Origin of the sequence: Nocardia sp. NPDC051570 (assembly GCF_044454005.1) — a bacterium.
In the GTDB taxonomy this organism is placed as follows: Bacteria; Actinomycetota; Actinomycetes; order Mycobacteriales; family Mycobacteriaceae; genus Nocardia.
Map to the genome: position 1 here is coordinate 685,272 of NZ_JBITDI010000002.1, position 57,671 is coordinate 742,942.

At 65.8% G+C, this 57,671-nt stretch carries 34 protein-coding genes (2 of these 34 cut by a window edge); 14 read left to right on the forward strand and 20 right to left on the reverse strand.

Going from position 1 to position 57,671, the window contains the following annotated elements; all coding sequences use genetic code 11:
• Both ACIA76_RS06785 and ACIA76_RS06790 read left to right on the forward strand, forming a co-directional pair.
• Positions 1 to 59, forward strand: the 3' end of a protein-coding gene (locus ACIA76_RS06785; protein WP_397149283.1) for a phytanoyl-CoA dioxygenase family protein. The gene continues 898 nt to the left of window position 1, outside the view; only the last 59 of its 957 coding nucleotides appear in the window; its start codon lies beyond the left edge, outside the window; its stop codon occupies positions 57 to 59.
• Positions 60 to 111: 52 nt separating this feature from the next.
• Positions 112 to 1,041, forward strand: a complete 930-nt coding sequence (locus ACIA76_RS06790) for a DMT family transporter (protein ID WP_397149285.1) — start codon at positions 112 to 114, stop codon at positions 1,039 to 1,041.
• Between the two features lie 9 nt (positions 1,042 to 1,050).
• On the opposite strand, the gene ACIA76_RS06795 is transcribed toward ACIA76_RS06790, so the two are convergent.
• Together ACIA76_RS06795 and ACIA76_RS06800 are read right to left on the reverse strand one after the other, a co-directional pair.
• A complete protein-coding gene (locus tag ACIA76_RS06795; protein ID WP_397149287.1) occupies positions 1,051 to 1,533 on the reverse strand; it encodes a MarR family winged helix-turn-helix transcriptional regulator in 483 nt (160 codons plus the stop codon).
• The gene (locus ACIA76_RS06800; RefSeq protein WP_397149289.1) at positions 1,530 to 2,909 is read right to left on the reverse strand and encodes an MFS transporter; all 1,380 of its coding nucleotides are present in this window, start codon (positions 2,907 to 2,909) and stop codon (positions 1,530 to 1,532) included. The genes ACIA76_RS06795 and ACIA76_RS06800 overlap by 4 nt, the downstream gene beginning before the upstream one ends.
• A gap of 180 nt (positions 2,910 to 3,089) precedes the next feature.
• Here ACIA76_RS06800 and ACIA76_RS06805 point away from each other — a divergent pair, with 180 nt between their 5' ends.
• Entirely contained in the window at positions 3,090 to 4,064 is a 975-nt protein-coding gene (locus ACIA76_RS06805) for an alpha/beta hydrolase family protein (protein ID WP_397149292.1), read from the forward strand.
• Here ACIA76_RS06805 and ACIA76_RS06810 read toward each other — a convergent pair.
• The 4 genes from ACIA76_RS06810 to ACIA76_RS06825 form a co-directional block, all read right to left on the reverse strand.
• Positions 4,061 to 4,978 carry a universal stress protein gene (locus tag ACIA76_RS06810; RefSeq protein ID WP_397149294.1) on the reverse strand — a complete coding sequence of 306 codons (918 nt, stop codon included), beginning with the start codon at positions 4,976 to 4,978 and terminating at the stop codon, positions 4,061 to 4,063. The two genes, ACIA76_RS06805 and ACIA76_RS06810, sit on opposite strands and share 4 nt — an antisense overlap.
• Positions 4,979 to 5,117: 139 nt before the next feature.
• Complete coding sequence (locus ACIA76_RS06815; RefSeq protein ID WP_397149296.1) at positions 5,118 to 6,209, reverse strand: flavin monoamine oxidase family protein; 1,092 nt, start codon at positions 6,207 to 6,209, stop codon at positions 5,118 to 5,120.
• 351 nt (positions 6,210 to 6,560) lie between these two features.
• Positions 6,561 to 7,118 (reverse strand): hypothetical protein, encoded by a 558-nt coding sequence (locus tag ACIA76_RS06820; RefSeq protein WP_397149298.1) that lies wholly within the window; start codon positions 7,116 to 7,118, stop codon positions 6,561 to 6,563.
• Between the two features lie 93 nt (positions 7,119 to 7,211).
• Positions 7,212 to 9,992, reverse strand: coding sequence for an aminotransferase class III-fold pyridoxal phosphate-dependent enzyme (locus tag ACIA76_RS06825; protein ID WP_397149300.1), 2,781 nt, complete (start codon positions 9,990 to 9,992; stop codon positions 7,212 to 7,214).
• Between the two features lie 185 nt (positions 9,993 to 10,177).
• On the opposite strand from ACIA76_RS06825, the gene ACIA76_RS06830 reads away from it, so the two are divergent.
• Both ACIA76_RS06830 and ACIA76_RS06835 read left to right on the forward strand, forming a co-directional pair.
• Positions 10,178 to 10,576, forward strand: a complete 399-nt coding sequence (locus ACIA76_RS06830; protein WP_397149302.1) for a hypothetical protein — start codon at positions 10,178 to 10,180, stop codon at positions 10,574 to 10,576.
• 50 nt (positions 10,577 to 10,626) lie between these two features.
• Entirely contained in the window at positions 10,627 to 11,505 is an 879-nt protein-coding gene (locus ACIA76_RS06835) for a class I SAM-dependent methyltransferase (RefSeq protein ID WP_397149304.1), read from the forward strand.
• 13 nt (positions 11,506 to 11,518) lie between these two features.
• Here ACIA76_RS06835 and ACIA76_RS06840 read toward each other — a convergent pair whose 3' ends face one another.
• The 7 genes from ACIA76_RS06840 to ACIA76_RS06870 all read right to left on the reverse strand — a co-directional run bounded on the left by ACIA76_RS06840 (position 11,519) and on the right by ACIA76_RS06870 (position 17,568).
• The gene (locus ACIA76_RS06840) at positions 11,519 to 12,028 is read right to left on the reverse strand and encodes a YybH family protein (RefSeq protein WP_397149306.1); all 510 of its coding nucleotides are present in this window, start codon (positions 12,026 to 12,028) and stop codon (positions 11,519 to 11,521) included.
• Positions 12,029 to 12,224: 196 nt separating this feature from the next.
• On the reverse strand, positions 12,225 to 13,265 hold the full coding sequence (locus ACIA76_RS06845) for a cytochrome P450 (RefSeq protein WP_397149308.1): 1,041 nt from the start codon (positions 13,263 to 13,265) through the stop codon (positions 12,225 to 12,227).
• Between the two features lie 65 nt (positions 13,266 to 13,330).
• Positions 13,331 to 13,753 carry a hypothetical protein gene (locus tag ACIA76_RS06850; protein ID WP_397149310.1) on the reverse strand — a complete coding sequence of 141 codons (423 nt, stop codon included), beginning with the start codon at positions 13,751 to 13,753 and terminating at the stop codon, positions 13,331 to 13,333.
• A gap of 469 nt (positions 13,754 to 14,222) precedes the next feature.
• A complete protein-coding gene (locus tag ACIA76_RS06855; RefSeq protein WP_397149312.1) occupies positions 14,223 to 15,053 on the reverse strand; it encodes an NRDE family protein in 831 nt (276 codons plus the stop codon).
• A gap of 18 nt (positions 15,054 to 15,071) precedes the next feature.
• Positions 15,072 to 16,286: a DUF6545 domain-containing protein gene (locus ACIA76_RS06860; RefSeq protein ID WP_397149314.1), complete on the reverse strand. Its 1,215-nt coding sequence runs from the start codon at positions 16,284 to 16,286 to the stop codon at positions 15,072 to 15,074.
• Between the two features lie 3 nt (positions 16,287 to 16,289).
• The gene (locus tag ACIA76_RS06865) at positions 16,290 to 16,652 is read right to left on the reverse strand and encodes a hypothetical protein (RefSeq protein WP_397149316.1); all 363 of its coding nucleotides are present in this window, start codon (positions 16,650 to 16,652) and stop codon (positions 16,290 to 16,292) included.
• A 331-nt stretch (positions 16,653 to 16,983) separates the two neighbouring features.
• Entirely contained in the window at positions 16,984 to 17,568 is a 585-nt protein-coding gene (locus ACIA76_RS06870; RefSeq protein ID WP_397149318.1) for a hypothetical protein, read from the reverse strand.
• A 245-nt stretch (positions 17,569 to 17,813) separates the two neighbouring features.
• Between ACIA76_RS06870 and ACIA76_RS06875 the strand changes: the two genes are divergently transcribed.
• The 5 genes from ACIA76_RS06875 (at position 17,814) to ACIA76_RS06895 (ending at position 30,666) form a co-directional block, all read left to right on the forward strand.
• The gene (locus tag ACIA76_RS06875; protein WP_397149320.1) at positions 17,814 to 26,219 is read left to right on the forward strand and encodes an SDR family NAD(P)-dependent oxidoreductase; all 8,406 of its coding nucleotides are present in this window, start codon (positions 17,814 to 17,816) and stop codon (positions 26,217 to 26,219) included.
• Positions 26,216 to 26,695 (forward strand): PaaI family thioesterase, encoded by a 480-nt coding sequence (locus ACIA76_RS06880; RefSeq protein WP_397149322.1) that lies wholly within the window; start codon positions 26,216 to 26,218, stop codon positions 26,693 to 26,695. Before ACIA76_RS06875 ends, ACIA76_RS06880 begins: the two co-directional genes overlap by 4 nt.
• Positions 26,696 to 26,731: 36 nt before the next feature.
• Positions 26,732 to 27,646: a Gfo/Idh/MocA family protein gene (locus tag ACIA76_RS06885; protein WP_397149324.1), complete on the forward strand. Its 915-nt coding sequence runs from the start codon at positions 26,732 to 26,734 to the stop codon at positions 27,644 to 27,646.
• Positions 27,647 to 27,772: 126 nt separating this feature from the next.
• Positions 27,773 to 28,975 carry an exo-beta-N-acetylmuramidase NamZ domain-containing protein gene (locus tag ACIA76_RS06890; RefSeq protein ID WP_397149326.1) on the forward strand — a complete coding sequence of 401 codons (1,203 nt, stop codon included), beginning with the start codon at positions 27,773 to 27,775 and terminating at the stop codon, positions 28,973 to 28,975.
• Positions 28,972 to 30,666: a serine hydrolase gene (locus tag ACIA76_RS06895; protein WP_397149328.1), complete on the forward strand. Its 1,695-nt coding sequence runs from the start codon at positions 28,972 to 28,974 to the stop codon at positions 30,664 to 30,666. The genes ACIA76_RS06890 and ACIA76_RS06895 overlap by 4 nt, the downstream gene beginning before the upstream one ends.
• A 217-nt stretch (positions 30,667 to 30,883) precedes the next feature.
• On the opposite strand, the gene ACIA76_RS06900 is transcribed toward ACIA76_RS06895, so the two are convergent.
• Entirely contained in the window at positions 30,884 to 31,300 is a 417-nt protein-coding gene (locus tag ACIA76_RS06900) for a hypothetical protein (RefSeq protein ID WP_397149440.1), read from the reverse strand.
• Between ACIA76_RS06900 and ACIA76_RS06905 the strand changes: the two genes are divergently transcribed.
• Together ACIA76_RS06905 and ACIA76_RS06910 are read left to right on the forward strand one after the other, a co-directional pair.
• Positions 31,211 to 32,590: a UbiD family decarboxylase gene (locus ACIA76_RS06905; protein WP_397149330.1), complete on the forward strand. Its 1,380-nt coding sequence runs from the start codon at positions 31,211 to 31,213 to the stop codon at positions 32,588 to 32,590. The genes ACIA76_RS06900 and ACIA76_RS06905 overlap by 90 nt on opposite strands.
• Before the next feature lie 95 nt (positions 32,591 to 32,685).
• Positions 32,686 to 34,173: a CoA transferase gene (locus tag ACIA76_RS06910; protein WP_397149332.1), complete on the forward strand. Its 1,488-nt coding sequence runs from the start codon at positions 32,686 to 32,688 to the stop codon at positions 34,171 to 34,173.
• A 295-nt stretch (positions 34,174 to 34,468) separates the two neighbouring features.
• Here ACIA76_RS06910 and ACIA76_RS06915 read toward each other — a convergent pair whose 3' ends face one another.
• From ACIA76_RS06915 to ACIA76_RS06940, 6 genes are read right to left on the reverse strand one after another with little or no spacing between them, the layout of a single operon-like run.
• Complete coding sequence (locus ACIA76_RS06915) at positions 34,469 to 36,034, reverse strand: hypothetical protein (RefSeq protein WP_397149334.1); 1,566 nt, start codon at positions 36,032 to 36,034, stop codon at positions 34,469 to 34,471.
• A 33-nt stretch (positions 36,035 to 36,067) separates the two neighbouring features.
• Complete coding sequence (locus ACIA76_RS06920; RefSeq protein WP_397149336.1) at positions 36,068 to 36,376, reverse strand: hypothetical protein; 309 nt, start codon at positions 36,374 to 36,376, stop codon at positions 36,068 to 36,070.
• A 31-nt stretch (positions 36,377 to 36,407) separates the two neighbouring features.
• Complete coding sequence (locus ACIA76_RS06925) at positions 36,408 to 37,217, reverse strand: ESX secretion-associated protein EspG (protein ID WP_397149339.1); 810 nt, start codon at positions 37,215 to 37,217, stop codon at positions 36,408 to 36,410.
• Positions 37,214 to 39,892, reverse strand: coding sequence for a WXG100 family type VII secretion target (locus ACIA76_RS06930; RefSeq protein ID WP_397149341.1), 2,679 nt, complete (start codon positions 39,890 to 39,892; stop codon positions 37,214 to 37,216). The genes ACIA76_RS06925 and ACIA76_RS06930 overlap by 4 nt, the downstream gene beginning before the upstream one ends.
• Positions 39,885 to 45,542 (reverse strand): hypothetical protein, encoded by a 5,658-nt coding sequence (locus tag ACIA76_RS06935; protein ID WP_397149343.1) that lies wholly within the window; start codon positions 45,540 to 45,542, stop codon positions 39,885 to 39,887. Before ACIA76_RS06935 ends, ACIA76_RS06930 begins: the two co-directional genes overlap by 8 nt.
• 12 nt (positions 45,543 to 45,554) lie before the next feature.
• Complete coding sequence (locus ACIA76_RS06940; RefSeq protein ID WP_397149345.1) at positions 45,555 to 46,166, reverse strand: YbaB/EbfC family nucleoid-associated protein; 612 nt, start codon at positions 46,164 to 46,166, stop codon at positions 45,555 to 45,557.
• Positions 46,167 to 46,242: 76 nt separating this feature from the next.
• Here ACIA76_RS06940 and ACIA76_RS06945 point away from each other — a divergent pair, with 76 nt between their 5' ends.
• The gene (locus ACIA76_RS06945) at positions 46,243 to 46,665 is read left to right on the forward strand and encodes a YbaB/EbfC family nucleoid-associated protein (protein WP_397149347.1); all 423 of its coding nucleotides are present in this window, start codon (positions 46,243 to 46,245) and stop codon (positions 46,663 to 46,665) included.
• 19 nt (positions 46,666 to 46,684) lie between these two features.
• Positions 46,685 to 57,671, forward strand: partial view of a LuxR C-terminal-related transcriptional regulator gene (locus ACIA76_RS06950; protein WP_397149349.1) — the 5' portion only. 6,305 nt of this gene lie beyond the right edge of the window; only the first 10,987 of its 17,292 coding nucleotides appear in the window; the start codon lies at positions 46,685 to 46,687; its stop codon lies beyond the right edge, outside the window.

The window sequence follows — 57,671 nt, forward strand, 5'->3', positions numbered from 1 at the left end:
CGGGCGGCCTGGCCTTGTCACCGCTCAATCCCGTGGTCGGATGGTCTCCCTCCACATGACTTGCGCGGCAATGGGACTCGGGTACGGAATCGAATCTTAGGAGGGTGGGGGGTGGCGAATGCGGCGCGGATCGGTCTGCTCGCGTTGTGCTGGGGATCGACCTTTCTCTGGATAAAGATCGCGTTGCGGGGCCTGAGCGCGGTTCAGGTGACGTTCTTCCGGATGCTCATCGGCGCAGCGTTTCTCGCGCTCATCGTGTTCCTGATCCAGCGCAAGCGCCTGCCCCGGACCCCCGCCGTGTGGGGTCATCTGGTGGTGTCGGCCGCGCTGGCGAACGCGATCCCATACCTGCTCTTCACGGTCGCGGAGGAGGGGATCCGCACATCGTCGGCGGGCGTCATCAGCTCGACGACACCGATGTGGACACTGCTCACGACCTATCTCTGGGGTCGAGAGTCCAAGGGGCGCACCACCAGACAGGCGGGCGGACTGCTGATCGGCTTTCTGGGCTGTGTCCTCATCTTCTCGCCGTGGCAGACCGGCTCCGACATCATGAGCTGGGGCGGGCTCGAATGCCTGATCGCCGCGGCGTTCCTCGGCGTGAGCTACGTGTACATGGACAAGTTCCTGGCGAACCGGGACGTCTCGCCCGTGATGCTGTCAGCGGGCCAGCTCGCGGCGGCGGGCGTCCTGCTCGCGCCCGCACTGTTGGTCGAGGCGGCGCCCGCACCGCATTTCCGGGTCGACGCTCTGCTCGCCCTCCTCGTCCTCGGACTGCTGGGCACCGGGGTCGCCTATGTGCTGAACTATCGCGTGATCTCCGATGGCGGTTCCGTCGCGGCGTCGGTGGTGATGTATCTGCTTCCGGTCGTGGCCGTCATTCTGGGCGCGACCGTGCTCGGCGAGCCACTCACACCGATGACGCTGGCAGGCACAGCCTTGGTGCTGATCGGCGTCGCGCTACCGACAACGCGGACGGGCGTGACAGGGAACGGGCCGCACCCGACGCGTCGTAGCGCCGTGCGGTCCGATATGCACTGACCGGACAACTCAGGAACGCTGATCGGCGAGACGATCGATGGCCCGGGTGAGCTCATCGAGGGCGGGCATGGCCGCGGTGAGCAGATGCTGCCAGCCCGGGTGCAGGTCCGCGAGCGCGGTCCGCAGGATCTCGGTGTTGGTGGCCTGCCAGGATCGCACCGCCTTGCGGCCGCGGGCGGTGAGGGTCAGGGTCACCGCGCGGCGGTCGTCGCCGGATCCGCGGGCGATCATGTTCTGCGTGTGTAATCCGTTGACCAGCGTGGTCACCGAGTTCGGCGCCAGGCGCAGCAGGCGGGCGAGCTGGCCGGGGCGGATACCGGGATGTTCGGAGACGCACGACAGCAATTCGAGCTGGGCCACAGACAGGGTGTTCGCCGGGTCGGCGGCGCGCGCGGCGCGGCGCATGGCCCGGCGCAGGCAGGCGATGACATCGGCGAGCGCGGTCTCATCGGGTCGGGCACCGGTCATCGGCAGTGGTTCGGCCGCGGTCATCGATCACTCCTCTCGCGCGGCCACAGCGTAGTCGCGGCGGCGAGCACCGCGAACACCAGCAGACCCGCCAGCGCGAATCGTGGTGCGGTGGAAGCGGTCTGCGTATGGCGGCCCAGATGCAGCGCCAGGGTGACGACGGCGACACCGCCCGCGGTCCCCAGCCCGCGACTCATACCGACCAGACCGCCGCCGGCACCCGTGCGCCCGGTGGGCACGGCGCTCATGATGGCGGTGTTGTTGACGGGTATGAAGATCCCCAATCCCACGCCGAGCACCGCGAGCCAGCCGAACGACCACCCCGCGGCGAGCGGCGACACCGTGAGCGCCGCCAGCGCCAGCACAACGGCCGCCATGCCGAGTTGCTCGCGTCGCCGACCGCTCCAGCCCCGCGGCAACATCTGGGTGCCGGCCACGGCGGCTACGGCGAATCCGGCGGGCAGGGCCGTGAGGAGTACACCGGACCCGGCGGCGGTCGCGTGCAGTTGCGGAAACAGCGCCAGCGGGCCGAACAACACCAGATACGCCGCGAACGCACCGACCAGTCCGGCCCGAATCCCGCTCCGGCGCAACAGTGCCGGAGCGATCAACGGCTCGCGGGCGCGATGTGCCCACCACAGCAGCGCCGCCACACTGGCCAGCGATACCGCGGCCAGCACGGCGGGCACCCACCCCGGGGCCGGCAGCCCGGAGATCGTCGACACCGCCAGCAGCAGCGAACTCGTGCCGGCCAGCAGCAAAAGCAGCCCACGCCAATCGAATTCGTCCAGCGCGGTCCATTGTCTGGTGCGCGGCAACAAATATCGGCCCGCCAGCAACGCCAGACACCCGACCGGAACGTTGACCCCGTACACCCACCGCCATCCGACGGTATCGGCGAGCACGCCGCCCACCGCCGGCCCGAGCGCCAGACCCAACGCCTGCGCACCGGCCTGCACACCCAGCGCCGCCCGCATCCGCCCGGCGGGCACGCTGGTCACCACCAGCGCGACACTGTTGGCCTGCAACATCGCCGCCCCCACCGCCTGCACCACGCGAAACCCGATCAACCAACCCAACCCCGGCGCGAGCGCACACGCCGCGGACGCGACGGTGAACACCACGAACCCCTGCAGATAGACGAACTTGCGCCCCACCGCATCGGCCACCCGCCCCGCGGCCACCACGAGCCCGACCAGAGTCAGCAAGTACGCCAGCGAAATCCACTGCACCCCCGCCAACGGCGCACCGAACTCCCGCTGCACCGCGGGAAATGTGAGCGTCACGATGCTCGCATCGAGCTGCCCCATGAACGCGCCCAGGCACACCGCCCCCACCGCCAGCCACCCGGCCAGCGGATGCTCCCGCACCACTCGAGGACGAGCCGACTCGACGAACATCGCCCTCCCTCCACAAACACCGAACGAGTTCATTCTAGAACAGAACATCCTGAAGTGAAATGCCTGCGTATCCACCTAATCGACATGGGGATTGCAGCAGGGACGAGTCCCAATTTCTTCCCTTACAGAAGTTCAGCCGATGTCCCAGCTCCGCACGTCGGCGGCGCGTACGATGCGGTCGTGCAGAGTCGCGAGGTCAACTGGCCGCTCGGTCCGACCACCATGTACGGGACGCTGGTGCGGCCGGAGGGGGCGGGCCCCTTCCCCGGCGTGGTGCTCGTGGCCGGTAGCGGCCCGACCGATCGGGAGTGGAACAGCCCGCTGCTGCCCGGATCCCATGGCAGCGGGCGGCTGTTGGCAGAGGCGTTGGGGCAGGCGGGAATCGCCTCGTTGCGCTATGACAAGCGCGCGTCGGGACCGCATATGCGCGAGACCATGCCACTGCTGATCGGCACGATGAGCATGCGGAGCCATCTCGACGAGCTGACCACGGCGGTGCGCACCCTGGCGGCCGAGGACTACGTCCGCGACGATCGGATCTTCGGACTGGGCAACAGCGAGGGAACGCTGCACGTACTCGAATACGCGCTGCGCGATCCCGAATACCGTTTCGCCGGAATGGTTCTCACCGGTCCCCCGGGCCGCGCCGTCGGCGACGTCGCGCGTTCACAGCTGGCCGCGCAGGCGGCGGCGATTCCCGACGGCGCGGAATTCCTCGCCTCGTACGACACCGCGATCGCCCGGTTCCTGGCGGGCGAGCCCATCGACCCCGACCCCACCCTCCCCGAGGGCGTGCTGACACTTCTACTCTCCCTGGAGAATCCGGCCAACCTCCCCTTCGCTCGCGAGCTGTGGGAAGCCGATGCCGCGACACCGCTCGCCCGGGTGGACCTGCCCGTCCTCGTCATCATCGGCCGCAAGGACGTCCAGGTCGACTGGCAGGCCGACGGCGAGCCCCTGCGGCGCGCGGCCGAGGGGCACGAGAACGTCACCTTCCTGTTCCCGGAGAACGCGAACCACGTACTGAAGCATGAGCCCAGGCCACTCTCGGAGCTGGCCGGGGCCCCGGTCGCGCTCGGCTACAACGCATCAGACACCCACCTGGATCCGGAAACAGTGGCCGCCATCATCGCCTGGCTGAAGGATCACCTCTAGCTGGACGCCTCCCGATGGCGCACAACCACGATCGGGCACTCCACCGAATGCAACACCGCATTACTGGTGGAGCCGAGCAGCATACCGGTGAAGCCGCCACGGCCGCGGCTGCCCACGACTACCAGCTGGGCATTGCCCGACTCGTCCATCAGCGCGTCAACCGGCCTGTCCCGCACCAGAATTCGACGCACCGCGACATCCGGATACCGCTCCTGATATCCGGCCAGACTCTCCGCCAGCGCCACCTCCTCGGACTGATGGATGCTGTCGTCCCAGCCCACCATCGGCACCTCCATCCCGAGACCGACATCGCTCCAGGCATGCAGGGCCGTCAGACCGACCTCGCGCCGCGACGCCTCCTCGAACGCGAATTCCAATGCGGGCACGCTGCTCTCGCTACCGTCGACCCCGACGAGAATCGACTTGGCCGCTGCCACCGGATCATTGGTCGACCACCCGTGCACCACCGCCACCGGACCATGCGCATGGCGAGTGACCGCGGTACTCACCGACCCGAGCAGCCCGCGCCGCACAGCGCCCAGACCACGGCTGCCGACCACCACCATCGACGCCCGTCGCGACCGTTCGATGAGATCGGGGATGATCGGGTCATTGGTCACGTCCAGGGAGATATCGAGCGGCTCGACCAGGGCGGCCCGCACGACACGCTCGGCCTCCGCCAGAATCCGCTCCCCGTCCTTGCGCATCCACTCCATATCGTCTGCGGTCAACATGGCCCCCGGCCCCCATCCGACCGGAAGGTTGACCGAGTTGATCAGATGCAGCCGCCGACCGTGCAGCGCCGCCTCCGCGGCCCCCCACACCGCCGCATGATACGAGACGGCCGAGCCGTCCACGGCGGCCACGATCGGCGGATTCGAATCGGTCGAGGGCGACACCGGTTGCTCAGTCATGCGATCCTCCTACGAGTTCCGACACTCCATCCGCTCCACCATCGCACGCCCCGAACCATCCCCGGCAGACATCGGCCGACACCCCCGCATCGGCGAGACGGAGATCCAGACCTCGAGGTATCTCAGCCGGTCCGCCGCGTCACCGTGCGGTCGCGCCCAGCACCAGGGCGATCTCGCGCGCGGCGCGCGATCCCGCGCTCACCGCGCCATCCATATGGCCCTGCCAGCACTCCGCCGTCTCGGTGCCCGCCCAATGGACGAGGCGGCCGGGCCGGCGGATGGTCCTGGGGTGCGTGACCCCAAGGTGTGCAAGGGATCCGGAGCAGCCCTGGATCCACGGCTCCTGACGCCAGCGGTGGAACAGGACCTCGCGCGGCCGGGCGGCGTCCTCCCCGAAGTAGCGCACCAGGTCATCGACGATCACGCGCCGCAGCTGCGCGTCGCCCGCGTCGTCGAGCGCCGCCGCCGCGTCGCCGGTGATGAATCCCGCCAGCACGCCGGGCCTTCCGGAGGCGGGTGTGTTGTCCCAGATATTGCGGAATTGCCCCTGTTCGCTGAGCACGCAACCGGAGAGGCCGTTCGCACGCCAGAAGGGCCGGGCGTAAACGATATTCGCCTTGATCTGCGTGGTCGAATGCGACCGCACCGCCAGCGCGGCGCGCTCGCGTACGACATCCGGGATGAATTCGATCTCGGCGGCGAACGGCGGCGGGATCGCGACAAGGGCCCGCCTGGCCCGGATCGCCGCGGTATCGGTCTGCGCGATGACCTCGTCACCGCTCCGAATGATCCGCCGCACCGGCGAATTCAACCGAATGGATCCGGCCAGTTCCCCGGCGAGCCCCTCGGCGATCCGCTGCGCGCCACCGAGGAATCGGTACGTCGACGCACGATCCCGCCCACCGACTATCCGCATGATCGAGCCGTTGGCGGTGTAATGCATATGGTCGCCGACCATATGCGCCGGATAGCGTCCGACACCCAATTCGTCGGCCAGGGCCAGAATGCTGTCCTGATCGGGCCCGACATATTGACCACCGATCTCGACCGTCTCACCCTCCCCGATCGGCACGCCCCGCACCCGCCCGCCGATCCTGTCATCCGCCTCCAGCACAACCACCGACAATCCCGCCCGAATCAGCTCACGCGCCGCGGTCATACCCGATAACCCCGCCCCCACGACGACTACGCCCCCGTCGACCGGAGCGGATGTACTGAAACGTTCGGGCATGTCCTTCAAACCAGACCTCTTCTTGACCACATCAATCCCCGAGAGGGAGCCTGGCCGCCCAATCTACATACGCCGAACAACTCGGCAAAGTTGATCAGCGCATTGCGAATCCATCCTCTTTCTGATAACCAGACTTCTTATCAGAGATCCAAGTTAAGCTGTACCTTAATAGTTCGAAGAATTCGGTCCGCGATGTCGGCACAGTCACATCGGATTTCGTCGGCGATCAGCTCACCGGATCGGACCGGCCGCACAAAAGCCAACGGTTTGCTTTAAGCGACTGTAGTACGTTCGTCGCATTAACGCAAAGACGTAGCTTTAGCGGGAGGGTGCGGATCGATGCCCGGCCTGTCAGCCCCCGACCACGGCCAGCGCTGTGGTCCAGTCGGTGGCGATGGCCTCCTGCGCGGCCTGCAGCGACACCTGCCCATCGCAAACCAATTGGTGCAGGCGGTTTTCCACCTTGTCCTTGGGGTTGGGCGAGGCGCCCGGCTCGACCCAGAGATTGCGTGGATCGTTCGGATCGCCGCCGACCTCCAACGGCACCAGGTGGTCGTATTCGGCCGCCGACAGCGGGCCGGTGTAGTCATAGGACTTGGCGTTGAGCTTCTTCTCGGCGTTGGTGATCGACGTCGGGGGCCGGATCGACTTGGTGTAGCCCGACCGGCAGATGGTCGAGTCCAAGGTATCCGGAGTCACCTTGGGATTGGTCGCGCCGGGAGTACAGACGGGATCGGGCAGGGTTCCACCGTCCGCGGCCGTCCGATAGTGACAGTTACTCGGCTGTGGTTCGACGACGTAGTGCCCAGAAGGGCCCGGCCCCACCGGAACTGCGGCATCGGCCACCCCGGTGGATACGAGAAGTGTTGCTGCCAAGCCGATTCCGACCATGATCGCTGACTTCTTCATGTCCTATGATAGGCAGCCGGACGCCACCGCCGTGGCAACTGCGGCGATACCCCGATGAATTCTCGATGACGGCACCGTGAGATCCGGTGCTACTCAGACCATCTGGGACGACTCATCATCGGCCGAGTCTGCGAGCGCACGGTCGATCACCGCCACCGCGCGCTCGGCCTGCCCGACGGTCAGCACCATGGGCGGCTTGATCTTCAGCACGTTATCCGCCGGTCCATCGGTCGACAGCAGGACGCCCTCGCGCTTCGCGGCCTCGACCACCCGCTTGGCCAGCACCCGATCCGGCCGCTTGCTGTGCCGGTCGCTCACCAGGTCGACGCCCAGGAACAGGCCGCGGCCACGCACATCGCCGATCGCCTCGTGCCGGTCGGCGAGCGCGGTCAACATCGCCGCGAACCGGCCGCCGACGGTCTCGGCGTGTGCCATCAACCGCTCATCCTCCAGCACGTCGAGAACGGATAACGCGACCGCGCACGAGACCGGATTCCCGCCGAAGGTGTTGAAATACTCCATCCCCGTGACGAATCCGCGAGCCACGCGGGCGGTGGTCACCACGGCGCCGAGGGGATGACCGTTGCCGATCGGCTTACCCAGGGTGACGATATCCGGGACCACACCATGGCGTTCGAACGCCCACATATGGGTGCCGACCCTGCCGAAACCACACTGCACCTCATCGGCGATACACAGCGCGCCCGCGGCCCGCGCGGTCGCGTAGGCCCCCTCGAGATAGCCCTCGGCGAGATCGATCTGCCCGGCACAGCCCGGAATCGACTCGTGGATGAACGCGGCGGGCGGGGTTGCGGCAGCGGTCAATTCGGCACAGTGCGCGGCGAGGTCGGCCACATACCGTGGCCCATCGGCCCCGAACTCGCCCCGGTACGGATCGGGCACCGCGCATACCCGCACCCGCGCACCGGGTCCCGTCCCACCGGGCCGGTTGAACTTGTACGGGCTGATTTCGATCAGCGAGCCGAGGTTGCCGTGATACGCCCAGTCCAGCACCATCGCGTGCTCGCGCCCGGTCGCGGTCCGGGCCAGTCGCAGCGCGAGATCGTTGGCCTCACTACCGGAATTGGTCAGGAACACCACATTCAACGGATCGGGAAATGTGGCCGCCAGACGCCGCGCGTATTCGGTGATGTTCGCGTGCAGGTAGCGCGTATTGGTGTTCAGCGTCTGCGCCTGCCCCGAGAGTGCCGCGACCACTCGCGGATGGCAGTGGCCCACGTGGCAGACGTTGTTCACCAGGTCGAGGTAACTCCAGCCGTGCGCGTCGAACAGTTCGGCGCCCCGGCCCGCCACGATATGCAGCGGTTCGGCGTAGCTCGCGGACAACGTAGCCGACAGATTCGCCCGGCGGCGCGCGGCAATGGCCGCCGCGTCGTGACGTGATACGGACGCCTGCACCGGAATGCCCAGCAGCAGCGCGGGATTCGGCGAAATACTCGCCCAGACATCGGTCTCGCTCGGGTCGACGAGATCGGTGGACCCGTCGAACAAGGTGGTGAACAGCCGCAGGTGCACCGACGGCGCCGATCCACTGTCGGTGATCCGGCCGACCGGATCCCCGCGCCGCACACTGTCACCCGCCGCGACGATCGGTTCACCAACTCGGCTCAGGCGCAACCAGAACGGCGTCCCGTCGCCGGTGCGGTACTCGAGCAGCACTGCCGCACCGCGATCGTCCACCGCGACCACCACACCGTCCAGCGGAGACGAAATCGGCTCCCCCGCACTACCGAACACCTCGACGCCCATGTCCACACCCGTCGCTCGCTCCTCGCGATATCGGCCGGTCCTCGGTCGCGTCGTGCGCAGGATCGGCGCGGGATCGCAGTCCGCCGAGCGCAGCCACGAGACGACAGTGCGTTCCGCGGCGACGGGCCGGTAACCGCAGGCATCACGCAATCGTGCCTCGAGCAGTGGCCGCGGATAATCCGCCGAAGCGTCGACCAATCGGCGGATCTGCGGCTGGCTGATGTCCAGATACTCGTTATCCGGATCGGCGGCACGTTGTTCGGCGGCATTGGCGATGCTGGTCGCCAGCCGGATATCCACCAGATCGGGCAGCAGTGCCAGCTCGGCGGCGCTCAGCGGCGATTCGGCGTGATATCCGGACACCACGGCGGCCGCGGCCGAAACCGGGTCGGGCGAACCCAATTGGGCGTAGGTCATCGCCACGGCAAGCCCACACACCCGTGGTGCGCGAACGATATCGCCGAGATCGATGATGCCCGCGAGGGATCCGTCCTCGGCGACGATCACGTTGTGATCGTTGGCGTCATTGTGAATCGCCTGCTGCGGCAGCAGCCGCAGGGCGGGCAGCACCTCGACCAGCCGGGCCAGACCATGCTCGACGACCGGCCGGTCCCGATCGGTGAGCAGTGGCAGTACCCGGGCAAGTTCTGTGCCGTACAAGGGATTCCATCGGTACCGGCGATCCAGCGCGGGATGATCGAATCCGGCCAGCGTCTCGTCGAGCCGGGCCACCGCAGCGCCGAGCGCGACGAGCCGCCCGCTATCCGGCGAACCGGCCTCGGCCCACACCCGGCCACCCACCCAGTCGAGCAGATGGACCACCCGAGGCGCGCCGTCGACCACCGCGGTCGCCGAACCCCGCAGCGCCACAGTCACAACCGGCGATACGAGACGACCGAGATACGCGTGCACCGCCTGCTGCAACTCGATCTCGCTCGAATCGGTCTCGGCCGCATAGACCTTGAGCTGATACCTCGGACGCCCATCGACATCCAGCCGGACGTTCACCTGGCATTCACCCGCCAGCACGACCGCTTCGGCCGCCACACCGAACAGGCTTTCCGCAAGCAGCGCAAGTGTTTCGGCGGACAGCGATCTCGTCATGCCTGAAGAAGTTAGGCCACACCCGCGATCCTGTCGACGGATCCGCGCTCGGCGTCCCTTGTGGGTCAGGGGAATGCGAGGGTACGCGTGAGCTGTGCGAAAATCCTTCGCGCGCAGCGCTGTAGGAACAGCCGATCCGGGACCAGCGATCGGCGGCACTCGGCCCGCGCCTACTATGACTTCCCATGACGAGCCCGGCAGATCAGTTCGGATGCGCAGCCTGCTACAGCGAGGACGCACAGGCATGTTGGCTGCATTTCCAGGACCGCTGCCGCCGCGAACACACCCTCGTCGACGACTCCCATTTCATAGTCGGCCTGCTCCGCTGCCCACAGTGCGGCCAACGATTCGTCTCGGTCTTCACCGAGTTCATCGACTGGGTCGGCGGCGAAGACCCGCAGTACACCACGATCATGCCACTCACCGAGGCCGAGGCCACCACATTGATCGACGGATCCCGCCCGATACCCGCCATCGGCGCCCTCGGATCCGACCGCCGATACCTCACCCGCGACTGGCCCTCGGGCGAACCGCCGACACTGACATGGGCCCTCGGCCCGTTCCATGTCGCCGAAGGACATTGACCCGCAGGTGCGCGGGGGTTCAGTCGGACTCGAATCTCTCGGGTCGACGCGTGCTCGACGAGCGCCGCATCGGCGACGCCCAGCGAGATCGCCGGAAGCCCGTCCGGAATGATCTCGAACTTCTCAGGGCTGTGACCACGCGCCGAAATGCGGTGGGGCGCATCCCGGAATCTCGGACAACACAGGGACGATCCAGGCCAATGTCTGGCAGTCTTTACTGCATGCCATCCGAACCACCGCTGTCGGCGGCGCATCTGTTCGATGCGCTCGGCGTCGACTACGAGCGCGCCTACGGACACATGCCCGAACGTGACATCGCACTGGAATGGCTTGGGGCGCGCCTGCCCTCGGGAGCTCATGTCCTCGACGTCGGCAGCGGCACCGGTGTCCCCGCCGCACGGGCGTTGGCCGACAAGGGGTATCGGGTGGTGGGTATCGACGTCTCCCCGGTGATGGTCGATATCGCCCGCCGCCAGGTACCCGACGCCACCTTCCTGCAGACCGACGTCCTCGACTACGACACCGAACCCGGCAGCCTCGACGCCGCCTGTGTCTTCTTCAGCCTGCTCCAGATCCCCCGCGCCCAGATCGACGCCACTGTTCACCGCATCGCCGACTGGCTACGGCCCGGCGGCTACCTCGTCCTGGCCGCCGTCCCAGCTGACATCGACGGTCTCACCATCGACTTCCTCGGCCACCCCATCCGCGTCAGCAGCTACACCGTGCCCGCCTATCTCGACCTTCTCCGCGCCGCGGGCATGGACATCCTCGAAACCCGGGAAAGCACTTGGATTCCCGAAGGTGGCGGCGACCCGGAAGACATCCTGTTCGTCTACTGCCACAAACCCGCAGGGTATCGATCTCCCCCGGCGTCAGATCACGACGCGATGCCGGAGACGCCTGCGGTTGGGGCCACGACGATCGAGTGACCTCGGGCACGGGTCATGCCGGAGGCTGGACAGGACCTTGGCTCGAGGGCGGGGCGTCGCCGATGACGATGAAGCTGGCGACCTTACCGTCGGGGTTCAGAATGAAGAGATTGACGTTGTATTGGGGGATTCCGTCTGCCTCGGCTCGGTATATCAACGCCTGCACCGGTTTTCGCGCGCCATCGATATCGGCGGTGTCGGCGATCCAGCCGTCGAGCTCGCCCGGGTAGCCGGGACGGGTGCCGGTTGCCAGCAGCACCGCCCAATACGCGCGGATCTGGTCGGCTCCGTGCAGGACCAGGGGCGGGTGGAGGTAGGCGACCGCGTCATCGGCGAGCAGGGCGACCATGGCATCGAGATCACCGGCCGCCACGGCGGCCCGGAAACGCTGTGGGACAGAAGGCGTGGGATCGGCGGAGGCCGGAGCGGCTCGGCCGGTCAGCCCTATCGCCGCGAGCGCACCCGCGGCGGTCAGCGTCACCGCTTCCCGGCGTGAGCGGGGAATCATGAATTTCGAGGACATATCGTTCTCCCTCCATCCGTGGCTCCTGATGTCGGCGTATCCGATGTAATGCGTCCTATTATCCCGGCCGAGTAGAGAAATCGGCCGGGTCCGGGAAAGAGGGCGTGGCGACGTCGAGCACGTCATGGTTGTTCGCCGATGTCGTCGAATGCGCATGGCGACATATGACCGCAGTCGTTGCTCGCCCGGCGACCCGTCACCAGGTGACCGGTAATGCGTCCAATCCGAAGTTCATCGTGTCGTTCGTCAATGGCAGCTCCTCGACCGGACAGGCGAGCCGGAGGCTGGGAATGCGGCGAACCAGCGTTTCGTAGGTCACCTCCAGCTCCACCCGCGCGAGATGCTGTCGTCGACCATCCCCGAGGCCGAGGTGGTGGCGTGTACCGCGGTCCACGCTCAATGCATCTGGGCGCGAGAATATCTCGGGATCGTGGTTCGCCGCACCGACGAGTGCGAAGAAGTCCTCGCCCGCGCGAATGGTCTCTCCCCCTATCTCGAGGTCCCATTCGGCGAATCGGGTGACCACATTGTCCGCGACGCGGACATCGCACAGGAGTTCCTCGACGACCGCACACGTGACACCCGGATCGGCCGCGATACGTTCACGCAATTCCGGCCGCTCGATGAGGGCCAGCGCGCCGAGCGAGATCATGCCGCTGGTGGTGTCGAATCCCGCGAACAGCAGCAGGAACGCCAGGTCGACCAGGCCGGCATGGTCATAAGGACTGTCCTCGCCCAGCGCGATCTGGTGACCGAGCAAATCGGCACCCGGTGCCTTCTCCTTGAAGGCGATCAGCTCGTCGAAGTAGGTGTTCAGCTCGAACGCCGCCCGCTCCCGCTCACGAGTCGGCAGACGATCGCTGACGAAACGCCGGAAGCGATTCTCGAAGAAGTCGCGGTCGTCGTACGGGACGCCGAGAATCTCGCAGATAATCAGCATCGGGACCAGAAGTGCCAGTCCCCGCACCAGATTCGCCGGCTTCGGTCCCGCCAGCATATGGTCGATGTGCCGGTCGACGATCTCCTGAATACGCGGACGCAGGGGCTCGGCCAGGCGGGCAGTGAACTCCGCGACTATCGCGGCGCGTGCGCGGGTGCGTTCGGTCGCGTCCATTCCCACGATCGGCATCGGGAACCGTGGATCACGACGCTCGCGCAGCTCGGCGCGCTCCTCCGGCGGCCGGAACGGACACGTGCGAGCGAGCGGAAAGCCGGGCGCGGTCTCACCATCGATCATGGTCGGTTCCTAATCGTTTGGTACAGAGGGGATTCCGCGCCCGGCATGAGCGCGATACACAGACCTCAGACGTGCACCGCCTCCGCGTCGGCTCGGGCCAGGGTGGCATCCAGAACGGCGTACTCGGCCTCCTCGATCGCGGCCATGGCGAAACTGATCGCGTCCTCCGCGTCGTATTCGGCCTCCCTGGCGCGCCACTCGGCCTTATCGGCGTCGTGCTGCGCTCGATCGCTCTCGATCTTGGAATGAAGCTTGTCCACCCGGGCGGTCCAGCTCCGCTGGATCTCGCTCCACCCGGTGCGGAGTTTCCGCGTATCCGTGGCGACGTTGTCGCGGAGCTGATCGGCGCTCCGGTCGGCCGCGGCCCGGGCCTGTTCGACGCGTGCGGCGAGTTTGTCGCGCGCGTCCGCCTTCGCCGAATCGGCATTCTCCTCCGCGGCCTTGGCCCGCCGGGAAAGGTCTGCCAGGGTTTCCGATGCTCGTTTCATTGTGAATACCTCCAATACCCGTCGACGTACCCGTCGACGCTCGGTCAGAGACAATTCAATTCGCGGTACATAACCGTACCAAGGCGACGGTACCTCCGCGTACCATCGCATGCAAGGGATCAATCGCCGATAGCGACGAAACAGCGTGGCAACCGTGAGGACCGTCACCGATCAAGAGGACGCGAGCAGCCGAACGCCGAACGTGTGGCTCCGCGTACCCGGGCCGCCCGCACCCCGCGAAGGAAACAACAGATGCTTGTCGGGGCAGCATTTCGGTGCGATGTGCCGATCCCTCCCCTCCCTATCCGAAGATCGATGCATCGCCTTCCGAAGTGCTACCCACCAGACGGAGACCAGGGCTGTGGTACCTCCAGGCTCGCGCCCATGCGATGAGTCTAAGAGGCTCAAATGAGCATGTCAACGCATTGATGTGCACCAGTGTGCATGATGTCCGGACCGTGCGGACGAATCAGTCCGCGCCCGTATCCACCACCGTGTCGATGTGGGCCCGGATGATGGTTTCTCCGGTCGTGCGAATGCGGCCGAAACGACGTTCGGCCATATCGGCCTCGCCGGAGTGCCGGATTCGGAGCACGGTGCTGGCCCGGGTGCCGTAGAACCCCGCGCGGACCATGCGGGGCGAGGACAGCATCCGGAGCGGAAGTACGACGCCGATATCCGGCAGGGCCGATAACGGGGCCATGCGCCGGGCGGCCCGTCCGGACAGCACCTCGAGATAGTCGTCGAGCCATCGGTCCGCGCCGTCGTCGGCGCGGAAGACACGGGCGAAATCGGCCGCTCCGCCAACCACTTTCGGCCAGGGCGGGTCGATCCGAGCGACGTTGCTGAGCCCGTGCACGCCTGCGGTCAGGGCCTCGGCGCGGCCATCGGAGCGATTGGATGTCCACCACAGCTCACCCATGCGCAGGTCCCCGATCAGCAGATTGAACCCGTCGTACTCGGTGCCGTCGTCGGCCAGCTGCCGCGCGAATTGCGCTGGTGTCACGTCGGAGGCGAGGAATTCGGGAATCAGCATCCCGCGCGAGCGGGCGCCCGGCTGGGCGATGGGTATCCCGTTGCGAGCGGCGACGATATCGGTCATCACACCGAATCGGCCGGCGCCGCTGACGCCCATCCAGGTACCACCGCTGCCCACATCGAGCCCGCACAGCATTCGGACGCCGGCGATCTCGCGCCACGCCAACGGTTCGGCGGGCCTGCGATACACCTCGTCACGGTTCGCCGCGACGACCACGGCACAGACCGGATGCGTCTGCCACCCGACGAAGACCAGACACATGGCAACCCCCTCCTGTAACTATGTGGCCGACTGGTGTTTCCGATGTTCCGCGCCGAGTCCGGTCGCGAAGAGAAGAGATTTCGCGGGCTGCCACAGACGAAGCAGTGTCCGCTCATCGGGCACCTCACCCCGATAGACGCTCGGCTCGCCTGTCGGTTCACCACCGTTGCCGGTGAGCCGCTCGGCCGCGACGGCCAATTCCGCGACCGAGCGGATGCGCTCTTGATCGTCCTCGTCGACGGTGGTCTCGATCAGCTCGTCGACGTCGGTCGGAAGGGGCAGCACGTATCTGGCGACGATCTCGGCCGCATCGTGGATTTCCATCCGCCGCCGGTGCAGACGCTCCCGCGGTGAGGCGTTCCACTGATCCGCCCACCGCAACCGGAATACGACCTGGGGTGCGGCGGCCGTCAGATCCCGCCACAGCGGATACACCCGACGCGCGCCGCGGGAATCACGATCCAGTCGCAGCAGTTGCACGACAGCCCGTACCGAGGACGGGACCAACACCACGACCACGGCGGTGAAGAAACACAGCCCGGGTTCACCGGAGGTGATTCCATCGGACATGACGCTGTACAGGTTATGGGTGAACGCATTGCCGACGCCCGCGGCATCCGAAGCCGCCGACACCGCGGCCGAGACCGCGGGCAGCAAGCTGGCGATGCCGAACAGGAGCAGGACGGCCAACACGATCCGCTCCCGCAGGGTGGTCGTCCGGCCCACCGCGCCCCGGCTCGTCTGCACGTTGTAGTACGACGAGACGATCACCGGCGGCGCCGAACACAACGCGATGTAGATGCCGTAACGCCAGCCCCCGTAGTCGGCGATGGACGACATCCCTTGTGCCCGAGCCGGATCGCTCAGCGCGAGGAATACGACACCGACGACCGCCGACAGTCCGATCACGATCCTGAACCGGATTCGGTATCGCACCGGACCGTACTGATGGAGCAGGACCATCCCCAGTCCGCACGCCCAGGCCATCACGGTCAGCCAATGCCACGCATCGAATACCGTGGGCAGGCCACCGGGAACGGCTCCGGCCACGCGGCGTGCGATGACCGGTTCGCGCAGGAGGGCCGCCGCCGCGTCGAAGACCATCAGGGCGTTGATCAGGCGGCCGAAAACGGATGTGCGCCGGGGCAAAGCGAGTCGGATGATCGTGATGGCGACGATGAACATCGTCGCCGAGAGGGTGACCCCGACGGGCAGGCGGTCGTGCGGCCACATGCCCTACAGCTCTTTCAACATCGGGTCGCGGCGTGGCCCGGCGGTACGGGCGAGGAAGCCGATCATCGTCGCCAGCAGCTCCGCCTCGTACTCTTCGCTGGAGGCATAGCTGGATACCCCGCGGGCGGCACGGATCGTGGCGAAGTCGATCCCGTCCGGCGCCGCCCCATTCGTCAACGCCGTCCACTCCACCGGGGAGATCGACGCGTCCCGCCCGTGATCGAGCAGCATATGGCCGACCTCGTGCAGAGCCACATGCAATTCCACAGCGCGATCGGACGACTGCCGAAGAAAGATCACATCGTGTTCCTTGCACGCCAGCCACAGCCCGCACAACCCCACCGGAGCCGTCGGCGGCAGGAGCAATCGGACGATCCTTCGCCCGCGCATGCGCTCGACCGACGCGAAGAACTCCTCGATTGTCCAGTCCGCGGGCAGATCGAGGCGATCGACAAGAGTTTGCAGACGGGCTCGCGTGGAAATCCTGCCTCGGATAAGCGTCCGCGCGAGTGCTGAGGCCCGGCGGCGGAGCTGTCTCAGCACGTCAGGTGCCTGCGTCGAGTCATGGCGTCCCCCCTAGCTGCAGACGACCTTTGAGCACCACACAGCAGACTAGCCCACACCTTCCGGCCCGCACTATCAATTCCGGTTCAATTCCATTGCGTGTCAGTCACTGTCGAAAACAACTTCGCAATGGCTATACATTCGGGGTGTCGCCTTTGTCGGATTCATCCCTCATTTGTGCGGGTTCGGCGACGTTTTGCAGTGCCAGGAGCAGCCGGTCGATCGCCGTTTTGGGGAAGACCAGCTGATAGCCCTCCGTATGACTGCGTGCCCGCTTCAACTCGATGCCGAGGCGGTCGAGCTCGGTCACGAGATCCACGACAGATCTGTGTTTGCGCGCCAGGCTCTGCAGTGCGCTCACTCCGCTCTCGACATCGTCGTGCGCCGTCGGCGCGGCGCGTCGCTCGCCGGAGGGCGACCCGAGCGTGCCGCCGTGATGCAGAGCCGCGGTCGCGCTCCCGGGCGGCAGTCCCAGGGCCTCCAACGCCCGGTTGTACTTGGCCTCCGTGGTGGCGCTGATGGTGTCGACCTGCCCACTCTCGATGCGGGACTGGACATTCCGCGTCGGGCCTCCCAGATCATGGATGCGCTGGTGCGTTATCAGATCATCGGGAAGATTGCGCTGCCGGAACGCCTTCAGCTGCTGTCCGAACCGCTGCCCAGCCGACTCGACTGCCCCGCGCTGCACGGTCTCGCCGACGCCCCATTCGTCGCCCATGGCAAACACCATAGCACTGGACTACGCAAGGCTGACCATTATGCACACGCATTACCTCTGATGCTCGATCTTGGCCGGACGCAGCAAGATCGCCCCTGCCACCATGCCCCGGGAAGGAAATGAACCTGAAACGGTGCACATCTGTCGACATCGCATGCGCACATCTATGCACATAAATGCATTGACTTGATCTTCTCGCGGTTGTTAGCTTCTGACCATCTGGGCATCAGATACGAGGGGGGAACATGACCTCGAGCGCGATTTCGGAAGCCATCGGCGGGAAATACGAGGGCATCGCCGTCGTCGGGATCGGTTGCCGCTTACCAGGACACGTCGACAATGTCGGCGATTTCTGGCGTCTGCTTCTCGAGGAGAGGGATGCCGTTCGAACGCTGCCGGAGGACCGGTGGTCGGGCGCAGCCTTCTTCGACCGCGATCCGGGCCGGCCCGGATATCTTCGCACCCTATCGGGTGGATACCTCGATGACGTCATGTCATTCGATGCGCATTTCTTCGGCATCACGCCACGCGAGGCCGCGCGGATAGACCCGCAGCAGCGCCTCTTCCTGGAGACGACATGGGAGGCGCTGCAGGATGCGGGAATCGTTCCCGACCACCTCGCCGGCACGAAAACCGCTGTCTACGCGGGGGTCTCGGGTCATGACTACGGACTTATCCAACTCAACCCCGACAACCGTTATCTGATCGACGGCCATACGATGACCGGTGTCACGAATTGCATAGTGGCCAACCGCGTCTCGTACCTTCTCGACCTTCGCGGCCCAAGCATGACGGTGGACACCGCATGCTCGTCCTCGGTGGTCGCCATTCACCTCGCATGCCGCAGTCTTCGCTCCGGCGAAGCGACGATGGCGATCGTCGGTGGCGTCAGCGCGCTGCTCCTTCCCGAGCCGACCATCGGATTCAGCCGGGGAACATTTCTGTCGCCCGACGGCCGGTGCAAATCCTTCAGCCGGTCGGGTGACGGTTACATTCGCAGTGAGGGGTCGGGCACGATCATCCTCAAGCCGCTGTCGGCGGCCCTCGCCGATGACGACCGCATTTACGCGGTGATCCGCGGAAGCGCGACGAACCAGGACGGTCGCACGAATGGCATCACCGTGCCCAGCGAGGACGCTCAGGCGCAGATGATCGTGGACGCCTGTCGCGATGCGGGCGTCGCTCCCTGCGATATCGGCTACGTCGAAGCGCACGGAACGGGTACCGCGGTCGGCGATCCGATCGAGGTACGCGCACTCGGAAAGGCACTGACGCCCGGACGTCATGAGCACGATCCCTGCATCATCGGCGCGGTGAAATCGAATCTCGGGCACCTCGAGTCGGCGGCCGGAATCGCCGGAATCATCAAGACATGCCTCGTTCTGCTGCACGGTGAGATCCCCGCGAATCTGCATACCGACGATCCGATCCCGTTCGACGAACTGGGCCTGCGACTTTCGAGGGTCCGCCGGCCGTGGCCCGAAGGCAGACCGCGCCTGGCCGGGGTGAACTCGTTCGGATTCGGCGGATCCAATGCCCACGTGGTCCTCGAAGGTCCTCCCCGCGAAACGCCGAAATCGCACCCGCACAAGGCAATCGGGCACAGGTCGCCCGAGCCCGTCCTGTTCGCTCTCAGCGCGAAGACCGCCGAGGCGCTGCGGGCGTACGCCGAGGGTTACGCCGATTTCCTGGAGGAGCCCGAGGCAGCGGCAATGCTCTCCGCCGTCGCGTCCACCCAGGCGCTGACGCGGCCTCATTACGACCATCGTCTCGCCATGGTGTGCACTTCCGCGGACGAACTGCGCACCGCCCTTCGGCACGTAGCGAAAGGCACATTCCCCGATACACTTCGACGCGGCCTGAAAGCGCCCAGCACCCCGAAGGTGGCCTTCGTATTCTCGGGCCAGGGCCCGCAATGGTGGGGCATGGCGCGCGAACTCCTCGACGAGAGCACGGTATTCCGGCAGACCATCGAGCGCGTCGACGCCGAACTCGGCGAATACGCCGAGTGGACCCTCGCCGAGGAGCTTCGTCGCGATCAGGCCGACAGCCGGATAGGCCGGACATTCATCGCGCAGCCCGCCCTGTTCGCGGTGCAGCTCGGGCTGGCGAACCTGTGGCAGAGCTGGGGTATCGTCCCTTCGGCCGTCGTCGGTCACAGCATCGGCGAGGTGGCCGCCGCCTGCGTCTCGGGGGCGCTGTCGTTCGAGGACGCGGTGCGGGTCGTCTTCCATCGAAGTCGGGTGCAGCAGAAGGCATCCGGCCGAGGGGGGATGCTTGCCGTGGGCCTGCCGCGCGACGAGGCCGAACGCCGGATCGCCGCGCACCGCGGGCGGGTGGCCATCGCGGCGCTGAACGGTCCGCGGTCGATCACCCTCGCCGGTGACCCCGATACCCTCGAGCAGATCGAGCGCGAGCTGAGCGCGGAGAAGATCGCCTGCCGCGTACTTCAGGTCGATGTGGCATTCCACAGCCATCAGATGGATCCGCTGCAGGACGAGCTGATCTCCTCGTTGTCCGGAATCGCATCGGGTCCCGCATCGATTCCGATGTTCTCGACAGTGACGGGAGACGTCGTTCCCACCGGCGCACTCGATGCCACGCATTGGTGGCGCAATGTTCGCCAGCCGGTGATGTTCGCACCCACCATCGATCGCCTCATCGACGAGCAGCACCTGGCATTCGTCGAATTGAGTCCCCATCCCATTCATACGACAGCCATCGCGGAGCTGCTCGACATCCGGCGAGCCAAGGGTGTTGTCGTCGCGTCGCTGCATCGTGAACACAGCGATCGCGCGACCCTGTCGACTTCCCTCGCCGCGCTGTATGTCACGGGCTTCGACCCGCACTGGGATGCCCTCTTCGACGGGATCCGGGAGCGCGTAGGAGTGCCTTTCTACCCGTGGCAGCGCGAAACCCATTGGCTCGAAACGCCATCGTCGCACAGCCGGCGCTTCCCGCCGCTGAAACATCCGCTCGCAGGGGTCGAAAGCCGCGCCGCGGACGAGCCGGACAAGCATGTCTGGGAATTGGTCCTCGACCCGGTCCGATTCCCCTGGCTCGAGGATCATCGTGTCCAAGGGCCCATTGTCTTTCCGGCGGCGGCGTATCTCGACATGATGCTCGGCTGCGCGACGGACGTCTTCGGTGCGGGTCCGTACTCGGTCGAGGATGTCGAATTCCGCCGACCGCTCGTCGTACTCGACGACCGCCCCGCTCCTGTCGTCCAGGTGATTCTGACCCGGGCGCTGTACTTCTCCGTATTCAGCCGTCAGGATGGCGATGAGAACTGGACCTTGCATTCGGTGGGAACGCTCACGCGCGGCGCCCCCACCGCCGCGCACCCCGGACCGTTCTCGGAACTCGAGACGGACAGCACCGTCGAGGTCCGATCCACGGAGCTGTACGCCAAGCTCCGCGGCGACGGCTTGCTCTTGGGCCCGGCATTCCAGGCGATCGCCGAACTCGCTCACGGCGATCTCGACTCCTTCGGACGGATCGAAACACCGGCGGCCCTCGCGGATGAGGCGCCGCGCCATGCGATCCATCCGGCGGTTCTCGATTCATGCTTCCAGACCCTCTCGGTCGTGATGCGCACCGATCCGGACAGGCTCTATCTACCGATCGCGGTCGAACGGTTCAGCTTTCATACCAAGGCGAGCGGCCGCCTGTTCTGCCACGGGCGGGCACGCGTCTGCGACGACATTCGGTACTGCGAGGGAGATCTGTGGATCCTCGATGAGGACGGCACGCTCGTGGCCGAACTCGAAGGCTTCAAGGGTAAGGCGATCCCGCAGAGCACCGAGCACAGCGGCGCGATGCTGCAATGGCTCTACGAATATCGTTGGCGCCCGGCGCCGGCGCTCACGAAGGTACCCATGCCCGCCGATTTCCTTCCCTCGGAAGCGGCCCTGCGGGCAACGGTCCAACCGCTGATCGACGAACTGCGGAACTCGTCGGTCAATCGCGACTACCACGCCGTGACCGAACCGGAGATGGATCGACTCTGCCTCGCGTATGTGACCGAGGCATTGCACACACTGGGCATGAGATTCGCACCCGGCCGGCGCTTCACGTTGGAGGGGATCGCGCGCGATCTGGGGGTTCACGACAAACACCGGCAATACCTCGGTCGCTTGCTGGAACTGCTTGCGCTGCATGGAATTATCGCCGCCGACGACGACGCGTGGCGAATCCGGGTCGAACCCGCCCGTGCCGATACCGGACGGATTCTCGCTCGGCTGCGCGAGCGGCATCCGGAATGCGAGTACGAGCTCGCGCTGCTCGAGCGCTGCGGACGGGAGCAGGCCGCCGTCCTTCGCGACGACCTCGATCCCGTCGAACTCATCTTCACCGAGCACGAGTTCCCATCGGTCGCCGACCTCTATGGCACCTCGCTCTCGTTCGGGGACAGCAACCGTGTGGTCGGCGAGATCGTCGCGGAGTGTGTGCGAACCCTGCCGGGCGACCGGCCGCTGCGTGTGCTCGAGATCGGTGCGGGCACGGGAGGCACGACCGGCCACATTCTCTCCGAATTGCCCAGCGGCCGTGCGGAATACGTGTTCTCGGACGTCTCCCAGCTGTTCCTCGCCAAGGCGCGCCAGCGGTTCGCCGACCTCGACTTCGTGGACTATCGAATCCTCGACGTCGAGCACGACATCGGCGCTCAGGGCTTCGATCCGCACTACTTCGATATCGTCGTCGCATCGAATGTCCTGCACGCCACCGCGAATCTGCGGACCACCCTCGACAACGTCCGACGCCTGATGACATCGCAGGGACTGCTGGTGATCGTGGAGGCGACGGTTCCGCCGCACTGGGTCGACCTGACATTCGGCATGACCGAGGGCTGGTGGAGGTTCCGTGACCACGATCTTCGGCCCAGCTATCCGCTGATGCCGGAAGGGATGTGGCGAGACTTCCTGCCCACCACGAGTTTCGAATACATCCAGATCTTCTCCGGCACGTCCACGCCGCGGGAGTCCGGCAACGCGGTGATCGTGGCGCGCGGCCCGGCGGTGGACCTCGAGCCCTGTCAGCCGCGCGTCGAGCAGGGCCCCTGGGTCGTCCTGGCGGATGCGGACGGCGTCGGCGAACGCTACCTCACCCTGCTCGGACCCTCCGCCGCCGACAGCGTTGTCGTCACACGCGGCCAGGCCTTCGAACAGGTCGACGCGCGCGCCTTCCGGGTGCGCCCGACGAGCAGTGCGGATCTGAGGCGCGTGCTGGACCGGGTGCGTGCCCACGCCGGAGGTGTGGCGGGTGTATTGCATTTGTGGAACCTGGATTTCGCGGGATCGGATCTCACCACCGAGCTGCTGCCCGCGATGGAAAGCCACGGGGCCTACAGCGTGATCGCGCTGGCGCAGGCGGTCGAGGAGCTGGACTGGTCCACGGCTCCGCGGTTCTGGGTGGCGACAGCCGGGGCACATGTCCTCGATCGGGGGGAGCGCATCGCACCGGCACAGGTTCCGAGTTGGGGCATACTGCGGGTGCTGTCGAGCGAGCACGTCAACCTCCGCTCGAAGATCATCGACTTCGATCCCGCGACGCCGGACACCGGACAGCGAGCGTCCCAGCTCCTCGACGAGCTGCGCGCGCGAACGGCGCACGACGAGATCGCCTTTCGCGCGGGCACGCGATTCACCGACCGCCTCGAGCACGTCTCGCTCGCCGAGTTCGAGACGTCCGTCGCCCTACCCGCCCACGTATCGGACGACATCCCCTTCGCGCTGGCCGCCCCGGCCGAGCCCGGAATCGAGCAGCTTCGATACGAACGGCGGGCCCTGCCTGTCCTCGGCCGGGGCGAGGTCGCGATTCGGCCGCTCGCCACCGGCCTGAACTTCCGCGACGTCCTGCTCTCGCTGGGAATGCTCTCGGAGGCAGCGACTTTCGGAGGGTTCTACGAGAGCGATCTCGGGGTGGAGTGCGCCGGGGTCGTCACGCGGGTCGGACCCGATGTCGAGGGACTCGTCCCGGGCGATCGCGTGGTCGCCTTCGCCCGCGGGTGTTTCGGCTCCCTGGTGACCACCGATTCCCGGCGGGTTTTCCCCGCGCCGCCGAACCTGTCGGCCGTCGAGGCCGCGACGCTGCCGATGGCGTATCTGACCGCGTGGTACGCGCTGGTGGACGTGGGCCGACTCCGCCCGGGCGAGCGCGTTCTCGTGCATGCGGGCGCCGGCGGCGTGGGACTCGCCGCGGTCCACATCGCGCAGACGATCGGCGCGACGGTCATTGCCACCGCCGGAACCGAGCATAAGCGGGACTACCTTCGATCCTTGGGTGTCGAAGCGGCCTTCGACTCCCGATCGCCCGGGTTCGCCGACGCGATTCGACAGCGTTACGACGGTGTGGACATCGTGCTGAACTCCCTTCAGGGCGAAGCCATTCCGAAGAGTCTCGAGCTGCTTCGCCCCCGCGGGCGGTTCCTGGAGATCGGCAAGAAGGACATCCACGACCACTACAGGCTGGATCTGAAACCCTTCGGCAACAATCTGATCTACGCGGCGATCGATGTGGACCGACTGCTGCTCGAGGATCCGCCGCTGTGCCGCGAGGTCATGACGGCGGTTCTCGAGCGCGTGGCATCGGGCACGCTGCCACCGCTTCCCCATACCGACTTCGATGCGGCCGAGGTGGCCTCCGCGTTCCGATATATGGCCGCCGCGCAGCAGATCGGCAAGATCGTCGTCGAATTCGATTCGGACACAGAGCTTCTCGTCCATCCGGCCACGGTGGATGGCGAGGCGTTCGACAGCCGTGGCACGTACCTGGTGACGGGCGGGCACTCGGGCCTGGGTCTGCGGACCGCCCAATGGCTGGTCGACGAGGGCGCGGGCACGGTGGTGCTGGTCGGGCGGCGGGCGCGGATCGACGCCGAGAACGAGCGGCCGATCGCCGCGATGCGGGCGCGCGGCGCCACCGTGGTGCTCGAACGGGCCGACGTGTCGATCGAGGCCGAGGTCGAGGGACTGCTCGCGCGGATGGCGACGCTACCGCCGCTGCGGGGTATCTTCCATGCCGCGATGGTGCTCGACGACGTATCGCTGACCACGATGACCGAGGAACAGTTCCTTCGAGCCGTGCGGCCGAAGATCGACGGCGCGTGGCATCTGCACAACCACACCCGCGACCTGGACGCCTTCGTCCTGTACTCGTCGATGAGCTGGTACATCGGAACGCCCGGACAGGCCAATTACGCGGCGGCGAACGGGTTCCTGGAAGCGCTGGCCGTACATCGACGCGCGCTCGGACTGCCTGCCCTGACGATCAATTGGGGGCCCATCGGCGAGGTGGGGTTCATCGCGCGCAACAGGCTCGATCTGCTCACCCGGATGGGTTGGACGGCGATCTCACCCGAGGACGCGCTCGGCTTCCTCGGGAGATGTCTGGCGCTCGGTATCGGCTGCGCCAGCGTCTTCGGCGTGGACTGGGAGAAGATGAGTCAGGTGATGCCGCCGTTCCGCACGTCGCCACGGCTTGCTCATCTTCCCTTGGAGGCCACCGGCTCTGCCACCGCCATCGATACCGGGAGTCTGCGTACCGAACTCCTCGAGCTGCCGCGCGACGCGCGCGAGTCGCGGCTGGTCGAGGCACTGTCCCGACAGATCGCGCGGATCTTCGATATGCCGCCCGATCGCCTGGCGCTCGACGTCTCCCTGACCGATCTCGGCATGGATTCGCTGATGGCAGGCGAGATTCGCAACGCGCTGGCCAAACATCTCGAGATCGACTTTCCGGCCATGAGCCTGATGCGCGGACCGACCCTCGTCGAACTCGCCGCCGAGGTTCTCACTCGGGTCCATGGCACCGCTACCGCAGACCTCTCCGTATCGGCGATGCGAACCCTCGGGCCGCAACGCTGGATTCGGATGCCGAAAGGCCGATCCGCTACGGCGTCGCTGCGCGTCTTCGCGCTGCCCTTCGTCGGCGGCGACGCCTCCGTCTTCACCTCATGGCCCGATCATCTGCCCGGCACCATCGAGGTCATGGGAATTCAAGCCCCGGGCCGGGAGATCCGCATCGATGAGACTCCGATCGACTCGATATCGGCCTTCGTCACGGAGCTGGCCGAGGCCGTGGCGCCCTACCTCGACAGATCCTTCGCGATCTATGGGCACAGTATGGGAGGTCTGCTCGCCTATGAACTCACCAAACACCTCGAGCGCCACTATGGCGAAGTGCCAACGAAACTCATCGTCGCGGGATGGCCCTCGCCCGCACTGGTCGAAGAGTACGCGCGGAGCCTGAAACATATCCCCGACAGCTATGCCACCGACGCCGTATCGGCTGCCGAGGCGCTCGAGGTGCTGCGGGCCAACGGTCTGTTCACCACACCCATCGACGAAGCCTCGATCGAGCCGATGATTCCGTCGCTGCGGGCGGATCTGAAGATGCTCCGCGACTATCGCTTCGAACACGCCATCACGGTGCGTGCCCCGATCACCGTCCTCCACGGAGCCGACGACCCGCTGTTCGAGATCGACCGGCTGCGGGCATGGGAACATCTGACGAGCGGAGGGTTCTCGCTCGTCACCGTCCCCGGCGACCACCTGTTCATACGAAACCCGAGCGCGCACGTGATGCATACGATCGCCCACGAACTGTCCACCGGGACCAACGATGACGACGCAGGAGCCCACCACCCATGAGCGATGACGCGATAATCCAAGGGCACGAACAGATCCTGGCGCACACCCTCCCGCTGTTTCGCGACTATCCGATCCCGCCGGAAGTCGAGCTCGAGCTTCCCCCACCGTCGACGAAGACCTTGGATATCCGGTTCGAAGAATACGTCCCCGGCCGGTCATTGACGGCGACGGCGACGGCGGCCGCGCAATACGGCAACGCCGTGGGCACGCTGCAGGCAGGGATCCTCTCCGCGATGCTCGATGACGTCATCGGACCGCTCACCTTCCTGACCGCGCGCGGTCTCACGACATGTATGGAGATGACGACTCATTTCCTCCGCCCGGTACGCATCGGAGACCGGCTGAGGTTGTCCGCCATGGTGCGCAAAGCCGGAAGAACGGTCATCTTCGTCGCCGCGGAAGCGCATACCGGAGACGACAAGCTGGTGGCCACGGTCATGTCCACCCAGCAGGTCGTCTGGCCACCAGCTCGATAACCGGTACCGCATTCGCCCTATGGCAAGCTGGCCCGTGTGAACAGGGACCTGCTGCCGGTGGCAGTGATCGGGCTCGGTGATATTGCCGAGAAGGCGTACCTACCGGTGCTGGCGGCCGAGCCGGGGCTGGATATCCATCTCATGACACGCAATCGGGAGACATTGGATCGGGTCGGGGATCGGTACCGGTTGCCGAATCGGCACTCCACCCTGGACTCCGTCGTATCCGCCGGTGTGCGTGCGGCTTTCGTTCATGCGGCCACGAGCGCACATGTCGAACTCGTCGACGCCCTGTTGCGCGCGGGCATCGACGTCTATGTCGACAAGCCGCTCGACTACACGCTGGACGGGTCGCGGCGGTTGGTCGAACTGGCCGAGACCCGGGAGCGCAGTCTGATGGTCGGCTTCAACCGCCGGTACGCGCCCGCCTACGTCGAGGCGGCGCACCGCGGGGGCTCGCTGATCGTGTTGCGGAAGAATCGCCATAACCAACCGGCGATCGCGCGCACGTTCGTCTACGACGACTTCATCCACGTCGTGGACACACTGCGTTTCCTGGCGCCCGATCAGGTCACCGATGTCCGGATAGGTTTTCGCAAACGTCCCGGCGACGGACTGCTCGAGCACGTCGTTCTGCAACTGTCGGGTGATGGCTTCACGGCCCTGGGGATCATGGACAGGTGCAGTGGCGTCACCGAAGAGGTTCTCGAAATCTCAGGCGGGAACGGCAAATACGAGGTTCTCGAGCTCGGCGACACGATCGACTATCGCGATGGCATTCCGGCCGTACACCGCCATGACGGCTGGACTCCCGTCGGCCGACAGCGCGGCATACAACACGCGGTCGACCATTTCCTCGATGCGGTCCGTTCCGGCCGGAGAATCGACGCCCGGGACGCCCTGCGCACCCACGAGATCTGCGAGCAGATCGTCCACGAAACCGAACGCTAGCGCGCCGCCACTGGAAGGACCTGCCGCCCAACACCTTTGCCGACGAACCCCGCGGCGGGGCGAATCGGAAGACCGGCCGGGTCATGAGGTCTTGACCGGCTGTGCGTGCCGTGGGAATCTCGGGCTGTGGTGCAGACCGGCTTCGACCGCTTCGCTGCCGACGGATACCAGTTGGTGGCCGGTAAGAAGTTCGGGATCATCGCCAACCCCACCACGATCGTGCACGACCTCACCCACGAGGTCGATATCATGCACGCCGCGGCGAATGTCGAGCTCACCGCGGTATTCGGCCCGGAGCACGGCTTCCGCGGCACCGCTCAGGCCGGGGGCGGGCAGGGCGCCTACACCGACCCGAAGACCGGGCTGCCGGTCTATGACATGTACGGCATCGGCTTGGCCGACACCGTCGCGCTGGTACGGCAATCCGGGGTGCAGGCGCTCGGCTTCGATATCCAGGACGTCGGCGCCCGGTTCTACACCTACACCTGGACGATGTACCTCGGCCTGACCGCGGCCGCCGTGCTCGGCATCCCGTTCCTCGTGCTGGATCGCCCCAATCCGCTGGGCGGTGTCGCGCCCAGCGGCCCGGTCATGCATCCCGGGCTGGAGAGCTTCGTCGGCATGAAGCCGATCTGCCAGCAGCACGCGATGACGATCGGCGAATTGGCGCTGCTGTTCAACGATCGGTTCGTCCCCGCCGACGCCGGGGGTGCGAAGGCGGAGCTGACCGTGGTCCCGATGCGGGACTGGCGGCGCGGGATGTCCTATGACAGGACCGGGCTGCCCTGGGTGCTGCCGTCACCGAATATGCCCACCCTCGACACCGCGTCGGTGTACTACGGGCTCTGCCTGTTCGAGGGCACCAATCTGTCCGAGGGCCGCGGCACCACTCGCCCGTTCGAGCTGATCACCGCCCCCTACATCGACTACCGCTGGGCGGACACCCTCAACGCCGAGCTGGACACGAACGGCTTGCGCGGCACCAGGTTCCGCGAGGAATACGTGCTGCCGACCTTCGACAAGTACGCGAATACGGTCTGCGGTGGGCTGCAATGCACTGTTACCGACCGTGATTCGTTCGACGCCATCACCGCGGCGGTAGCCATGCTGGTGACCGCCCGGCGCCTGTATCCCGATGCCTTCGGCTGGCAGTACCCGGGGCGCGACCCGCTCTGGGTGGACAGGCTCTCCGGCTCGGACTGGATCCGCACCTCGGTCGACGCCGGGATGGGCACCGCCGAGATCGTGGCGGGCTGGCAGGCCGAACTGGCCGAATTCGCCCGGCTGCGAACGGAATATCTGATCTATCGAGAGGGCGACCCACCATGACATCCGGGCAGATCACGGTCACCACATCCGGCGGCCGGACCCTCGACGAGCTGATACCGGACCACGGCCCGGTGCTGCGCCACGGCACCCCGGATCAGGCGCGGCTGTTGACGCGCTACGCCGACCGGACCCCGGTGGACGCCGCGGCGGGATTGCGACCGGGGACCGGCTCCGACGGCCATCCGATGTACCCCGGCGAGGTCGTGCTCGCCGCCCGCGACGGCGTGATCGCGGAATTCGCCGCCGACGGCTACAACCTGCTCTACGCGAACCAGCAAGGCGACCTGCTGCCCAGCGATCAGCGGATCGAGACCACCACCGACACCATCTACGATCTGGCCTCGCTGACCAAACTGTTCACCGCGACGGTCACGGTGCGGCTCATGCAGGACGGCCGGTTGTCGCTCGACGACACCGTGGTGAAGTATCTGCCCGACTACGCGAGTCACGGCAAGGGCGATATCACGATCCTGCAATTGCTCACCCATACCTCCGGGCTACCACCGGATCCGAACCCCCCGCTGTGGACCTACGCCACGCATGCGGAGAAGATCGCCGCGATCCTGGCCACCGTGCCGCAGTCCCCCGCCGGAACGACCTACCTCTACTCGGACCTGAATTTCCTCACGCTGCAACAGGTTACGGAGACGATCACCGGCCGCACCCTGGACGTGCTGATCCGCGACGGCATCACCGCCCCGCTGGGGATGGCCGATACGATGTTCAATCCGCCTGCCGCACTGAAGCATCGGATCGCGGCCGAGGAGTATCAGACCGTGCCGAACCGCGGCCTGGTCTGGGGTCAGGTGCACGACGAGAACGCATGGGCGCTCGACGGAGTCGCCGGGCACGCCGGATTGTTCTCCACCGCAGCCGATGTGGCCATCTTCGTGCAGACCATCCTCAACGGCGGCGCGTACGGCGACACCCGGATCCTGTCCCGGGAGTGGGTCGTCAAGATGCTGACCAACTACAACCAGGCCTTCCCCGGTAACGACCACGGCCTGGGCTTCGAGCTCTACCAGCACTGGGAGGCAGGGGCGCTGGCGACGCCATACACCTTCGCGCACACCGGTTTCACCGGAACCTCACTGGCCGGCGACCCGACCACCGGCGCATTCGTCATCCTGCTCACCAACAGCGTCCACCCCACCCGCACCTGGGGCGTCCCGAACCCCGAGCGATGCGCGGTGGCCTACGACGTGGCGCGCGCGGTGGCGGTGCGACCGACCACCGACGGCCACGCCTGGTTCGGCGGGATGACCGACCAGACCACGACCAGCCTGCTGCTGCCGATCACGCTGCCCGCGGCCGCCCGCCTGGACTTCGCGCTCTGGTACGACACCGAACCCGACTGCGATTTCCTCTACGTCGAGTCGTCCGCTGACGGCGGCACGAGCTGGAACCAGATCCCCTTCGCGATCACCGGCGACCGCCTGGACGTGACCACACCCGGCCGGATCAGCGGCTACTCGGGCCGGCAATGGCTGGCGGCGTCCGCCGACCTCACCGCCCTGACCGGCCCGGCAACGCTGCGCTGGCGCTACACGACCGATCCGCAGTACCACGGCCGGGGCGTCTACGTCGCCGCGCTCCGCATCACCTCCGGCCCCGAAGTGATCTTCGACGACCGGATCGACACGGACGCAGCGAAACTCGTCCTCGACGGATTCACCGAGACCACCGACTGACGCCGTCACCGACACCCGCCGAATCCGCGGAGTCACCATGAGGGCGACTATCGACAGGCGTACTCCGCCGAGCATTGGTGGCCGCGGGAATTGACCATCACCGTTTTTCACGGAGGTCCCATGCAGTGCCCGTGGTCACCGATCTGCAGATCGCGCACTTCCCGACGCTCGCAGAGCGGTTCGCCGAGTTCGGTTTCGAGGGCCTTGGTTCGTTGACTCAGCGGCGGAAATCGCGCAGACGGTAGATCTCCATTTGCCGAATAGTAACTACCGTATATGCAATGATGCGAGCATTATTATCGGACCGGTCAGCAGCGTCGGCGCCGTTGCCGACGGCATCGTCTACGACCACACCGCCGGTCGCATCTCCTGGACCAATAGGGATGTACCCGATTTCGATCCAGCGCTCCGTTTCTGAGGAGCGAAATTCGAGAAAGGTTCGGTAGTGAGCGACCGGAATGGCGTGAGGGAACACCTCACCAGCTTGCGGGCCTATTTGGATGTCCTGGACAAGTATGGCGATCTGCGGGAGGTGAGAAGGGAGGTGGATACCGATCTGGAGATCGGTGCGATTATCCGCCGCACGCACGAGACCTACGGTCCGGCGACCCTGTTCAGCAATATCCGTGGTCATGCGGGCTATCGGGTAGTGGGAGCGCCGATGTCCTACAGTTCCCATCCGGATGCTCGGATGGCCAGGGTGGCGATCGCGCTCGGGCTGGATCCGGCGACCGGCGGCCCGCAGATCGTCGAGACGTTGGCCCGGGCCATGCACAACGAGCCGATACCGCCGATGGTGGTGCCCGCCGCGCCCTGTCAGCAGAATGTGCTACTCGGCGATAACACGGACCTGCTGAAGTTCCCGACCCCGATGATCCACAACGGCGACGGGGGGCGCTACTTCAACACTCTCGGAATCTGGGTGCTGCGCAGCCCGGACGGGAAGTGGACCAACTGGTCGATCGCTCGGGCGATGTTGATCGACGGTCAGCGGATGACCGGTTTCATCGCAGGCAGCCAGCACAACAGCTTGATCCTCGAGATGTGGCGCGAGCGTGGCGAACCGATGCCGTTCGCACTCGTACAGGGGGCCGAGCCTGCCGCGCTGTATGTCGGCGGAATGCCGCTGCCCCCGCACGTGGACGAGAACGCCTATCTCGGTGGCCATTTCGGGGAGCCGATCGAGACGGTCCATTGTAAGACCGTCGACCTGTATGTGCCGGCGTCCGCGGAGATCGTCGTCGAAGGCCACGTATCCCTCGACGAGACCTGGCCGGAAGGCCCGATGGGCGAATACCACGGCTATCTGAACGGTGAGGTCCACCCATTCCCGATCTATCACGTCAGCGCGATCACTCATCGCGACAATCCGATCCTTCCGGTGTGCTCTGCGGGCAAACCGGTCGACGAAGACCACACCATCGTCTGCCCCGGCATCTCGGCGGTGCTGCTGAACGAACTGCGCGCCCACGACCTGCCGATCACCTCTGTCTGGTTCGTCCCCGAGTCCGCGACTCACCTGCTGACCGTCACCCTCTCACCCGACTGGGCGCAACGCTGCGGCGTGTCCGCCGCCGAACTGGGCAGGCGGATCGTCGAGATATGTAAGAACGAACCCTCCGTGGAGCATGCAGGGCGATGGTTCAGCCGCCTGATGCTCATCGACCAGGACATCGACCCCACCGATATGCGTGATCTGATGTGGGCGTGGGCAACCCGCTGCCACACCAGCTACGGCAGCACCGTCTTGGATATGCCGATCAGCATCCTGTCTCCCGTATTCACCGACGCCGAACGATTCAGCCAGCGCGGCCCGGTGCAGGTGCTGGACTGCCTGCTGCGGGACGGGCTGAGCAGTACCGCCTTCGCCGAGAACTTCCCGGCCGACCTGCAGCGCCGGGTCCTGGCCGAGTGGGACGAATGAACCGCCCGCGCGGGGTTCGGGGGCAATGATTTTGCCTCTCGGCGGTGAGTCATTCCTGAACTACCCGGGAAACTTCGGAAGAGAGTGAGGCAGACATGCTGACAGAACGACTCGAAAAGGTGTTGGTCAACAAGAACAGTCCGATCGATCTGCATGCCGAGCTGAGGGAGGTGTTGGGTTGGTCGGGTCTGCGGCCCGGGGACTCCGGTGGTGAGATCACCTTTGTCGGGGCCGACCCGGTGCTGTCGAGCGCCTTGGCATTGGCCTCGGCGGCGTCGATCGCGCTGGTCGCCAGGTCGGTGGCCATCGCCACGCTGTGGCAGTTCCGCGGCGGCCCGGGCCAGGACATCAGCATGGACATGCGTAAGGCGCCGCATCGGATATGCCCGTTCTACGACCGGAAGTGGGAGACGCTCAACGGATTCCCCACCGACACATGGGATTCCAGCCCCGTCATCCAACCCCAGCTCAGCCGCGCCGCGGACGACAGGTGGGTGTTGACGGTGCCGGTGTATCCCCGGCCCAAGACCGATATGCTGCGTTTCCTGGGCGCAACCGACAGCATGGAATCGGTACGCGATCAGATCGGCAGACGAGATTCCACCGAGCTGGAAACCTCCGCCGCGGCCGCGGGCGTGGTGCTCACCACGGTGCGCAGCCTGGAAGAGTTCATGACCGAACGCCACTACATCGAGGCACTCGCCGACGCGCCGCTCATCGAGATCGAAAAGATCGGCGACAGCGACCCCGAGCCGCTCCCCACCGCAGCGTCGGCACCACTGGACGGCATCCGGGCGCTGGGCCACGGGAAGGTCATCGCCGGAGCCGGTATCGGTCGCACGCTGTCGCTACACGGCGCCGATGTCCTCAACATCTGGCCTCGCAACGAACTGGAAGCCGAAATCTTCTACCACACAACCGGAGTCGGCGTGCGGTCCGCGCGACTCGACCTGGACACCAGCGCCGGCTCGGCGACCATGCGGGAACTGTTGCGCGGCGCGGACATCTTCTACTCCAACCGCCGCCCCGGCTATCGACGACGGCACGGACTCACCGCACAGCAGGCCGCCGAGATCCGGCCCGGCATCATCCACGTGACCGGCACCATGTTCGGCGAAACCGGCCCCTGGGCCGACCGACCGGGATACGACGAAAACGCTTGCGCCGCAACCGGATTCTACGTTCTAGAAGGAGCCGCCGACGCGCCGCAACTGCCCCCGACAGTCCTGGTGAACGACTGGCTCATCCCCTGGCTGGCCACCACCGCAATCACCACAGCCCTGATGCGGCGAGCCCAGGAAGGCGGCAGCTACCGCATCCACATGTCCCTGGCCCGCACCGCGCTATGGGTACTCAGCCTCGGCCTGTTCGACAAACAGTACGCCGACGCCCTCGCCGACTCCGATGACAACCATCGATACCTCGACCCCGACCTGTTCACCACAGAATGCCCACTCGGCACCTACCAAGGCGTCACCGACCAGGTCCACATGTCACAAACCCCCGGCCGATACCCCTTCGCCCTGCTACCCCGCGGATCCAACCACCCCGAATGGCTCCCCCGCACCGGGGGCGACCGATAACGAGAGGTAGTCGTGGCTCTGCTGTCACCGGTACCGTCGGCAGTGCGCGGCGCCCTGACCGGTCACCCGCAAGTCCCCAGCAACCATCCCCGGCCGAAGCCCCGCTGGACATCCGATCTTGTTTCGGCGCTCGACATTTCGCATACCGCCCCCATGCTCGGGCGATACACCCATCGAGGCCGGAAACGATGCCATCGCCCGCGCCGCCGGCGGCGTCTGGATCATCTACACGTGCGCCAGCGGATGGGCGGCTGACACTTTTCCGCGAGATGAAGTATCGGTCCCTGCGCCGGGCTCAGATCGAGTGGTCCGCCGCGGCGCCGACCTGTCGCCGGTGGAATCGCTGTTCGAACCCCTCGATGTAGATCGACGGTGCGGTCGAGGACGACGACCGTTCGACCAGTCCGTCGTCGGCGACGTAGAAGATGGCGCGGCCGATGGCGATCTGGCCGGGGCGGACCGGAACGAAAACCATCCAGCCGACGCTGAGGCGCTCGGCGACCAGCTCCTCCAGCGGGTAGTTGGTGGTGTCGATCTCCTGGCCGCGGATGTAGTTACCGACCAGGGTGATCGCGCGGTCCTCCGACAGCGCCTCGGGAATCGTGGCCACCAGGCCCGCCAGCGACAGCTGGTACAGCGCGCCGTCGATATCGTCGTTCGGATGGGTGAACACGGCGGAGACGGTATCGCGGGTGACCACGCCCGCCTCCGCGGCAGCCACCAGAGTCGCTGCGGCGGTGCGCAATTCGTCGCTCGGATCGTTGCCGAGCACGCCGCACACCACCTCGACCACGGTCTCGGCGGTCCAGATACCGGGAACGGCCGAACTCAAATGTTGCGCCGACGGTGATTCACCGCGATACCAGCCGCCGTCCCACCAATAGCAGAACGTCAGCAGCCCGCGGCCCGCACGGGGATTGAGAGCCTGATTGGCCACCCACTGCGGGGCGCCCGCGTACAGATCCGGCAGCGGCTCACCCTCGTTGTAGGCCGCGTCCAGCTCCGGTGCGTTCCACACACCGCCCGAGAGCACCGCCCGGCCGCCGGGCAGCACATACAGCGTGGCGCCACTATGCGCCGATCCCTCGAAGATGCCGAGCGCGGGCAGGATTCGCGGACCCCACTGCGAGCCCACGGCCACGAAGGCCGCCGCGATCGTCGCCCAGCGCGCCCACAGCACGGGCAGCACCGGGAAGTCGTCCACCGACTGCACCGCGCCGATACCGGCCGCCCGATCGGCGCGCGCCTGCGTCGCGGCCTGCTGCGGCGAGCGCGACTGCTGATCGTCGTGCTCGAGGTAGGCGGCCAGCCACACCGGCAGCCGTCGGCGCGGAAACGCCTCGAGATCGGCGCGATACGCCTCGGGCACCAGCAGATGCTCATCGGGGAACGGCTCGTCCCCGTAGTCGTAATCGACCTCCACCCGACCACTGACATCGAGCTCCAGCGTCAGCCGCCACCAGGGTCCGTCACCGAGTGGTGCCGAAAGCTCGCGCTGCGTTCGCACCATATCCACGATCTCATCCGACGGCTCGACCCGCGCCGCCTGATCGTCCTCGTCGTAGAACAGGACGGTATGCGCGCCACCCGCGACCGTGAGCACGAAAACCGCCTCCAGCCGATGCCAGCCCTCCGGCCCCGTGACCGCCAGTTCGCGCGCGACGCGCTGGGCCAGATCGGTGGCCTGATCCTCGATCGATAGCTCGATCGCGGCCGAATCCTCTTCCGGCGCAGTCGAATTCGAGGGCTGTTCGACAACGGGCGCCGGGGTGGGCGGCGGCGACTCGCCGAGGCTCAGCTGGAAGGCGACATCCGGCCGAGGTTCGGTTTCCACGGCGGCACTGGGCTGGGGACTGTTCATCTGATCAGGCACTCCTCATCGGATCGGCCGCCATCACGGCGTCCGGTAATCCATGTTGTCCATCTTGGTTGCGGCATCGCGCATGCTCTTGCTGAATTGGGCCGCCGAACCGGCCATGTTGTCGCCGCCGGTCAGCAGGGCCTCATTGGATTTCAGATAGCCCTTGTCACCGTTGACGAACTTGTCGCCGTAGTCGTCGTGACCCCACGGATATCCCTTGGCCTGCAGGATATTTCGCAGGTTCGCGACGATTTCGTGAGTCTTGTGGCCGACGTCCTCCATCTTGTCCGCGGCGGTGCGTAGCCGCGTGGTGTCCACTCGGATCCGGCGTTCTCCGGACATGTCGTCACCTTCTGTTCTCGTGCGCGGGGTGTCAGTACCGGTCCTCGGGACGCCCTATTTCCCAATGGGTTTCGAGGCGTTGCATCATGGTGTCGATATCGGTTTGGATCCGCTCGATCAGCATCCGTCTGTTGGTACCGACCGCGAACGGCGGCTCGTCCAGCGACATCACGTAGCGGCCGTCGCCGGCCACATCGCGCCACAGCATCGTTGTCTTCTGAATCCCGCGCGGTCCGTACTTCGATCGGCCCTGCACGACCTGGATCGATCCGGTGCAATCGGAACGGCGCTGGAAGAACCGCTGCGTCTGGTAGACCAACGTATCCTCCCGATTATCGCGGACGAAGCTGCCGCCCCAGGTCGGTGCGATGTCCTCGGCCCGATCGGTCACGATCGGAATGCCCGGCAGCCGACCGGCTTCCACTCGCGGGAGCGCGTCGACCACGGCGACGGCCAGCCTGCGCGGATCGCATTCGGTGACCGTGAACGCGACGGTGTCGTAGATGAGCGGACCGGGCGCCTGTTCGAAGACGTAGGCGAGAGCGCCCGCGCGAGCGGCGTACAGGCGGTGCTCCTTATTCCAGTTCCGCGAGTTCTGTTCGTCCCAACTCGACACCTCCAGGTACAGCTCGGGCGCACACAGCACCTCGATCGCGCCGTCGAACGAACCCTCCAACCTTCGCCGCAGTTCCTCCCACGCCGCGCGCTTGCGTTGCTCCAGCGCGTCGGCGTAGACCACTTCGTCGCTCTCGACCCAGAACGGCTTGGGCAGCAGACCTTGGCGATGGCGCTCACACAGCACGATGAATTCGAGCACGGTGAACTTCCACTGCTGCGTCACGGCTCGATCACCGGCTTCGACCGCTCGATGTCATCGCCGAGGGCATCATCGAGATTGCCTGCCGCGTCGAGATATTTGGGCCGCTTGTATTCCTTACCGGCGCCACCGCCTTGCTGGCCGCCCATGCCGCCGCCGGGCATACCGCCCATGGGCATCCCCGAGCCGCCGGGCCCGGCGGATCCGGCAGGCATGGTCGGTGCCTGGGAGCCGTCGACGCCGTTCAGCATTGCCGCACGCGGGAACAGCTTCGATTCGACCGGTGCGGCCTGCATGGCCAGCGGTGGGTGCAGCGCGCCGCCACCTCCGCCACCCCCGCCGCCGGCGAGCCCGGCATGGCTGCCGCCGCCTCCGCCCCCGCCGAAGGCAGCCGCGAAGTCGTTCGGGATCGCCTTGTCGAAGCCCGGGATATTCAGGCTCTGCAGATCTCCCAAGCCCGGGATGCCGAGCATTCCGTTGTTCGTCAGACCGGCGAGCGCCTCGGTACCGGTCTTCACGACATCGGTGAGAGCCGAAGTCACGCCCTTGAATCCATCGACCAATGTCTTCAGCAGATCGGTGCCGCCCGGGGTCTGCGCCAGGGTTCGTCCCAGGTTGTTCAGCGTCTCCGGGCTCAGCTTGCGCAGAGTCTCCGGATCCAGCTTGCTCAGCGTGTCCGGATCCAGACCCTTCAGCCCGTCGGGGCCGAGGCCGCTGAGGATATCCGTGCCGAACTTCTTCAGATCCTCGGGACTCATATGCTGCAGGAAATCCGAACCCAGCTTCTGCAAAGCTTCCGGGCTCATATTCTTCAGCAGCTCCGGGTTCAGGCCGCCCAGCAGATCCGAACCGATCTTCTTCAGCGCCTCCGGACTCAGATCCTTGAACGGATTCTCGCCGTGCATCAGCTTGTTGACCAGATCCTGGGGCGATCCCGGAGGTGGTGGCGTGGGCACGGGATTGAGGGGTTTGGTAGGTACCTGGTGGATAGGCCGCTGGGACCCGGGCATCATCGGTTTGGTCAGGTCACTGCCATTCGGACCGCCATCGGATCCGTCGCCCGGACTTCCGCCGCCCGGGGGATTGAAGCTGGGGAAGTTCTTCTGACCTCCGCCCGGGTTCCCGCCGCCCGGGGGGTTGAGGCCCGCAGGGTAGGTCGGCTTGTCGGAGCCTGAGCCGCCGCTCGAATCGCCGCCGCCCTGAGAGCCGCCGCCACCCTGAGAGCCGCCGCCGGAGTTCGAACCGTCGCCACTGCCCCCAGACTTGCCGCCGCCCTTGGCCTGGTCGTGGCCGTCCTGAAAACCGCCCTTGTAGTTGGGGCTGTTCTTGTCGATGCCACCGCCGCCACCATTGCCACCGCCTTGGCCGCTACCGCCGCTATTGCCGCCGCCTTGGTTGCCGCCGCCTTGGCCGCCACCGCCGTTGTTGCCGCCGCCACTGCCCTGACCACCGCCGTCTTTCAGACCCTGTTTGTAACCATCCTCGAAGCCAGCCTTGTACTCAGGGCTGTTCTTATCGATATTGTTGCTGTTGTTGTTTCCGTCATTGTTGTTTCTGTCATTGTTGTTTTTGTCATTGTTGTTATTATTATTGTTGTTTTTGTCCTTATCATTTTTATTGTCCGGCGGTGGCGGTGGCGGGTCTTTCTTGTCCGGCGGTGGCGGCGGCGGTGGCGGCGGTGCACTCGGAGCACCGGTTACGGACACCACTGGCATAGCCTTGACAGCTCCGTCGATACCGGGCATGTACACAGACTTATATCTCTGACGCCAACCATCGAGTGCCTGATTCTTGTAGCAATCGCTTTGCCCGTCATCCTCCCACTTGTTAGCGGGAATATCCTGGTACATGTAATTCAACCACTGCGCGCAGTAGGTGAGATCGCTCCCGAGACCCGTCAACGTGTTGGCGAAGGTCAGCGAACCGTCGGTGAATCGACCGATCGCCTTCATGGCCTGATCCGCGCCTTGACCGGTCCACATGTCGGCCTTCACCACCTGATTCAGGGCCGAGTTCAGATCCGTGAGATCCGCCTTGAGCTGTCCGGCCATCCACGTATACCGGGTACCGGCGTCATACGCCGCCTGGTCGTGCCCGGCCAGAGAATGACTGAAGTCGTAGTATCTGTCGAACGACCACATGTCGGCCGACTCGACCTGGATCCCCTTTTCGCTGCCCGCGCCGGTCGAGGGTTTCAACGGATCCGGCTTGTTCGAAGCGTTCGACAGCTTCGTATCCTTCGGCGGGTCGGACTTCGGCGCGGCGGGAGTCGTCAACGCCTTCTGCAGGTCGCCGACTTTCTCGATATCCGCGGACGTCTGGTTTTCGGTTCGGAGATAGTTACCTGCCGCACTGAGGAACGTATCGCCCATATCCTCCAGGATCCTTTTCATGGTATCCATGGTGGCGAGGACTTCCTTGCCCTTCGTATTGAAGCGGTGCGTCAGCTCTATACCGCCTCCTTCATCGGACCAGTTATCCATGGCGTTCATCTTGTTCTTATCGATGAAATCCTGATACCACGCCAGATTTCCGATCATGTCGTGACACCGCTGTGCACAATCGGCGACGATCTTGGGATCCCACTTCAGCTTGTTGAACTCCAAGTTGTGGTGATCCGCGTTGTAGCGATTCTTTTCCCAGTCGTCGAATGTCGCCTTGGTCGTATCGTCGATCTTGGGGGGGTTGTCATCAGCCATCTGCGTTGCTCCTCGTGGTCTTCGTGGTCGATCGCGCCTGCATATCCGGTCCGACTTCCTGGCTGGGAACTCCCAGTGCGAACGGGATATCGACGCCATCGTCGGGTCCGGCCAGCTCCGGCGCGTCGGACGGCGACGGCATCAACATCGGTTTCGGCTTCTTGCGGTCCTTGTCGGGCTTCTTGCGGTCCCGGCGGTCCGGCTTCTTCTTCGATCCCGGCATCGAAGGCGCCGTGGGTGACGAACCCCCGCCCGGTGGCACACCACCGGGCGGGGGTGGCGCCCCGGCCTGCTGGTGGCCCTCCTGCATCGGCGACAGGGGCGGCCGCCCCGGCGTGGCCGGATGTTGTGCCCCGGACCCACCCGGTTGCGACGAGTTCCCCTGCTGCCCTGGGTCTTTCGACTGTCCGGGCGCGGCAGGATCGTGCTTGGCCTCCGGCGCACCATGGGATTCGTCGGCCCTCGACGCATCCCGCTGGTCGCCGGTACCCGATCCGTCTCGATCGCCCTCGGATCCGGGCGCACCCGACTGATCGCCGGATCCTTCCGTACCCGAACGCTCTCCGGAACCCGGTGCACCCGAATGGTCCTCGGCACCCTGGCCATCCGAACGATCGTCGGCGCCCGCATCGCCCGAATGCGCACCGGAATCCGGCGCATTCGAGCGATCGTCGGACTCCGTGCCACCGGAGTGATCCTCGGAGCCTGGGCCACCCGTACGGCCATCGGAACCCGGACGATCTCCGGAACCCGGGCCACTCGAACGGTCTCCGGAACCCGGACTACCCGAACGGTCCTGGGAACCCGAACCACCCGAATGGTCCTCGGAACCCGAACCACCCGAACGATTCCCGGAGCCGGGCGCATTCGGCCGGTCCGCGGACCCCGAACCACCCGAGTGAGCGTTCGGACGGTCTCCAGACCCTGGTATGCGCGAATCACTCTCGGCGCCTGGCGGTTTCAGACCGCTCAGCTGGTCCTGCAAAGCCGACTTGAACTGCGAGAGCGCATCATTCATCGCACCCGGATTGCCTCCCATACCGGGATCGACACCCTGCTGTCCCGACCCGTCGGACCCCGGATCGCTCAATTGATCCAGGATCCCCCGCAGAGAGGACAGGTCGGGCAGCAGGGCCGGATTCTGCGATGAATCATCGCCGAGCTGGGACAGACGCGAGAAGTCTGGCAACTGCTCACCCTGCTCATTCGGCCAGTGGCCACCATCGAATCCATTCGGCGGCATGAACGCCCCACCGTCGCCCGGTGGAAGCATCATCCCTTCCGCGGAATGCAAGCGCTGCAACATATCCGCCAGTTCGGCTGGGTCCGGTCGCGGAGGCGGCGGAGGCTGCCGATGCTCCGGAGGCGCCGTCCGGTCGCTGCCCGACGAGCCACCGTCACCCGAGGACCCGGAGTCCGAACGATCCGATCCGCCAGGCGAATTCGACGAGCTCCCGGAGTGATCGGAATTCCCGCCACCGCCGGAGTTACCGTGCTGGCCACCGGAGTCACCCCCGCCGCCGAGGTTGTCGGGGCCGTCGCCCGAACGGTCGGGCCCGTTGTCACCGCCGCCGGAACCACCACCCGAATCACGGTGGTCGTTACCGGAACCTCCGCCGTCACCGGAATCGTCGGTCTGGTCGTTGTAGTGATCCCGTCCCGGGCCCCGATAATCCTGATCGTCATAGTCATAGTCATCATCGGAACCTGTTGGCCCCGAATGCTTTCCGCCTCCAGTGTCGTCATACCCGGGCGGCAGCCAGTCCTCGGACTCCGGCGCGGTCGGCGCGTGGTACGGCTCCGGCACCGGTGCGCCGTCATTCAGGCGGCGCGGCCGAGCCTTGGCGATCTCGTCGCCGCCCCCGACCCACGCATTCTTCGGATTCGCCGGTGGTGCGACGGTCCCGTCGGGATCGGAGACGTGGATCTTGCCGCCGTCGTCGACCTTCCACGTGGTGCCGTCCGACCGACTGCCCCATGCGGTCTGGTCCGGCGCGGTGACCCGCACGGCCCCGTCGCCCCGGATCTCGCGCAGCGTCCCGTCCGACTCGCGCACGAAAGCCGTTCCGTCCGACCGTGTCCCACGGACCACGCCCTTGTCGGTGAACGTCGCTCCGTGCGGGCCGATCTCGGAGGACGAGCCGTCCTTGTGCACGACCCGGAAACCACCGGATGTCCGTTCCAGCTGCGCGCCGTTGGACAGCTCGATCGGCTCGGTCGTGGACCGGAATGTGGTCTCGCCGTTGGACGCGGTGATGCGCGTGGATCCACGTGAACCGGCTTCGTAGGTGGTGCCGTTGGCATCGAATACCTTGCTGCCGTTCGGCGACGACTCCAGACCGATGCCGTCGGGCCGCTCCATCTGGATGACACCGTGTTTGCGCGGCCCGTCCTGGGGGATGCCTCCGAGCCGATCGCGCAACCCGATGTCCAGGGTGCCGTCGAGATCGTGGTGAATGACGGTCCCGTCGGCGTGGCGAGTTCGCCCGCCGCCCTGGGTGTCCGTGGCGTCGAATACGACATGCGTACTGCCGTCCGGGTTCTCGACCGTGACCGTGCCGTTGTGATCGGCGGTGTGCTTGGTCCCGTCGACGGTGGTGGTGACGGTGGGCTTACCCGGTCCGGACTCGACCACGGTGCCGTCCGACTTGAAGACCGTCTTGTCACCGGTGGGTGAGGTGAATTCCGTTGTCCCGTTGGACTTCACCGTCGTAGTCCAGCCGTCCGGGGCCTTCGTCTGCACCGAGCCGTCGGGCAGCACCGTATGCGAGACCCGATCCGGGCGGGTGAAGGTCGGCGAGTGCGCACCGGTCCCCTCGCCCGCCGTGCCCCCGGAACGCGGTGCCGTGGCGAGTTCGCCGGGAACGATGAATCCGATCGAATGATCGGGGCCGATCCGCAGGAACTGCGGATCGCCGGGGCGGCCCACCACCATGGTCCCGCCCTGGCCGATCATATGTTTCGTACCGTCCGGCGAGGTGATGACGAAGTTACCGTCAGCATCGCGCTCCCAGCCCGCGCGATCGTTCGGCACGACATGCGTCTTGCCGTCGGGCGTGGTGACCGTGGTGTCGCCCTTCGCCGAGGTGTGGATGGTGGTGCCGTCCGGCTCGTGCCGCGTCCGCTCCCCCGATGGGGAGCGGAACTCCACTCCCCCATCGCGTTTGATGGTCGTCGTCGACCCGTCCGGCGATCTGGTCTGCACCGAGCCGTCGGACAGCACCGCATGCCGGGTGCCGTCGGACCTGCCGAAGCTGACCTCCCCATCCCGCACCGGCCCGCTCGCTCCGTTACCGCGCGGACTCGGTTGTGCCGCAGGGTGGTTGGCGTCGTTCGGGACGAAGTCCACGGAGCGGTCGCGTCCGATACGGACCGCCGTCGGATCGCCGGGACGCCCGAGGAGGATGTTCCCGCCCCGATCCACCAGATGCCTGGTGCCGTCGGGCGAGGTGATCAGGACCTCGCCCCGATCGTTGCGAATCCAGTTCGGGGTGCCCCGTCGGCCGCCCTCGAAGCTCTCGCCGCCGCGACCGCCCTGCCCGGCGCCGTCGGGCCCGCGCTGCGTGCCCGGATCCGAATGCTGTTCGGGCGGAACCGCTCCCCGCGGCACGCCCCCACCGGGATTCGTCTCCGATACCGGCGGACGCTGCGACGGCGGCGTCCCACCCGTGCTCGATGCGACGGGTCGCTGCTGTCCGGAAGGATTCGAGTTCGACTCGGGCACGGAGGAACGCGGTGACTGACCGGGCGGATTCGAACCAGGCTCGGGCACGGACGACCGCTGTTGCGGGGACGTACTACCGGGACCCGACTGCGGCACCGACGACCGCTGCTGCGGCGGAGTCCCGGTCGGGTTCGGCTCCGGGGTCGAGGCGCGCGGCGACGATTGCCCCGAGGGATTGTGTGATTCGGGTGTGGTCGAGCGCGTGGGTGTCTGCACCTCGGGCGGCGTCGAACGTGTAGGCGTCTGGACCTCGGGTGTGGTTGAGCGCGCAGGCGTCTGGACCTCGGGCGGCGTCGAACGCGTGGGCGTCTGCACCTCCGCCGTGGTCGGACGCGTGGGCGGCTGCACCTCGGGTGTGGTTGAGCGCGCGGGCGTCTGGACCTCGGGCGGCGTCGAACGCGTGGGCGTCTGCACCTCCGCCGTGGTCGGACGCGTGGGCGGCTGCACCTCGGGTGTGGTTGAGCGCGCGGGCGTCTGGACCTCGGGCGGCGCCGAACGCGTCGGTGTCTGCACCTCGGGCGCGGGCGGTTTCTGGAACGACGACGAACCATCCTGGATAGCCGGACGAACGTCCCGATTCTGGGACGATCCCCCGGGACCGGACGAATTGCTGCCTACGGCAGTCGAATTCGTCGCACCCGGAGTCCGCTTCGGCGGATCGGATTCGCTCGGGCTGTTCGAGTTCCTCCCTCCCCCAGCAAGATTCACCGCCGGATGATCGTTACCGCCGCCGTTGCGCGAGGACGAATTCCCGCCACCATTCTGACCGTTCGTTTGGCCATGCGAGTCACTGAACCGAGTCGGATACGTCGAAGGATGCGTCTCGGGCGAATCGTTCTCACCGAAGGTGATGGCCCGCTGCCCGCCCCGCGGTCCGTTCGAATCGGGACCCCCCGACTCGAAGGAGAACCCACCCCGCGGCGGGATGTGCACCGACCCGTCCTTATCAGTGTCCCAGGGGACCTCGAAGCTTTTCCTGCCGTTGTGCCCGTTGATGCCGACCCAGCCATGGAATCCGCCCACGATCCCGCCACGCGCGGCGCCGCCGACCCATCCGGCGGGATTGTTGAAGGTCCCCTCCCAATCGCCGGTGGCCAGGGCGGTGGCGACATTGCCCGCGACGCCGCCGATCGGGCTCGAGGCGATGCCGACGAATGCGCCGTTCCCGGTTCGGATCCACGGGTTGGCGAGCTTGTTTCCGAGGAACTTCCCGGTGAACTTGCCGATCGCCTCGGCCCCGATCCGGCCGAACGGCGCGCCGACACCCGAGGAGAGCATCGAGACCCCGAGCTCCTTGCCGTCGAAATGCTTCCGATGCCCGGCGGCCATCTGTCCGAGCTGCACGGCCGCATCGAGCCCGCCCGAGATCAGCATCGCCTCGAGAATCTTGAGTATGTAGCTCTTGCTGAGACCCGCGAACTTCTCGCCGAAGACCGACAGCACCTTCGCCAGAATCCGTTCCTGCAGCTGCAATTCCAGCCTGCGCAGGATGGATTGCGTCGCCGCGATCTCCGCCGCCTCCTCGGCCGCTGCGGTCGGCGGCCACATCCAGGCCCAGAAGATTTCGATGGCCAGCGCGATCAGCGAGACGATCGTCATCAGTTTCGCGGCCTCGATCTGCGTGCCGAAATCGAAGACGGCGTCGGAGATCTGCTCCATGAACTTCGCCAGCGATTCCATCGATTGGTCGCCGGTGAGCATCTGATCGAACGCCGCACCCATCTTTTCCCCGCCCGTCCCTTCGGGATAGGCGGAGATGGTGAGGCGTTTGACGTCCTCGATATCCGGAATCAGTGTGTTCAGTGCGGAGCTGGTGTCCTTGAAGGCATCTGAGACATGCCAGACCTCGGTCTCGTCACCATCCGGCCACGCACCGCCCGCGATCCACCCCAGCCAGCGCAATTCCGGCGGCAGATATAATCCCATTGAGCTGCAGCCTCAGTCGTCGTGGTCGCTGACCATCGACCGTCGCCCCCCGTGTGGTTCCGCATCGGCGAAGCCCGGCTGCTCGTCGTCGTAGCGCCGCTCCGGCGAATTCGGCGGCGCGACGGATACGGGCGGCGGCACCGGAATCATGGCGGCGAAATCGGGTGCGTCCTCGATGAGATCGGACAGGCGTGGCAACTGGGATTTGCGCTCCCGCAATGGTTCCATGAGCGCACGGGCCCGCGCGTTCACCTGCTGGGCGGCGGCCTGCACGGCCTCGGTCATCGCCGCGGCGATCTGATCGAAGGTCAGATCGGCGATATCGTCGGCGAAGCGGGTGCCGATCAGAATGCCATCGCCGTTGACGGTCACGCTGATTCGCTTCTCGCACGCGGTGGTGGTCGCGGTGAGCCGGGCACGATCACGCTGAATCTTCGCGATACCCGCCATTTGTTCGTGCAGTGCTTCCATCATCAGCGCGGCATCGGCCTTCAGCCGTTCATTCGCCACAGAAGCCTCCGCAGAGTAGCCCGTTTGCCACTCATGCATTCGAACATGGCTCGTGTCATCTGGAAGTAACCCAGAGCGCAAGTAGGACGTAACAAGCGCGTAATCGAGGATCATTCGGCGCACTCTCGCACGGTAACGTTCGTGCGGGGAATCGATGCAGTGGTTTCATCGGGCAGCAGGAGAGTGCGACGTGACAAACGACCGGGCCAAGGGCGATCTCGCCGATCTGCTCGACACCGTCAATGCGCATATCCACTCGATTGCCGAGGCACAGCAGCAACGGGTCGAACTGACCGCCACCGCCAGCGCGGGCGAGGGCCGCGTGCGCATCACCGTCAACGCCGACGGTGTCGTGATCGAGACCCGATTCGCCGACGACATCGACGAATTGGACTATGACGAGATCGCCGAGGCCGTCACCGACGCCACTCAGGAGGCCGCCGCCGAGGTGGCCCGCCGCGCCGAGGAACTGATCGCACCCATCCGCCGCACCCGCTCACGGCTGCCCAGCCTCTCCGAAATGGTCGAGGGCCTACCGGATTTGAAGGCCCGCGTGCCCGAATCGCAACGGGCGTCGTTCGATTCGCCGGCGGCACGCGCCGACCACCGCTGAACCGACGCCTGGGTGCTCGATGAGTATCGAAATGCCCGAGGGCCTGCAGTGGCTCAGCTATCTCGCCGGTGCGTCGTGGCCCAAGGGTGACGAGGACAAGCTGTTCGCACTCGGCGACGACTGGCATACCGCCGCCGACTCGCTGAGCAAGCTCGTCGACGCCCTGCATACCGCGTGCGATACGGCGACGGCGAACTACTCCGGCGGCGGCGCGGACAAGATGAAGGCCCAGTTCGACAAGTTCTTCACCGGTGACCAGTCCGTCGCGGAAATGGCCAAACGGCTGAAGGCACTGGGTGATTCGGTCCGCGAGTGCGGCACCCAGATCGAGTACGCCAAACTGCAGATCATCGTCACCCTGGCCATCCTGGCCGCGGAGATCGCCTATGCACTGGCCACGCTGTGGGGTGCGCTCACGGTGCCCGCCCTGGAAGCCGAGGCGGTGGGCGTCTGTCAGATCATCGGCCGCCGGTTGGCCACCATGATGTCCAACCATGCCGCGAGCATGGCGCGGATGCCGCTGTGGAAACTCGCCGCGATCTCCGGAGGCACGCAGGCGGGCATCGGCCTCGCCATGGATCTCGGGATCCAGGGTTACCAGGTGGGCAAGGGCCATCGAGACCACATCGATGTCAAACAGGCGTTGATCTCCGGCGCGGTGGGCGGAATCTCGGGCGCGGTGGCCGCGCCGGTCGGCAGCATCGTCGGTAAGCGGCTGGGCAATTGGGTTGGGCCGCAGGGGATGACGTGGTGGAAGGCGGGCGGCATCGCCATCGGCGCGGGCGTCCCCGCCGGTGTGGCCGGCGCCGGTGCCGGGATCGTCGCCAATGGTCTCTTCACCGGAGAGTGGGAATTCGATCCGGCCGCGATTCTCGGCGGCGTCGCCGGTGGCTTCATCGGCGGCGTCCACGGCGTGACCGGGCATATGCGATCGGCGGCGCTGGAGGGACGGGGCTATACGGGCCTCCAATTCACGAAGCAGACGTTGAAGCTGGCGGGGGACGGGCCCGGCGATAAGTCGACCGGCACCGACGGCAGTCACGACCTACCGAAGACGACGACCACGGCATCCAGCGACGGGCCGAAGTCGAGGATCACCGACCTGAACGAGGACGTCTACCACGACTCCCCCGAATACCGGAAACTCCGCTCACCATCGGTGCATTCGACCAACGACGAATCCGGCACCTCACCCAAGCCGTCGAGGTCCGTTCGCAACGACTCGACGACCGCCCACGATCAGCAATCCAATCCACAAACCAACGGCAGGAACGGATCCCGCTCGTCGGCGGTGCGAACCGACAACTCGGCCGCACCCACCACTCGCGGCCGGTCCCAGTCCGCTCCCCCACCCGCCACATCCTCGCGCGCCCCATCGCGAACCGAGCCATCGCAGCAGCCCACGCCGCGCAGCGGCATCGCCCCGAAGTCGGATACGCCACAGGCGCAGCCGCACCCGGTGAACGCGCAATCCAAGAATTCGCCTGCGCCACAGCCGCATATCGAGACACAGTCCACGCCGACGCACGAGTCCCCGCAGCACACCCCGGCCGAACAGACCGTCGTCTCGTCCCAGTCACAACCACAGCACACCCCGGCCGAGCAGACCGTCGTCTCGTCCCAGTCGCAACCGCAGCACATTCAGAACACCTCGAATTCGCCTGTGCCGCACACCTCGACGCAGCCGGGTTCGGAAATCCGATCGGAAACCCCGCCCGCGCAGTCGTCCCCCCTGAAAACCACTGCGTCATCGGGCATGTCGACACCGATCATCGACAAGAACGTGGCGTCCCCGGCACCGACGCCGCCGCCACGCCCGAGTATCTCCGCGATGGGTGACGGATCACGAACGCCGCTGGGCACCGAGATCCGCACCGGCGCGATCTCGAACAGGAATCACCTCGTCGAATCCCCGCCGCCCCTCCAGCTCCGCCGCATCCAGTCGGCGCCGGACCTCACAACGAACGCGAGCGGTACCGGACACCTCACAACATCCCGGAATTCCGGCGAGTTCTCCGAGACGCCACCGCCGAACCACGTCGTCCCGTCGCACGCGGAGCCGATGAACGACAAACCGTCCACCGGACTGCAATTCACCCGAAGGGGTGAGTTCTTCGACCCCACTCCGGAGCAGGTGGCCGCACTGGACGGGTATCGCCTCCACCTCGTCCCCAGGCACGGCGACGTATTCGGAGCAATCGATCACGTCACGGGAGGCGGGTACGAAACCATCCGCCACGAGTTCGTCGATGCGCTGCGCGAACGCAAGGACAGCGTGTTGGGGACATTCGTCCCGGATACCCCGGAATTCCGGCGGGCAGCGAACCAGCTGACCGAACTCGAGACCGCGCTCGCGAAGGATCCGGGCAACAAGAAGTTGGCCGCGGAACATGCGAACCGGCAGGAGGCGTACAACCGGAAACGCAGCGAGGCGTTCGATCGACAGCTGAACAGCCTGTCCCTCGGCGGCAAACCCAAGGACCTCGACGATTACGTCATCCCCGTGGGCGCCGACGCACTCGGCCTGCACGTGGTGGTGGTCGACCGCAACGGCGGGCTGAACCATTTCGGCCCTGAAGACAAGCCCCCGCACATCCTGGTCCACTCCCACGAGGACGGGGGGAGCTACAACGTCGCGAAACCGATCCGGGAGCAGTCCGCGGGTATTCGATCGACCGCACACGAAAACAGTTCCCACCCAGAGGGTTCGAGCATCTTCGAGCCGCGCCCGCAACGCGGCGCCACGGACGAGTCGATCGCTCAACACCTCGAGGGCATCGTCGCGCACGACGGCGACGAGCAGTCGATACACCATTCACCGGACAGCACAACGGATCTCACGGTGCCGCCGGACCGCAACACCTGCGGCCACGACACCGTCAACCTCGCCAAAGATCTCACCGGCAACCCCTTCCTCCACCCCGAAGACCTCCCCACCGGGCTCGACGGCATCACCCACGAACAACTCGAACACGTCATCCCCGGCGCGCGCCTGCACACCGTCCCCAACCACGACACCATCGCCCGAGTCCTCCGCGGACCCGGCCCCGCCACCCACGCCGTCGTCGTCGACAACTACAAAACCGCCAAACACACGACCACCACCACTGAACACACGACCACCAACGGCCGCGGCATCGGCGCCCACGCCTACCTCATCACCAACGAACACAAAACCACCGAAAACCACACCGGCACAGACCTTCTCGTCCGAGACCCAGCACTGGACAAAACACACCCCTACCCACCCGAACGCCAACCCCACACCGCCAGCACCGAAGTCATCTACCTCGACAAGGACGGCTACGTCGTCCCACCCCCCGAACACGACCACACCTTCACCGAAGACCGCCCCCGACACAACATCGGCTTCGACGAAACCCAGGACCTCACCCCCGGCGTTCTCTCGGTCCCGGACTTCATCCTGGCCTCCTACGGATCCGACTACCCGTCCGGCACCACCCTGCACTTCCGGAGCTTCGGCGACATCGACTCCGGATTCTCCGCAGAATTCACCGGCCAATCAGTGCGGATTGTCAACAACCAGGGCCATGTCGAAGAACTCCACCTCGGAAACTTCTGGGAAAACCTGAGACAGGACTACTTCCAGGACTGGTCGGTCGTCGCGCCTCAGCCAGTATTCCGGGATATCCAGACCGAACACACCGCTGGAACCGAGGGACATCCCGAAACAGTCGCGCGCGACGACCACCCGGACCCCATCGAGCAGTACCATTCGAACCGAGTCGACCGATTGGGCAGCCGAGCCAGTGAGGTACTGGAATACGCTGCGGCGGGCTACACTCGCGACGAAACCGCAGACAAGCTCGGCATATCCCCTCTCTCGGTGCGGAATCGACGCGGAGACGCATTCAAAACGCTCGGAGTGCACTCCTGGGAGGACGCTGTCGAAAAGGCTCGCCAGCAGGGCCAACTGAACGAAGAAAAGATACTTCGACTCGCTCAGGAAAGACAAGCGGCCCAACCCGTCGTCAATCCGTTGAACAATCGGGAACAGCAAGCCCTGGAACACATTGCGGCGGGCCACAGTCGCGCCCACATCGCGACCGCATTCAACATGACCCCCAGCAAAGTCAAGAAAATGCTGGCCGAGGTATACAAAAAGCTCGGGGTTCACTCCATGCAAGACGCGGTCTCGGAGGCTCGGCGACGGGGCTACCTGAACGAGCAGAACATAAACCGACTCGGCGGAGCAGCCGGGCCTGCCCCCGAAGCATCCACGATGCATTACCGCAGCGGCACGAACGAACCCGTTTCATCGAGAATTCGGGCCCGTCGTAATGCGCCGCCCGAGGTCACTCGCAACCGCCCTCTCGTCACGGCATCGGATGGCAGCGCTTCCCGGGAGCGGGTCACGTCCGGGATCGACGAGTTCCTGTCGAAATCCTTTGGCGCGGAGTACCCCGCCGGGACGAAGGTGTATCTGCAGACCCCTACGGGTGAAATACGTGCGACATTCACCAACCGGCACGTCGATATGCATTATGGCGACCATCGGCCGTCCGGCACAGTGGAGCAGGGCGTCGCCCGCCGCGTCGGGCAGTCGGATGTCCATTCGCTGCCCACGGGGGCGGCGCGGCACACCATCGAGGAATTCTGGGACCATCTCTGGTCCGAACACAAGGCGATGGGGGTTGCGCAGGTCAGGGTTGTTCGATCAGAAAGTGCCGTTCCTACAGCGGCATTCGAGCCGCGTAGGGGTGACACCTCCCTCGGCGAGCATCTGCTGGACCAACTGAACCACGAACTCCCCGGCCCTACCGACGTCGAGCGAACGCATTTCGACGAGGACGGGCTCGCGAAACCCGACCCGCTGCCCGTTGATCAGCGTCTGGAAAACCTCTCGGCCGAGGAGAAATTCGAACTGGTGCCCGCGGTGCCGGTCGAGCTGCCACGCCCCGAATTCTGGGGCGGTGAGGTTCTCACTCTCGTCGACTACAACGGTGACGTGACGCACGTGCCCACCAGCGCCGCGGTGCGCGCGATACTGCGGAATCCGCCGGACCGATCCCCCTACTACGAGGTCATCGAACAGGGCTGGAACAACCTGCGTATCACCACCGATCTGTCGGGCGACTTCTATTTCCCGCCCGGCGCCCGTTCCGGCATATTGAGCTGGAACCTCCCCGGCGCACGGGTCCGGTTCTACGCCGTCAACGACATCGGACCGGTACCGTTGGATGTCTTCTACGGATCCAAGCTCGTAGGGAAACCCGGAGATGGGCCGTGGCGGTGGGTAAAAGCCGACATGGACACGCAATGGTTCCGTGTCAATGCGCCCACTCACGTCATCCCCAAGTTTCCGAAACTCGTCGATCGACGCTGGGACCCGATATTCGCTGCGGGCGGAGCGCGTTCGCAGGACGCGCGTCAGGGTCGAGCCGGCAATTGCTGGCTGATCGGACCGCTCAAAGACCGGGCCGAACGCGATCAGCAGGCGATCCACGACATCGTGCACAACTACGGCGACGGGACCGGCGCGGTCCGCCTCACTGTGGGCGGCAAGCCGAAATGGAGACGCGTCCTGCTACAGGTCGCCGAGACTCCGGACACCAAGAGCGGACACTTCGTCGGCCACGAACCCGGAGAACCCTTGTGGCCCAACATGATCGTCAATGCCTGGGCGCTCGAATTCGGTAGAGGCAAGGGCTACCGCATCTTCGAGGAGGGAGGCATGCCCCGCTGGGCAGGCGAACATCTCGGCCAGCAGTTCTACCGGGCCCCGGGCGGTTGGCGGCAACAGCCCGTCCACAACATCGACGCCAATCACTTCCTGAATCCGCTCCGATTCGATATCAACACACTGCACGACCTGGTGGGTGGCGACCTCGAATTCTCCCGCGCCGCCGCCGACAGCTACCAGAAATTCGCGGCCGGCCGCCACACCGTGTGGGATTCGACGTGGCAGCGCCTCAACGCCCTGCATCAGAACGACCCGGCCGCCCGCGACGCCGCCTGGGAGACATTCGTCCGCACCGAGGACCGTCTCTCATCACCGGGCTTCCGGAAGTACCTCGACGAGCAGTTTCCGGACACATGGGAAACCGAGAAAGACGCTCTCGGGCACTACTACTCCGCGATATTCGATGGGCAGGCCGAGCATCGCTCGCTGCCCGCCCGCTACCGCGATACCGTCGCCGGGGCGATCCGCGAACAGATCCGCTACGCACACGATCGCAACACCGCCGTGATGCTCGAAACACATCTGTTCGGGCAGGGCATCGAGAACACGACCGAGGTACCGGGTCTGGTCGGCGGCCATACTTATCGGGTCGTCGGAAACGACGGCACAAAGACCCTGCTGGAGAACCCGTGGGACCACAACGCGACCTATCCCGTCCCGCGCCCCGGCATCGAATACCGCCTCGACCCCGAACCCCGCGCGACCGCCGGCTACATCACCGATTCGAACGGCTCCCACCGCACGGCGGCCGACGGCACCGAATACGGTATCCGCAACGACGGAACCCAATACCGGAAAGACCCCGACAACAACGAGTACGGCATCACCGCCACCGCGAAGACCTACCGCATAACCCCCGACGGAACACTGCACGAACGCTTCCCCGACGGCACGAGGTACTGGCGGACACCCGACCGCACCGAATACCGAACCGACCCGGACGGCAACAAAGTTCGGAAGCAACCACACGAGACCGACTGGTCATCCGATCCCACCCGCGTCGATCCGCCATCGAACATCACCATCCCGCGCCGAGGCGGCATCATCGCCGTCGACCCCGAACACATACCGAAGTTCGCGAGCATCACCTTCAACGGCCGCGCCGCACGTGCCGTACACGAGCTCACACCCGACGGTGCCGTACGAACCAGCGCACCGCCCATGGAACGGCACACCTTCGACGATCCGATGTTCTCGGGAGAAACTCCCGACGTTTTCCCGGTCCGGGATCTCACGGCGAACTTCCACGAAGACGTGTACCCGGTCGACACGGTCATGCATTTCCAGGACCTCGGCGATATCAACTCCGGATTCACCGTTCGATTCACCGACCGCGGTGTGGAAATCCCCGACAACGCAGGCGGCGCACAGGAGGTCCGCCGCGGCGACCTCTGGCAGATCCTGAGACAGGACCATCTCCAGGAGTGGACCGCTACGGTGATGCTGCCGTCGCCTCGGGAAGGGTTCACCGGGCAGCATCAAGCACTGGAACCCACCGCAGCAGCGGCTCCGCCCGGACCTCGCCGACTGACGCCTCAGCAGCAGAAGGTACTGGAGTACGACGCAGCGGGTTACAACGGCAAGCAAATACAGCAGGCTCTCGGCCTGTCCAAAAAGGCTGTGGAAAGCCTGCGATATCGCGCGAACCAAACTCTCGACGCACGGGGGCGGGACGGTATCGACGAGGCCCTGCGACAGAAACAACTGGACGAGAACTTCATCGCAGAGAATCAGCTACCGCCCAACCCGCTCTCCGACAAGCAGCAACAAGCACTGGAGTACATCGCAGGCGGCTTCACCATCCGCGAAACCGCGAACCGACTCAGCAAGGGCTACACCGGCATATACAGCCTGGTGGAGCACGCGGCCACAACCCTGGGTGTGTCCGACAAGGGCGCGTACGCCACTCTCGCGGACGCTGTCGCAGCAGTAGCGATGCAGCGCGGGCATCTGAGTCTCGAAAACATAGCCGACCGGGCAGCGGAATTGAATTCCGCCCCGCCGATGGCCGCACCCTCCGGCGCAAGCTCCGTCGGAGGACCCACTCCCAAGCAGCGAGAGGCACTGGAACCTATCGCCGCAGGCTTCAGCGTCGCCGAGACCTCGAAACGACTCGGGAAAAACGTCCAGAAGATGGTGCTGATCGCGGCCGGAAACATGAAGGTGTTCGACAAGGGTGAGTACGGCTCCATCGAGGAAGCTGCGGCCGCGGAGGCGATGCAACGCGGGCATCTGAATATCGAGAATGTCAACGCCCTTGCCGCGGAACGGAATTCCGGCTCCCATATCGGTGCCGACGGCGACCGCAACACCTGCGGCCACGACACCGTCGACCTCGCCAAACACCTCACCGGCAACAACGACCTCCACCCCGAAGACCTCCCCACCGGACCCGACGGCATCACCCACGAACAACTCGAACACGTCATCCCCAACGCAAAACTCCACACCGTCCCCGACCACGACACCATCGCCCGAGTCCTCCGCGGCGACGGCCCCGCCACCCACGCCGTCGTCGTCGACAACTACAAAACCACCACCACCACCGATACCACCAACAGCCGCGGCATCGGCTCCCACGCCTACCTCATCACCAACAACCACAAAACCACCCAAAACCACACCGGCACAGACCTACTCGTCCAAGACCCAGCACTCGGCAAAACACACCCCTACCCACCCGAACGCCAACCCCACACCGCCAGCATCGAAGTCATCTACCTCGACAAAAACGGCAACATCGTCGCACCCCCCGAACACGACCACACCCCCACCACCACCCGACCCCCACACAACATCGGATTCGACGAACCCCGAAACGAACCCCGATACGCATCGGACCTCACCGCCGACGTACACCGGATGCCGGACTTCCTCGAGAGATTCTCCGGAGCCGACTACCCCGCCGGTACGGAAATACACTTCACGAGACCCGATCTGCACCTCGGGCTTTCCACCGAATTCACCGGCGGATCCGTCAGGCTGACCAACCCACGCGGGGACGTACGGGAAGTACCGATCAGCGACTTCTGGGGATATGTCGGTCGCGAATCCATGCGAGACTGGTCGGTCTCGGTGATCCAACCCGCCTTCCGCGACGGTTTCGCCGAACGCGTCGTGGAAACCCATACGTTCCGGGATACGTGGAGCCGCAACGAGTTCCTGGCCGGAACCGCCATCACCTGGCACGACCGAGGCGCGATCAACACCGCGTTCGTGCGACCCGACGACGGCTTCGATCTCTACCAGACCCACCCCGACGGCACAGTTGTCGGACCCAATGGGGCGACGAGAACCGAACTCCCCCAAGGCCTTGCGGAAGCGGGCATCCATGCCGTCAAGATCACCCAGCCCATGCCCTCCTTCTGGCATCCACTTCCCCCGGGCGAGGACTCACACTTCCACGCCCTCGCCCACATCCTCGGCACCGACTCCGGAACCCTGGAAACACAGGTGGCCCAACACCTCTCCGGCCATCCGAACAACACCGAACACCCCCTGCTGACCGCGGCGAAAATCAACAAACTCAACCTCGTCCTGATCGACCCCGACCAGACCGTCACCGAACACACCCTCACCAACCAGGGCACACACGTATTCCTCCGGCAAACACACGACGGCGCGGTTCACATCGGCCGGACCGCCGACAACACCACGCTCACCGCCGCACGGCCCAACCCATACACCGAGAGACAACAGAAAATACTCGAGTTCCGCGCTGCGGACTACTCCGCTGAACGCGCAGCTGAGCACCTGGGTATAGACCTCAACCTGGCACGGGCAACCTTGAGCAATATGGCCAGGGCTGTCAGCATGACAACCAAAGATTTTGTCCAGCAAGCCCGGGACCGGGGCCACGTGGACGAGGAGTTCATCAGTGAACTTCAGTCACAGCACAACCCGCTGACCGAACGGCAACAGATAGCACTGGAACACATCCAGGCAGGTGACGGCTTTCGTAAAATCGCAAATCGATTCGGAAAGAGGGACACCAAGGGTGTGCGCGAATCCGTGGTCGGGGCAATCGACAAGGTTCGAGATGGCGAAACGCCGCTAACGGCCGGTTCCGCGTTCACCGAGGAGGCGAAGGCCGCCGCCGAGAGAGCGTTCGCCCGAGGCTGGCTGCGTCCAGGTGAGGTCGAACGACTCCGCCAAGAACGAGAAGCCGAATCAACCGGAGCAGGCCCCTCAGGCACATACGCCAGACCGACCGCGCCCGAATCCGACGGCACCGCACCATATCCCTCCCATATCGGTGCCGACGGCGACCGCAACACCTGCGGCCACGACACCGTCAACCTCGCCAAACACCTCACCGGCAACAACGACCTCCACCCCCAAGACCTCCCCACCGGACTCGACGGCATCACCCACGAACAACTCGAAAACATCATCCCCAACGCAAAACTCCACACCGTCCCCAACCACGACACCATCGCCCGAGTCCTCCGCGGACCCGGCCCCGCCACCCACGCCATCGTCGTCGACAACTACAAAACCACCAAACACACCACCACCACCAACAGCCGCGGCATCGGCGCCCACGCCTACCTCATCACCAACAACCACAAAACCACCCAAAACCACACCGGCACAGACCTTCTCGTCCAAGACCCAGCACTCGGCAAAACACACCCCTACCCACCCGAACACCAACCCCACACCGCCAGCACCGAAGTCATCTACCTCGACAAAAACGGCCACGTCGTCCCACCACCCGAACACGACCACACCCCCACCACCACCCGACCCCCACACAACATCGGCGACCGCCCCACCTCATCGTTCGAACCCCGCGACGGCGACACCTACATCGGCGAAAACCACCGCACCACACTCGATCACGAACTCGACGGCCCCACCAAGCCACTGCGCCCCCAATACGACCACACCAACCTCGACAAACCGGCCCCACTGCCCACCCACCTGCGCCTGAAGAACCTCACCCCCGCGCAGCGGGCGAAGGAACTGCCGACGGCCCCGGCCTGGGTCACGACGAATCACCTGACCATGCCCGACGGCAGCCCCGCTCTCACCCTCGTGAATTCCCGCGGCCACGTCCTCCAGCTACCGGCCGCGGGCCGCATGAACGCGACTCTGGAATCTGGTCCCGACGGCCACTACTACAAGCTGTTGCACTCGAATGGACAATACGACCACGTACCCGTGAGCATGGTGCCCGATTTCGGATACCGGCGCGGCACCGGCAATCGACCCGACAGCGTGACCTGGAACGCGGCGAGCGAAATTCGCATCCGCACCTTCGACGCCGGTGGCGGCGAGACCGTCCAGCGGCTGCCGT

Coding starts and splice junctions, on each gene's coding strand:
- ACIA76_RS06800 (WP_397149289.1), bottom strand. CDS start 2,909: ATGTTCGTCGAGTCGGCTCGTCCTCGAGTGGTGCGGGAGCATCCGCTG.
- ACIA76_RS06880 (WP_397149322.1), top strand. CDS start 26,216: ATGAGCGATGACGCGATAATCCAAGGGCACGAACAGATCCTGGCGCAC.
- ACIA76_RS06910 (WP_397149332.1), top strand. CDS start 32,686: ATGCTGACAGAACGACTCGAAAAGGTGTTGGTCAACAAGAACAGTCCG.
- ACIA76_RS06830 (WP_397149302.1), top strand. CDS start 10,178: ATGACGAGCCCGGCAGATCAGTTCGGATGCGCAGCCTGCTACAGCGAG.
- ACIA76_RS06875 (WP_397149320.1), top strand. CDS start 17,814: ATGACCTCGAGCGCGATTTCGGAAGCCATCGGCGGGAAATACGAGGGC.
- ACIA76_RS06815 (WP_397149296.1), bottom strand. CDS start 6,209: ATGCCCGAACGTTTCAGTACATCCGCTCCGGTCGACGGGGGCGTAGTC.
- ACIA76_RS06940 (WP_397149345.1), bottom strand. CDS start 46,166: ATGATCCTCGATTACGCGCTTGTTACGTCCTACTTGCGCTCTGGGTTA.
- ACIA76_RS06845 (WP_397149308.1), bottom strand. CDS start 13,265: ATGATCGATGGTGAGACCGCGCCCGGCTTTCCGCTCGCTCGCACGTGT.
- ACIA76_RS06795 (WP_397149287.1), bottom strand. CDS start 1,533: ATGACCGCGGCCGAACCACTGCCGATGACCGGTGCCCGACCCGATGAG.
- ACIA76_RS06825 (WP_397149300.1), bottom strand. CDS start 9,992: ATGACGAGATCGCTGTCCGCCGAAACACTTGCGCTGCTTGCGGAAAGC.
- ACIA76_RS06935 (WP_397149343.1), bottom strand. CDS start 45,542: ATGGGATTATATCTGCCGCCGGAATTGCGCTGGCTGGGGTGGATCGCG.
- ACIA76_RS06900 (WP_397149440.1), bottom strand. CDS start 31,300: ATGACCACGGATATTGCTGAACAGGGTCGCCGGACCGTAGGTCTCGTG.
- ACIA76_RS06855 (WP_397149312.1), bottom strand. CDS start 15,053: ATGTGTCTGGTCTTCGTCGGGTGGCAGACGCATCCGGTCTGTGCCGTG.
- ACIA76_RS06840 (WP_397149306.1), bottom strand. CDS start 12,028: ATGTCCTCGAAATTCATGATTCCCCGCTCACGCCGGGAAGCGGTGACG.
- ACIA76_RS06895 (WP_397149328.1), top strand. CDS start 28,972: ATGACATCCGGGCAGATCACGGTCACCACATCCGGCGGCCGGACCCTC.
- ACIA76_RS06860 (WP_397149314.1), bottom strand. CDS start 16,286: ATGTGGCCGCACGACCGCCTGCCCGTCGGGGTCACCCTCTCGGCGACG.
- ACIA76_RS06810 (WP_397149294.1), bottom strand. CDS start 4,978: ATGACTGAGCAACCGGTGTCGCCCTCGACCGATTCGAATCCGCCGATC.
- ACIA76_RS06915 (WP_397149334.1), bottom strand. CDS start 36,034: ATGAACAGTCCCCAGCCCAGTGCCGCCGTGGAAACCGAACCTCGGCCG.
- ACIA76_RS06920 (WP_397149336.1), bottom strand. CDS start 36,376: ATGTCCGGAGAACGCCGGATCCGAGTGGACACCACGCGGCTACGCACC.
- ACIA76_RS06870 (WP_397149318.1), bottom strand. CDS start 17,568: ATGGGCGACGAATGGGGCGTCGGCGAGACCGTGCAGCGCGGGGCAGTC.
- ACIA76_RS06820 (WP_397149298.1), bottom strand. CDS start 7,118: ATGAAGAAGTCAGCGATCATGGTCGGAATCGGCTTGGCAGCAACACTT.
- ACIA76_RS06930 (WP_397149341.1), bottom strand. CDS start 39,892: ATGGCTGATGACAACCCCCCCAAGATCGACGATACGACCAAGGCGACA.
- ACIA76_RS06850 (WP_397149310.1), bottom strand. CDS start 13,753: ATGAAACGAGCATCGGAAACCCTGGCAGACCTTTCCCGGCGGGCCAAG.